The sequence below is a fragment of the Candidatus Bathyarchaeota archaeon genome, from assembly GCA_026014745.1.
Classification (GTDB): Archaea; Thermoproteota; Bathyarchaeia; order Bathyarchaeales; family Bathycorpusculaceae; genus Bathycorpusculum.
This window is the reverse complement of the sequence record JAOZHS010000001.1, coordinates 863708-920020: the sequence shown is the minus strand read 5'-3', so window position 1 is coordinate 920020 and position 56313 is coordinate 863708. Positions and strand designations below refer to the sequence as shown.

The following is a 56313-nucleotide window of genomic DNA, read 5'->3' as shown; positions in this document are numbered from 1 at the left end:
GGTGCAGGCGCGTTTAAGGTGGTTGTACAAGAAAAAGTGTTAAAGATACCCGCTAAAGTCTCCAGTGCGACGAGCAACTTCATCATAGGCATGACCGCATTGGCGGGTGTGAGTGTTTATCTGTTTTCGGGGTTGCTGAATTTGACGTTGATGGCTCCGATGGCGGTCGGCGTCACCGTGGGCGCGTTGGTGGGCGGCAGAATCCTCAACCGCTTCCATGACAAGCACCTACGCGTGTTGTTTTTGGTTATTGTGACGGTGATGATTATCCAGATGCTCTACAAAGGAGTGACGTCGCTATGAGTTTAGGCAGCGGAGAAGCCAAACTAGAAGTCGCAGTGAGTTACTTGCTGGTGGTCGGAGTTATCGTCAGTGTTGTTTTAGAAGTCATCGGGATAGGGCTATATTTTGGGGCGTTTGGCAACGTGGCGGTTTCCACGGATCCTGCCGTCTACATCAGCGGAGACAACTTTTTCTCGTTTATCGCGCTAGAAGTCCAAAACCTCTTCACGGCAGAGAACGCGCTGGTCTTTATGACGTTAGGAATCATCGTTCTCCTGCTCACGCCTTACATTCGAGCCATAACATCGGTTGCCTATTTTGCTTGGGAAAAAAACCTCAAATACGTACTCATAACGCTCTTTGTGCTCATAGTACTGACGATAAGTTTAGCACTGCATTAACTCGTGTTTTTGGGTAGCGGTCAGATAGAGAACCTCTCGCCTCCGCCCTAATTTAGGGCGAGCAATTCTTCTGGTTTTCAACATGCTTTTGGGTTGTTTCTGTGTCAATAGTGATCTACCCCTCTTAGGTTTCTGCATAGAACCACTAATAGGATCCAAATATGCACGTTGGGCTCCCCCTCTATCGTTTCAGCATAGGTTGAATATTAGCATCCAAATAGGTTCGTTAACAATAACATGATTGCTATTATTACTTAATTTCAAGGGCGCATTTCAAAAAGTCTACATTAAATTAGGTGGGGGATTATTTCATTTCTTCTTTGAAGGTGTCTTCAAGCGTTTTTTTGGCGATGCCGATTTCTTCAGCCAAGTTTTTTACTTGTTTAACGTAAGTTCGAAATAGGCTTTTGAGGATGTCTGCTCGTTCGCCTTCGGAGAGTTCAGTTTCCTGTGCCAGAAGCAGGGCAAACCATCGGCCGAGGTCGGTGAGTTGGTAGGTTTTTATCCAGATGATACGGCCTTCTTTTTCGTTTTTCTCCATGCTTTCTTTTAAGACTCCCAGTGAGGTGAGTGCTTTGAGGTTTCCGATTATGGTTTTGTTGCTGTAGTTGAGTTGTTGGACCAGGTCTTTTTGGTAGATGTTTTTGGCTATGCCTTGATGGAGGCTAAAGCGCAGTAGGTCGACTCCTGCTTTGGAGCCAAATATTGCGCTTAGGATTTTATCTTTTTTTTCGACTGGAAGAAATACTACATAGGGATGTAATTTTTCGGCCACAGAGGTTCCTTCAGACAGCATATCGCCATATTCTACATTTAAGAATTGCGCCCCGACTCTATATAGCCCATTAAAAAAATTGCGCTCGGCATTTAGGTGTAATTTTGAAAAACTGTTTTATACTACTTATCAGACTCTCGCTTAACAACAGAGGAGAAACACATTAATGAAAAAGCAATCAGCGTACCTTTTGGTTGCATTAACCACACTCATGCTCAGTCTATGCATAATCCCAACTGGCCTCAGCAGCGCCAGTGACGTAAAAATCGTCAGCAAAAACTATTACTTCGACACAATGGGTCTCCTAGACGTAGTTGGCGAAGTCCAAAACGTCGGCACAAGCACCATAAACATCGTCCACTTAGGCGCAACAGTTACCTTAACAGACGGCACCGTAAAAGACATCTCAGGCACCGTTTGGGTGCAATACTTAGCGCCCCAACAGAAAGCACCCTTCTATCTGTCCTTCGTGTTAGGCGACATCTTGTCAGGCACAACAAGCTACACCACAAGCGACATCTCAAGCCTAGAAGTCAGCGTGCTAAGCGCAGACACCACAGACAAGTACCAGTACCCTGGCTTAACCATCACAGCTCAATCCACCAGCGTAGGCACCGGCTCCGATGATAAAGGGGTCTACTGGGTCAGCGGCACCGTCAAAAACACAGGGTCAGACACCGCTACAAACCTCCGCGTCTTTGGCACTTTCTACAATTCCGCAGGCGAAGTTGTAGCTGTAGGCGGTTATGATGGACAAGAAGTGTTAACCCCCTCGCTATCATCAGGCGCATCCAAAGACTTCAAATTCGGCGCATACGACGTGAACCAATCAAGCCTTCCGTCAGAGTACAAAATTAACACGTACACACTGCTGGTACAAGCTGAGTCACCTACCCCCACAGGAACAGCACCCCAAGCAACAGCTTACCCCTCAAACACTTATCCTAAAAACACAGCCACCCCCAACCCTGGCAGCACCAGTACACCGGTAACGCCCACAAACCCAGGAGAAACCACTGCGCCAACAGCTACAGAGACACCAGATTCAGGTAACACATCAGATGCGCAGCCGACATGGGTTTACGCCGTTGTGGCAGTGTTAGGGCTCGCGGTCGTGGCAGGAGCATTTTTAGCGTGGCGGGCACGGAAACCCAAAGACAATCCAAAGCCCGTTGAGACAAAGCCAACCAAAAAAGCTAAAGCCAGAGCTAGACGTAAAAAATAGACCCCACAAGTTTATTTTTTTCCTTTTTTCTTCCCCCAAAAGTAGTGCCATTCTTTAAATATTTCCTGCGTTAATTGGAGACTGAGAGATTAGCTATGAGTTTTAGATCACGAGGCAGCCCTCGGGGAGCAAGCCGACAAAATTCTAAGAGTACTCGTCAAAAGAAGGCTAAAGATAAAAAGGCTAAAACAGGTGCCAAGTACCTCCAAGAAGAAGCCCCGCAGGCAACTGCACAGGAAGTGGCGGAAAAAACCATCAACTGCCTAAACAGGCTCGGAAGCCAGATTTTTGCGTTGTCCCCGTTTAGTCAGTACTTTGATGATTGGCTCGTTATGCTCAAACGTACCGTAAATGAGTTTGAAGCGAACCCCGCCGTTAAAATCGATGAACAATTCCAAAAAGAAATCAGCCAAATCTTCCTTGATGTGGAAGCAGCGTTGGCTGAAAACCGCATCCAAGAAGACGAAGTTAATCAGCAATCAAACGCCTTAGCGGAAAACAACCACAAAATCGTTGAAGCAGACAAAGAATACGCTGAGAAAAGCCGCCAACTTAGCACTACCCGAAACACCGAAGTCCAACAACTCTCTAATCGAATTCGCGACTTAGAAGATGACTTAGCCGAGCAGCAGGACGTCAAACTTGGATTCTTCAAATTCAAAGAAAAACGCTTAGCAACTGAGAAACTGGCAAAAACCACCAGTGACCTTGAGACAGCCAAAACCGAATTAGAAGTTAAACTGCAAAGCTTCTCAGCAGAACAGGAAAAGCTGCATGACAACTACGAGAAACATAAACAGGAACTCAACCAAATCAGCGACCAACTGCACAAAGAACTTGAAAAACTCGAAACCGATACCTCAACTACGGCAAGACAAACCGCCTGCAACGCAACAGTAGACGCCATCAACAACCTGCTAAAGCGGGTGCCTCCCTCAACCGCCTAAAACCCGAACAGCTCATCAAGTCGGCTCATCCAATCGGGTTCCTAACATTATCTTTTTTTCCCATTTAGAACCCTAAGAGGGCTCATGAGGATTTTTGAAAGCGCTACTCTGGCGTCAATTAACCAAGAGGGCACTTAAAGTAAAGTGTGCAAAGCAGTTGCGGGTTTTTTAAACACCAAAATTTAGGAGGGAGAGTTGTTTGCGGGTTCCACAAGTGGCGCCGCGGCGGGTTCTAAAGGAGCCGCCACAGGGGTTTGGGCGCCGTTCATTAGGACCTTTAAAGATTTGACCTCGTCACGGAGTTTGCCGACTTCGCTTTCTAGCTCGAGGGCTTTTTGGTCCGCGATTTTTTTGAGTTCGTCAATTTCTTGGAGGAGGCTCTTTTTTTCCTCTTCTAAGCTTTTGATTTTTTCTATGGTGACTCGGAGGCTACACATGATAGTTGTCCCTTATGCGGTTGATTATTATTCTAACTGCACTTAAGCTTTTGCAACACCAAAAAACGGTAGGTAAAAGTCTTGGTGGTCAAGCGAGTGTATGGTAAAGTCTGTGCTGGATGGCTAAATATAGATGCAGTTTTATATAGGAAATTGCAAATTAAAGGTGTTAATTTAGCGCGTATTGTTGGTTGGATTGTGTCTAAATGAGGAAGACTATATTCAAGAAGCTAGAAGCTCAGGGATTGATTGCAAACTATAACCGTTTAAGAAAGAACCTGCCGCCTAAACTTCCTGACCGCGCATTCATCTGGGACGAAACCTTCCGCGAAGGCATCAAAGCGCCGACCGTCTACTTAACTTACGTAGAACAGGTTCGCCTAGCCAAGCTGATGGATGAAGCAGGCGTCGCAGTCATAAACGTAGGTTTCCCCGCCCTATCCGACGAGGAAAAACGTACAGTCAAACGCATCGTCAATGAGAGTTTTAGCTACGCTAAACTTACGGCATCTGCCGAAGCCACCAAAAACAGCGTTAACGCATGCCTGGAATGCGGCATAAAAGAAATCACTATAGAAACTCCCATAAACGGACTAAACCTTCAGTATAAACTGAAATTAACCAAAGAACAACAACTCCAACGCATCACCGAAACCATAGAATACGCCAAAAAACATGGCACAAACGTTAACTTTACCCTTATGGATGGCACCCGCACCCCACTAGAAGACATCATCCAAGTTTTTGAAGTTGCAGCAAACGCAGGCGCCGTACGCCTCGCCATAGCAGACAGCGTCGGCTTCATACGACCCCTATCCATGCGTTACCTGATTTCACATATCCGCGAGGGATTGCCCGAAGCTGTCAAAAAGAAAGCACCATTAGCAATTCACTGTCACAACGACTTCGGCTTAGCCTCCGCCAACACCCTTGCCGCCATGGAAGAAGGCGTACCCTACCTCCACACCTGCATCGCGGGATTTGGCGAACGCGCAGGCATCGCGCCCTTCGAAGAAGTCGTCACCGCAGCCGAATTACTCTACAACATAGACACAGGTATCGACATGGGCAAAATCTATCGTATCGCCCAGTCCGCAGAGAAAGCCTTTGCTATGCCCATTCAATTCCACAAGCCCATCATCGGCGAAAACATCTTCACCCACGAAGTCGAAGAAGAAGTGGAAGAAATGATGCAGCAACCGCTGGTGTTTGAGCCGTTCCCACCTGAAATCGTCGGCAGAGAAACTATGATATTCATCGGCCGAAACACGGGACAAACCCTCATCCAGAAACTGCTAGAAAAAGCAGGCATCCGCGCCTCTCCACGTCAAATGGACGAATTATTCCGCCGCATCAAAGGTCCACAGGAAAGCCTCGACAAAGGCGAAGCCCAAATGACGTACTACCAAGTCAAGAAACTCATGAAAGACCTGCTCAAAGGCTACACAATGGATGAGTTTTGGCGACTAGTCGAACAGGTTACACGGCAGAAACCAAAGCCACTCAAACCCGTCAAAAAACAGGGTGACCAAACCGCAGATCAACTCATACCTTGAGCAGCTCTTTTTTAGCTGTCTCCACTTCTTTTTGCGTAAGTTTTGTTGGGTAATTGTAGATGGGTCCACTGGGTTTCTCGTTATAGTAGGGGCGGTTGCAGTCAGGGCAGCCAGAAGTTCGAAAAGGCGCACCAGATTCGATTAGGGCATCAAGCACTTCGAGAGGCACCCCGAAACCGATGATTTTTCCTTCTGTGTCAAACCGCATATCCGCGAGCTTTGCCTTTTTGTTTACTAGAAGATATCTCGCAACCTGAACGCGCCGATACGTATCCAGCCGCGGGGGCAAAGATGCCTCCAGCGCAGTACCTCGCACTGGTGTAAACGCGAACAGCCCCGGCAAAACCCCCAACCGCAGACATCGGTCAAGGACTTCTACGGCTTGCTGCTCCGTTTCACCCAAACCCACAATCACATGTGTACTAACATTGCCGCGACCAAAAACTTGTAAAGCCTCAGCCATGAGCCGAAACTGCTCACTCCATGAGTAGTTGCCGCCGATGTCTTTGCCTTTGACGCGGTCAAATATTGCTTCGGTTGCAGCGTCTAGGGCAATTCCCAATCGGTCCACGCCTGACGCCTTGAGACGTTCCATGTTCTGTCGGCTTTGGGGTTGACAAGAAACCGAAACCTCAACGGTCACGCATTGTTTGATTTTTTTTACAAGGGCTTCTAATTCGTCAAAGACGGCGGGGTAATTGAGGGCTTGAATGCAGACTCGGCGGATTTTGCCCTCGGCAACTACGTTGGGTAACGCGGCTAAAATTGTTAGGGTGGAGTAGGTGGGCCATGTGACGCGGGAAAGCAATTCAGTGCTGCTTTTGCTGCTACGGGCTTGGGAGCAGAACCCACAATTAGCGCCGCATTTACCTTGACGGTGGGTCATAAGGTAGACGGTGGTGGGTGCCGCGTCCAATTTGCCTTCAGAAAGACCCAGGACGATGGCGGAGCCTAAAGAAACCCTCACTTGAGGGGGCAAAGCGAGGTTTGGGGTTGTTGCGGTCATTTCGCCTACCTATGGTCGTGTGGTTTGGTGGGGTTGATTTAGCAGGTTTTTTTGTAAGAGGAGGCTTCTGCGGTAATTTGCAGTGAAGCTGAGGGTGCGTGTGATAAAAGATGCTCCAGCCCAAATTGGGAAGCCTACTTCCACAACCGCAAACACCACTGAGGTGGGAGCCAGCAACGTCAAGATTATGGCTATGTAGAGGACGCTTCCAATGTATTTTCCCAAGGGGTCGTAGAGCTTCTTTGTGTAGAAGCCTGAAACCACGAACTGGACAAATGAAGCCGCTATCACCAGAAAAATCCAAGCTGGATAGTAGCCGTTTTGTATGAAGGCTGTGAATATGCCTGCGACAAACAAAAAGTCCACTACCGCATCAAAGTAGGCACCCTTCTTTGAGGCGACTTTGAGCTTTCGGGCGATGAAGCCGTCAAGCAGGTCCGTGCCGGCGGCTAAAGCGAAAACAAGTAGACACATCGAGGGAGAGCCTATGCTGTTGAAATAGAAAAATATAGGCAGGGCTGCAAGCCGCAGCGAACTGATGCCTGAGGGGATTAACGCGTTTTTGTTCATGGCTCAAACCTACGGGGTTAAGTTGTTTGCTGCCGCACGTAGACCTTCAAAGTCACGGTTGCTACGTGAAGACGCAAGCGACTGCACGATGTTGCCGTGGGCGTCTTGGACAATTTGGTTCATGGTATCTTTGGCATTTAGGGGGTCCATGCCACCGCTGATTGTTATGACTGTTGTGTTTATGTTGTTTAGGTTTCCGATGCGGTGGATATAGTTTGTCATGGTTGGAGCAGGGTTTAAGTCGTATATTGCCCAGTTCAGCACCAGCAGTGAATACTTCGACAGGTCCGCAGGGGTTTGAGAACTCACCGTGCTTACGTCTACTCGCCAGCCGTTGGCTGCGAGGGTCTCTGCATAGGTGTAGGTGATGTTTTTTGCGAAGTCAGTGGTGCCCGGATGATACACTACCAGCGCCGATTTCTCGCCAGCCGCGTTTAGAGTTTCGAGGGGTGTGGCGATTTCTCGGTAAACGCTGTATTCGAGGTATGCGGCGAAACCAACAAGCACCACCAATGCAACTAAGAGCGCGGTTAGCAACATTTTTTTCCACCTCTGCTGCGGCCAAAATCTCAACGCAGCGCCCTCCCAGTTAGCGGAGTTTGGCTTCGATTTCGGGTTTGGGTTTTTGTTTTTTGGTTAGTGTTTTTGTTCATTTTGATTCGTCCGTTCCTTGTTAATCGGAAGGAGTCAAATCTTTGTATAAACGCTAACGCACTCGACCTATACACCAAAGGTGAACTCCGTTTGTCTCTTTATGTGGGTGTGGCGGTTTTTGCGGCGCCACAAGACGGTTTGCGCAAAGCAATGCTTTTTTGGGTTGCAACGTTTTTCGGCGTCTGTTTCGGTGTGGGCGCAGCGATTCTCTCCACATGCCCTGCATAGGTCTATGTTGAAAACGCCGCGGTGTGGATGTGGAAGCATGTTAAGTCTTCCATAAAATGCACATTACCAATAAACAGCACAGAGCATTCGTGCAGTTAGCCAGCCAGAAACGCTGCCAAAAACAATCTATGTAGAAAGTAACTTAGCCTCTGCTAGAACACCCATGTTTTCAGCGATAATATCTTGCGCTTTAACGGTTGGGTTGTGGTATCTTTGGCGATTTGCAGTTTTTGTGCCGTACTGGATTGCTTCGGTTGGGCACCATTGGATACAAGCCAAGCATCGTTCGCAGTGGTGCTGCCAAACGGGGCGGTGGTCCTCCAGTTTGATGTTTTGGACGGGGCAGATTTGGCTGCATAAGCCGCAGCTCACGCAGGCATCGGTTGCGTTGAATTTCTTGTCGAAACCTTCGATGTTGGTGTAGATTATTTTGTTGGCGGCTCTGCTTAGCAGTTTATTTCCTCTTTCAACAGATTTAGCTACGCGATTACTTATGGCATGTGCCGCTTCTTCCACCTTTATCTGGGCGTTCTGCCTCATCTCCGCTGCCTCTTCGGGGGATTCGGAACCATAGCGAACGATATAGTTCCCCGGCATCAACACTCCTTCGGCATATGACAAGTGGGCACCTTTTTTCTTCAGAACATCGTCGAGCATGCCCAACGTGTCCTGTTTTGTTCCGCCATAGCTTGCAATGGCAAAGCAATAGGTTCTGGGGGCAATGGTTAGGCTTTGGACAAAGCGTTTGACTATGCGGGGCATACCGAAGAAGTAGACGGGGAAGACAAAGCCAATTGTCTGGTTGGGTCCGCCGACTTGGTTTTTGGGTGGTTGTGTTGCCATGGATATGAGTTGGGTGTCGCCGAGTTTTGTTGCTATTTGGCGGGCTATTTCTAGGGAGTTGCCGGTTGAGGTGAAGTAGTAGATTGTGTTCATTTTAATCCCGTCGATATTGGGTTTACGATATTGGTTATACGATACTTGCAGATAAATATATCGCAAAACCGATAACCTTAAAACACCAAAACCCAAACTCTATCCTATGACCGAATGCAGCTCCAAAGGACTCCTCTCATTCCTAATCGTATGGCTAATCCGCAAAGAACCAAAAACCGGCGCAGAAATCTCACAAGAACTCGAAAAACGTCGCGGAAAAAAACCCAGCCCCGGCACCATCTACCCCGTCTTAAAAAACCTAAACAGCATGGGCATCCTCACCGTAGATCAAAACAAACGCTACTCAATCACAGAAAAAGGCGAAAAAGCCCTTGAAGCATCCATAGACGAATTCGTCAACACCTTCTACGACTTCGACGAAATCAAATCCTGCCTACCACAAAAAAAACTCAAAAAACTAGGTGTATTATAAAACCTCTGCCTGATTTCTTTTGAAGCGAAGCGCAGAATTAAGAATTGTGCGTTAGGATGACGAGCCATCAAGGCATTTGTCGTTTTCTTGTTTTTAATGTTAAGTGCTTTGCCAATTGGAACCCTTCTTCTTATAACCGCCGCGACTTTCCGCAATATTGCTTTTCCTTGTACTAAGTTTTGAACATAACGTTCTGAGGCGTGGGGTTATATTCCAATGAATTCAAGAGCCTAAGAGGCATTTACACATGGATAATACCGAAAAAACGATTACACCAAGAAAAGACATTGTTACTGCCCACAAAACAGGCGGTATCATTTTGCCATGCCACTGCGGCTCGAGGCTGAAATAATGATAGGCGAGTTTTTCGGTATAATGAACATCATCTTTCCACTTTTATTATTGCCATACGTGGTGCGCCAATACCTTTTTTCTATTGTAACATTGCGGCAAAGTGAACCAGACAAATTCACAGACTATGCACCCACTCGCACTGTTTCAATATTGATTCCTGCAAGAAACGAAGAGAAAGTACTTGACCGAACATTGTGCTACATGAGCAAACTTGACTATCCACCTGACAAGATTGAAATCTTGGTCCTAAACGATGCCTCGACCGATAAAACCTCAGAGATTGCTCATCAATGGGCGGATAAATTTGCCTACATTCGTGTCGTCGACAGACCCATAGGCGGGATGGGCAAAGGAGACGTTATGAATCAGGGAATATCCGAATCTAAAAATGAGATAGTTTTAGTATTCGATGCGGACTACACGCCAGCACCTGACACTATTAAAAGACTCGTGCGATGGTTTGAAGACCCAAAGGTTGGGTTAGTGCAAGGGAGAATACATGTGGTGAATAAAGATGAGAATTTCTTAACCAAGACGGTTCACGCAGAAAGATCAGCTGGGTTCTTATGCGAACTTCAAGCACGAGACAAAATCGGACTTTCAGCCCAATATGGGGGTACTGCGGGAGGTTTTAGAAGAGAGCTCATCAGCAAAGTCGGTGAATGGGAACCTAAAGTGTATAGTGAAGACACGGACTTAACCTGCCGAGCTCTATTAGCGGGCTACAAGACAAAATATGACGTGACTGTAGATTGTGGCGAAGAAGCACCAGATAAACTAAAGGTGTACTGCAAACAGAGATATCGCTGGATTCGAGGACACACGGTTTGTGGTCTAAAGTACACTACAAAACTTCTTGCCTCGCCTTTTCTGTCTATACGAGAGAAACTGGAAGGGTTACTTTGGCTAAACATCAACCTTATCCCAATATTGATAGTAATAGGGCTAGCCAGCGGGATTGCACAATTGGTTCTCACACCGGTCAGCCTCATACCACAACCATACGCATTAGCGTTTATGATATTGTCAACAATATCAGCTATAGCTATGGTTTTTGCAGGACTCTACCAAATTAAGCAACTACGTTATCTGAAATTCGTTATACCCATGATGATAGGCGGTTACTTCATGAGTTTGAGTGTTTCGCTCAAAGCATATTTTGATATCCTGTCCAATAGCCCGTTTAAGTGGGTTAAAACGGAAAGAAGCGGAAGAGTAACATGATAGAAGGACGTTCGCTGTAAGCAGACTAGGAAGCGTTAGGGTTTATCTGAGGTTTCTTCTTGGTTACTTAACTCCGGCATCATTTTTTCTTCAAGCATACTAAGGCGGTTGAGGCGGTTTTCCCATTTGCGGAAGAAGCGATACTGGAAACTCATCAAATAGATACTGTAGACAAGCACGCCTGCCAACACGGCTAGCAGGATGATACCGCTGGCGGCGAAGCTTCGAAGAATTGTCATGTAGGCAACAAAAACCAAAACGACCAGCATCAACGCTGAGACCATTATGCTTATGACTGCGCCCCGCTTGAACCTATTCGTCTCTTTTTCCACTTGATAGAGGAACTCATGCATAGTCCTCACAGGGTACACTTCTTCAGGGTCTTTTTGATTCATCACTTTTTCATCCCATTTTTTGGTTATATAGATGATTCACCGATGGTGAAAGCTAAAGCAGCGAGGGCAGCGCATCTCGGAGTCGAGTGTAGACTTTTCGTCCCTCGGGGGTTATGAGGATTTGTCCTTCAGCGGTTTCGTCCACAAAGCCTTTCTCTTTTAGAAAGACCAGATGCTTAAGGAAATCATCGTAAGAGGCATCTGTGGCTTTTCGCCATACATGGGTGCGGAGTTGATTTTTGCCAGCGAAGAATAGGTATTCAAGAACCTCGAAGCGTATTTGCACTGAACCTTTCCGCTTATCCGCCATCAATACACCGATGCAGCTTTAGCCTATATCCCTTAGTGGTTGCTTGATGGGTTTAAAAGCTTAATCAATGCAGACCAAGATTTTGCTGCTTAGTCAAGATTTCTTGACTAAACCCCGCAGACCGTAGTCAAGGTTCCTTGACGAAAAACCATAAAACCAAAAACAACCAAGACATAAACAGCGAAAAACCGCCACCTCGGGGTTTCGCTCATCTGCACCAGAAAAACCCAGCTATCCCATGCGAGAGGGGCAGGGGGTCACCTACCAGAAGGGTGGCCCCCACTCTAATTATAATTCAGTTTTCAAAGTCTCTACCATGTATAACGGGAAAAATTGAACATACCTGAATGCGGTTATCAAGAGAAAGCAAGAAACAAAAAAGTTGGTGAGTGAGCCTAAGCCACTGGTTTAGGACTCAACTTCTTTACTTTTTCACGCAGATGATCCACGGCGGTGAAGTGAAAACCGCTTTTCTGTAGAGCCACCAAGACGCCCGTGCCTATGAGTGCGCCTGCTAAGCAGTTCAATGTATCAGCGATGGCATAGTATAGTGTGAGAGGTGCCCAGAATGGATACATCTCGGGGGTTCCCCAACCCATTACCCAAACGCCGATGTTGTTGCCAGTTACGACATCTCCGCCGATGCGTGCGGTCCAAGCTAAGCACCAGAGTGCAATGGGCAGGTAGCGTTTGTCAACGTTTACGATGGTGTTGATTATGAATTTTCGGACTGGGGGAACGAGTAGGAAGATGAATACGGGTATGAACTCCCAGGTGATGATGGGCATAAGTTGGTAGAATGCAAAGGGGTTTGCGAACCAGATTATTAGTTGGACTACGAGTATGATTGTGGCTTCTTTCCATTTGTTGAATAATAACAAGCCAGCCATTAATGCTGAGAGGGTGGGTGCGAGGAAGGTTAGTAGGCCGATGGATGTCATAGGGTTTACGTAGGGGACGGCCATGCCGAAGATTAGACCAGCGACTGTGCCGTATACGGGTCCGAGGAGGGGGGCGGTGAGGCTTGAGAGGAGAATGCTGGATACGGTGATGGTTGCGCCGGTTCCAAGTAATGGGTATGCGGGGATAACTGAGACTGCGAGAAGCAGTGCGGTCCATATGGCTATTAGGGCGATGTATATCGCGGATGTTACTGCTCTATTTGAAGTGTTTATGGTTGCCATTTATAGCTCTCCAATTGTAAATGTTTTCATCGTTATGTAAGTTTTTACACAGCGTTAACATATAAAAAAGTTACGCAACCCCACAAAAAACAAATACTCCCAACCCCAAAAAGCACACAGACACACCATGAAAGCCTTACTCGTCACCGGGACCCTCGCAGAAGCCACCGTTAAACAATACGCCAACCAAAGCCACACCCAAACCCAAGTCCTCGCCCTAAACACACCCGTCGCCGCCTTCCTAACCCCCCAAACCATAATCCAAACCCTCCAACAAACCCCCCTCAAAAACATAGACCTAATCCTAACCCCTGGCCAAATGCCCCACAACACCCAACCCATCACCGACGCCCTCCACATCCCCACCTACAAGGGCCCCCGATACGCCGCCGACCTCCCCGTCGTACTCGACGCACTGGGAAAAGTAACTCTATCCACAGTAGTTCCTGCCTGCGATTTGATGCGTGAAAAAGTCAAAGAGGCAGCCCTCCAAGAACTCAAAAAAACCGAAACCAACAAAGAAACACTGCTTCAAACCCCAGGCAACCTAACAGTAAAAGACGTGGCTTTGGGAAAAGCGTTTCCGATGCGGGTTTTAGCCGAAATCGCTGACGCCCCCTTGCTTGAGACCCAAAAGATTGCACAGTTAGCAAAGCAATACGTAGCCTCAGGAGCGAACATCATTGATTTAGGAATGGTGGCGGGGCAAACTCGGCCCAGCGACGCTAAACGTGCGGTGGAAGCAGTGAAAGCAGCTGTGGGTGTGCCCGTGAGCATCGATACACTTAATCCCGTGGAGGTTGAGGCGGCTGTAGCGGCGGGGGCGGATTTGATTTTGAGCGCCGACGAAGGAAACTTGGAAGCCATTGCGCCCTTTGCACGTGACACCGCAGTGGTGGTTATCCCAACCAATCAGCGGCGTGGCTACTTCCCCCAAACGCCCCGAGAACGCGTAGAACTCCTCGAACGCCTAATCGCACATGCCCAAGAGTTGGGCTTCAAAAAAATCATAGGCGACCTCATCTTGGAACCCACCAAAATCCTCGACTCATACGTGGCTTTCCGAGAATTCGCCCACCGAAACCCAAACGTTCCGCTGATGATTGGAATCGCCAATGTAGTGGAACTCTTCGACGCAGACTCCGTGGGACTCAACGCGCTCCTAACGCGGCTCTCAGCAGAGGTGGGAGCGGACATTTTGCTGGTAACCGAAGAAACCCCAAAAACACGAGGCAGCATAAAAGAAGCCTCAACAGCAGCGAAGATGATGTTTTTAGCCAAAAAACGCGATTCAGTGCCCCGAGACCTCGGCCTAGACCTGCTCATCTTAAAAGATAAAATTGACCGCGAAAGCCCTCTCCGTTTGGATGTAAAGAACGCCGTTACAGCCCAGACACATGAAACAGCGCCGTTCGTGTCGGATCCCTGCGGGGTTTTCCGTGTTTTGGTGGACCATCAAGGCGGCATGCTGGTTGCGGCGCATTATGCGTCGGGTGATACTTCAGAACCGTTGCATGTGATTCGTGGGGGCAGTGCGGAGGCGGTTTTGGGGGAGATTTTGCGGTGTGGGTTGGTTTCGCGGTTGGATCATGCGGGATATTTAGGGGTTGAGTTGGCGAAGGCGGAGGTGGCGTTGCGTGTGGGGAAGAGTTATGTTCAGGACGAGGTTTTGTTTAGGTAGAGCAGTTTTTTGACATTTTTGTGTAAAATGTGACATTTTCCTTTGAATTGGCGATTTGTAGCTTTTTTAGCGCTTGTTTTTTGGCGTATTTTGGTGTTAGCGTCAGTTTAATTGTCGATTTGTTTGTTGCGGCAGTTTGCTTAGCGGTTAGCAAATTTTAAATACAATTCATAGTCAATTATAGGTTTGAGGTTATTATCGTGGCTAAGACTGCAAAAAAAGCAGCGAAAAAGGGGAAAAAGAAGAAATAAAGCGTTAGCTAACCGCTTTATCCTCACTTTTCTTTTTTCAACAAAAACGCACGGCACATTCTCAGCACACCAAAATTGACATAAACACGCCAAAACAAACTTAAAGAGCCAAAAACATGGCAAACGAAGCTTTATCAGATTAATTGCATTAACTAGACACAACGGTGAAATTTATTTGGAAAACCATCCGTTAAGCACAAGCCTTGCTGGACTGGAACTCAAAAACCCCACCATACTCGCATCCGGCGTATTAGGCTACTCTACAGAATCCCTCAACCGCGTAGCCAAAGGCGGCGCAGGAGCAGTCGTAACCAAATCCATCGGCACCGAACCCCGAGTCGGCTACCCCAACCCCACCATCGTCCAAGCCCAAGCAGGCTTAATCAACGCCATGGGTCTTCCCAACCCAGGCATCGACGTCTACACCGAAGAGATCAAGTTCTCCAAAACCATTCTCCGCGTACCGCTTATCGTCAGTGTCTTTGGTTATTCCGCAGAAGACTACGCCTCAGTTGCGAAAAAAGCTGCAGATGCAGGCGCAGACGCCATCGAACTCAACGTCTCCTGCCCCCATGTCAAGCAGACTGGCGCTGAAATTGGACAAAGCCCCAAATTTCTGGGTGAAGTCGTCGAAAAAACCAAAGCCGCCATCAACAAACCCCTCATCGTCAAGCTATCCCCCAACGTCGCAGACATCACGGTGTTAGCTCAGGCGGCAATCGAGGCAGGCGCAGACATCTTAACCGCCGTAAACACCCTAAAAGCCATGGCGATTGACGCAGAAACGCAACTGCCGATTCTGGCTAACCGAAAAGGCGGATTGTCGGGTCCAGCTATGAAACCCGTCGCGTTACGATGCGTATACGACTTGGCAGAAGCATATGAGGTACCCATCATCGGCTGTGGTGGCGTATCGGATTGGCAGGATGCCGTAGAATTCTTCTTGGCGGGCGCATCTGCGGTTCAGATTGGCACAGCCGTAGCTGCAGACGTCGAGGTTTTTGAGGCTATAACTCGGGGCATAGAAGTTTACCTAAGAAAGAAACATTACAGGAGTGTATCAGACATTGTTGGGCTCGCTCACCGCAAATAACACCCTAAGAACAACCGAAATTGTGAATATCCGAACCGAAAGTCCATCGGTTAAAACCTTCACGTTTACCGACCGATTATGCAGCAAAGCCAAACCCGGCCAGTTCCTCATGCTCTGGATACCCGGCATAGACGAAATCCCCCTAAGCATCTTTGAAGCAGCAGACGGGTTAGTCTCGGTTTCAGTAAAAGCCGTCGGAGACGCCACACGCCACCTCCACAACATGGAAGCAGGCTCAACCGTGGGGATACGAGGACCCTTCGGCAACTGTTTCACGGAAAGCCGCGGCAGAGTACTCTTAGTTAGCGGCGGCACAGGCACCGCGCCTCTGGTCTTCCTTGCACGGCAGTTGGCGGCTAAAACTGAGAGGTTATCCTTTGTTGAAGGCGCCAAAACCAAAAATGAACTCCTTTTCGTCCGCGAACTTGGCGGGATTTGCAGAGAAAAAAACCTCGTAACCACAACCGACGACGGCACCGCAGGACTACAATGCCTCGTAACCGAACCCCTCGCAGAACTGCTAAACAAAGAACGCTTCGATATGATTTACACTTGTGGACCTGAAATCATGGTGAAAAAAATCTTTGAACTCACCGAAGCCCGCAAACTTCCCCTAGAAGCGAGTCTAGAGAGGTTGATGCGCTGCGGGATTGGACTGTGCGGTAGTTGCGTTATTGGTAAGTACAGAGTTTGCCGTGATGGTCCCGTGTTTACGGCGGCGCAGCTACGGGAAATCAAGGATGAGTTAGGGATTTCTAAAATGGGGTTTGACGGGTCAAGGATTCCCATCTAACCCAAATTCTTTGTTTATACGTGAAAAACTCAAAAAAGCCGTGGGTTCAGGAGTAAATCCCTAAATGGGGGAGAGCCTGCGGGTTAACACCTGCGTGTCCTTATCAAACGCATATTCTCCATATCGTTGTGTGTAGTAGAGACGTAGGTATTCGCCTGCGAATTGCGGGTTAAAAGGCAAGTCTTTGGGGGTTAGTTGCTGTTTGGTTTGGAGCTGTTGTTGTATGGCTGCTTCAGCAAGCGGGTAGTTTAGCAGGAACTCTTTACGTTCACTATAAACCGACAGAGTCTGCACGGCTTCATCTACGTATGAGAGGTACTCGGGGAGTTTCTCCATGATTTGATTGATCTTGTAGTCCTTGGGGTTGGAGAGACGGGTGGTGGCTTTTTTGAGGCGTTCGCCCAGAGTTTGGTTTTTCTCCCAAAGATAATCTTTAGTGGGCACCAACTCATCAATGTCAGTCTCCTCACCGATTAGCTGCTTGTAGAGCATCAGCAGCACATCGTTGGCCATGCCGAGGAAGGCTTGGATGTCATCTTTGAAGGCGACCACATCGAGGATGTTAATTTCTTCTTTCTCCAGCCGCTTCGCCGTAAGCGTCCGCATGCCTTCGGCTTTTTTGGCGTAGTCAAGGATTTTTGGAGTTTCATCCCCAAAAACTGCAGGCAACAAATCCGCTTGACCATTCAGGGCTGCAATTGGCGCAAGGGACTTCTTGAGGTACCTAAGCGAAGTTTGAATGTCCGCACCATACTGGCGCCGCCAATTGTTCAGTGCCAAGTAGAGGGCATCAATAGCTAACCAAGGAGCTTCTTTGGTTGCCAACTTCTGATTAGAGTATTCAACTGCGCGGCATTTCTCAGGCAAGTTAGGGTCATAGAGAGGTCGGATAATATCATAAATTGGGGCCACAACATCGATGGTTTCACGAGTGACCGAGCGGCCCGCCGCCAGCACAGTTTTGATAGCTTCAACGCGTTGCTCGATGGTTTGGTCTTTGAGGATTTGGGGTACATAGCTGGTTTGGATGTTTATGCCACATTCAGTGCGGAGTTTGCCGACCCAATTAGAGTATTCGCCGTTGGCAGAGATTTGATATTCAGTGAGGATACGGTTAACTTCGGCTTCAAGGGTGTCTTTTTCTGTGTTTAGGGTTTGGATGTCTTTGAGTTTCTGGTCCAAGTCAGTTTGGTCATATTTGCGGAGTTCAATGTTTTTGAGTATCTCATTTAAGGAATCTTGAATTCGAAGCGCTTTACCTTCAGGCCCAGCTACCACAACGGGCAAGGCGTCTTTTACGACGTTAAGTTGAGCTGCAAATTTGTCTAGGTCAGCTTTGAGTTTCTCAGCTTTTTCTTTGACTTCCGCAAAGGAAGTGGTCTGTTTGGGCGAAGTGTCAATGAATAACACGGGCAAAGTTAGCAGAAGGGTACCAAAGATTCCTAGCACCATGGTTGTTGCGCTGACGTCGGCTGTAAATGCTAGGGGTTTCTGTAGGGCGCTTAGCAGCACGAAGAAGATGGCGGCTGCCATGGTGGCGGTGAAGATTAGGAAATATTTGTCGTTGACGCCTATGATGCCTTCTTTGGTCATGAATTTGGTGAAGAAAAGCAGCGTTAATGCCAATCCTACTACAATAACCGCAAACATCAAGATGCCGGGAATAGAGTCGCGATATTGGACAACTGCGTCTGCTATGGAGCGACCGCTCCAGTCAGGGGTCCAAGTGGTTTGGCCAGCAATGGAGTAGAAGGCCTGCGACACATCATAGAGTCGAAATTGGCTCATGGAGATGTTGAGGTCTTTGGCGATGTCGGTTAGGGGGACAAGCAGAGGCGGGGCGGAACCTGCTTCAAGCCACCACTCATCTTCGACTATTGGCAACACGGTGTATTGGTAGTACTGCATAATTTGCAGGGGCACCGAGAGCAACACATAGTAGATGACTGTGAAGCCCACGTATTTTTTGAAGAAAACCGCTGAAGCAATGATTAGAGGGATTGCCATGAAGTAGAGAGGCGCGGAGAAAAGGGCTGCGACCGCGAGGATACCGAAGTCGATGGCTAAGGCGCTTCTGTAGCGGTTAAAGAGAGCAGGGGGGATGATGAAAAGCGCCATCCAGATGACGATGAATGCAACTCGGACGGCAGTGTCGCCTAAAAATGAGATGAAGTACAATTCGGCTAAATGATAGAGTAAGCCTAACCCGAGGATGAAGCCGCCAATTGGCATTCCAACACGGGGGACCTGATAGGTAATGAATGCTACCAGTACAGCGAGGAATATGGGAAGCGGCTGGGGAAAAAGGGGCAAAATCGACATGCCCACCGACATGGCGACTAGCGTTATGATTAGGGTGAGCCATTTCAGTGAGCCTGGCTCCTGATTGCGTTGCTGTTCTTCTTTTTCTTTTCGTTTCTGTTTTGAAGCGTTGTACCAAACACTTAAACCAGAAGGTCTTTTGGGAGCCTTAGTCAAGCGATCAACCTAAAACCTTATTTTGAGTAAACTGCTCTTAAACCTTATGTAGGTACCTCGGATGAAAGATGGAAAAGGCAGTTTTAACATACTGGCAAGCGTAGAGAAACATATTGAATCGCTTAAGCCGCTTTTACCTAAACAAGCCGTTATATGCGCAGGAGAATACCCCATTAAACTGCTTTTAAGGGGCCCCACAATCAGCAAAGGTGGACCACTGCCCATTTTGGTAGAAAAAGACGGCGACGAAATCTACCGAATGATTCCCCGAGGATTCTATGTACATCACATTTTAGGGTTTGAAGACCAAAAAGTCGAAACCCACTTCTATTACAACATACAACCAGCGCTTACAAGCGATGAAACCATCCTTGAGAGCCTAAAAAAGAGGTCAATCGAGAAGCTACATGGCGCGGTGGTTTTCGCGTCGGTCTGGGATGGCATTGGCTCCGCAGCCCTGCCCACTAATATAAAGAAGCTAAAAACCCTCAATCAGGATGCGTTGGGGATAGCGGTTTTGCCTTCGCGTGTGCAGCCTGCAGACGCCCAATTCAACACCTTCGCGGCGTTGCAAGCTTGCCAAACCATAGAGGGCGCAACTGTTCTGCTGATGGACCGTGACCTCCTCGAAAGCTATCAGGGGGTAGACCGACAGGGAAAACCCATCAAAGGCAGCACCGTCGCAAACTATTTGGTGAATATGTGCATAAGTAAAGACACTTTGGTGGATGAAGTTTCCGAGTTATCCAAAAACTTCGGCAATCAACTCTTCACGCCTATACTTATAACGGGTGCCAGCCTCAAAATCTATGGCAACATAGAAAACATGCTAAACACCGCCATGCTTAAGCCCTTCACAGGCTTTGACCTCTCCACAGCCACTGTTCTCTATGGTCTAATTCGTCTGCCGTTAAATCTCAAAGACAAGCTACCCGTAGGCAAAATCGAGCTAACCATAGCCGACTGGTTCAAGGATAAAGCGAAACTCAAATCCATCTACATAACCGAACCCATCTACACCCAAGATTTAACCGACCGCATTGACATCGCACTATTCATAGGCGGATTTGACACATCGCCGTTGTTTTCCGAGTTAGAGAAGAAATCGGCAGCCCTCAAAACCCAAGCCGTTGAAAAGGGCTGGATTACGGATGATTGGCAGGTAATTCAAATAACCCAACCCGCGCCACCTGCGGAGGCACCAAAAGAACAACCTGTAGAAGTGCCAGCGCCCCCGCTCCCTGAAGAGCCAAATATACCAGAGGAGCCAATTGCACCGACGCCAACAGTAGAAGCCCAAGTTGCAGCGCCCCAAAGCATGGAAACTGAAACTGCCCCGGAGAAGCCTAAACGCAGCCGCCGAACCAAAAAAGCCGAGACGCAACCTACTCAAGAAAAAACCAAACCAAAGAAAACCGCAACCAAACCTAAACGTACGTCCAGAGCAAGAAAAACAGCGGCTAAATAGAGTTAAGCACTCTTTTTAGATAGTTATCGCTCCCTCAAGTCATATTCTGCAGAAACAGACTTGCGTCTATGTCTAATTGCTAAAATAAAAATTAAGGGAGGCAGCAAAAAGCTGCGTGGATTATTATCGTTTATTGTTGTTTGGTTGGCTTGAGCCGTTGACGTTGCCGTTGAGATATTCGAGTTTTTTGATGATTTGCCCTGCGTGTACGCCGTGTTCAAGTAGATAGCTGCGTGAGAGGTAGCGTTCGAAGTCGCTGGATTTGCTGAACAGTAACTGCATTTCGTCGAAGGCTTCCATGTCTTCGGGTTTACCGCGTCCTGCAACAACCATGATGCGGGTTATCCATTCGTCACGTGACTCAAGTACACGAACAGTAACGGTTCTGCTGACTTCGCTGGTAACGTAGCCTGCAAGGGAAGTGTAGATTTCCTGTGACATGTCTTCGGTCCACATTTTGGGCGGTGTAGCGATGGTGACCCAGAGGTAGTCAGTTTTGTAGGTTGGTTTGAAGCCCATGATGCTGGGTGTTTTGAAAGCGCGGACAACACTCTTCATGTAGTCTTTGAAGTGGTCTAAGTCTAGGATGTCTTTGTAGATGACATCTCGGGTAAGGTTCTCTTCTTGCTCGGTTAGGATTTTGAAGATGATTTTGAGTTGTTCCCGCTCGGTGAGGTCAGCGTTCTTCTCGAAGTAACGTTTCGGCGCGACAATCTCGGCGATTTTTGCCTTGTATTCATCATGCAGGTCAACGATTTTGTTGAGGCGCTTACGATATTCAGCCACCAACTCAAAGCGTTTAGAGAGTTTCTCGTAGAGCTTAATGGTGTTGTCAACTTTGTCTAAGTTCTCAAGCGCGAAGGCTTCTTCCTGTTCGACGCGTTTGAGTTCACGGTCGATGCCGAGGAGCTGCTCGCGGGCGTAGCGTTTGCTACTTAAGAATTTGCGGACTTGGCGTTCCAGCTTTGTTTTATCGAATTCTTTGCGTTTCTTGATTTCTTGGACGCGCATGACTTCATTGTCGAAGTCGCCACGTTTCTGCAGGCGTCTGTCGAGGATTTCGTTGATGTATGTGAGGTGTTCATCGATCATTCTGACTTCGTCAGAGGGTGTTCGCAGCATAAGTTGGATGATTAGGTAGATGGTGGCGAGTTCGTTTTGGATGTCTTTTAGCTCTTGGATTTCTGCCTGACATTCGGGCAGCGCTTCATAGTAGCGTAAAAGCGCGTCGGTGACGTAGCGGGTTTCATCGTAGAATTTGAGGATTCTTAGCGATTTATCGGCGAGTTCGGCGATGTTGACGAGGTCTCCGAGTACCTTCTTTTGTCTTAATGTGAAGATTTGCGAGCTGGGTATGAGTTGGTTGAGGCGTTCTACGATTTGGGCTTTCTTATCGAAAAAGTCCAGATAGGTCTTGGTGAGGTTGGTAAGCAGCGATTCGAGGTTATCCATCTTGCGTGTGCCCTCTTTTTTAAGGGTTAAGTCAATGATGGATTGCTCGATGGGACCAGTCTTGCCCATGAGCTTGATGGTAGCTAGGAACTGCATGATGTCGTTTATCCAGTTTTTAACTTGGATTTCTACACCCTTCACGTGCAGGATAGTATCGTCTTCGAGGCGTGGGTTGCTGTTTATGATGGTTTTGAGTTTGTCGTCAAATTGGTCCTCGTTAAAGGTGCCTGCTTTGATGAGGTAATTCTTGAAGAGTTCCCGAGTTACGTCGCTGTCGACTTTTATGACGCTGTTTATTTCGTCGAGTATGTCCAGTTTTTCTTTGCGGGAGTCTTGAAGCATCTGCATGGATTCAAATTTGAGTTTGTAGGCAAGGATGTAGTCTTCAACGGGGTAAATGACTTTGGTCATGCCTAAGGTGTGTGCAGAGTTGTTAGTTAAGCCGACTTCGGTGCCTATGCCGCCTAAGAGGTCTGCTAAGTCAAAGTCCATCAGCACATAAAGCAAGTCCACAACCATTTCGTCCATTTCCCGTCGAGCACTCACGATGTTGCCGACTTTGGAGAATGCAGGGAGCAAGGGTAAATAGATGAGTGCGTTGAGGGGGTTGCGGTAGGGTTCGCCGAATTCTTTGATGACGTATTCGTTGTAGTCTTTGTTGAGCATGAGGTTGAGTTCGTTTAAGGCGACAAAGGAGGAGCAACCTTTTGCTGGGGGGTCATCTCCGCCACAGGGGGTAATGACAAACGCGATTATGGCGACGCCTGAGCCTAAAACTTTTCGAAGGTGTTTAACGAAGTCGAAGAATACTCCGCTGCCAGTTCCTCCGCCTAAACCGTAAACCACAGCCACCGTGGGGGTGACAATTGATGAAAGCGCCTGTTCTTTGAAAGAGTTTATGGCGTTTCGGATGATTCCGAGTTGGTAATAGTTTAAGGCGTAGATAGCTTTGGCAAGTGCGCGTCTGCGTCCTGCCCCGCCAGCCATAGGAGGAATGGCCATTGTGCTTTGGAGCCAAGGAACAAAGTTTTCTAGCTTTGAGCCTTCCCCTATGAGGTATTCACCATATTTCTGGTTGATGAAGTCAAACATTGCTTCGGCAGTGGGGAACTTGACGGACTGCGCGATAAGGCGCATGCGTTCACGGGGTATGCCTGCTTTTATCATCTGTCGTTGTATTTGCTCATGGGTTTCTTGGAGGCTGCGGATTTCAGGGTCAGCAATGTCGATTGCCAAAAGGGAAAGACGGGTAAGGTCATTCCCAACTAGTTCGCGGGTTTTTTTGTTGGTCAGGAAAGTTTCTACTATGTTAGTTCCAGCTGAACCAAGCCCTATGAGCTGTACACTGTTTTGGTAGATTCTCGTATGCTATCACATCCCAACGAGGTTTTTTAGACGGTCTTTAATGGATTCTAAACTTGATGACATAGAACGATCAATCTTTGAAGCTCTTAGCGTTAAGCCCTCTAAGTCCTTGATTTGGTCTTCCACCACAAGCTGGAAGTAACTAACTTTACCTCTGATCCGCATGAACAATACCACAAATATAACCGCTACAACAGCCAACACGACAACTATTGGCAAGAACAACGTCTCCATTGTGGACGAAACAGGCTCGTTTGCAACGTTAAGTCCGTTTAGGAGTGCCATTGCTTCTTCGACGTTTCCGCTGTTGGCGATGGCTTTGGAAGCGTTGAGCACGTTGGTGTAGATGTCGATGTAACCTTTGGCGACTCCACCGTCTATGAGTGTTTGGAGTTTGTCTTCTTGCTTACTGTAGAGGGAGTTGAAGGCAGCTAATCCGGCGCTGGTGGCTTGCACGCTAATTTGGTCGATGGCTGCTCCGCCTGCTTCACTAGTCAGAGTCACAACGTTAACGGTTTTAGCAGTTTTTGAAGTGGTGCTTGGAACGGTGCCGTATAATGCCATATCGAAGGTTCCGACGTCCCAGTTGAATTCAGTTGATTTAGATGCCGGGTTATAGTCAGGACCCAAGTCATAGTCGTCAGTTAGCAGTTCCCAGTAGCCGTTAGGGTGAGAAGCCGATTTTGTTAGGGAGGTTGTAAGTTTGAGGTTGCCTGAACCTGAGGCAAACACGTCGATGGTAAAGGTAACTTTGATGTCTGCGCCAGGTAACACAGGCGAATAGGTTTCGTTAACTCCAGTAGCGGAGTTGTATTCTACCAGTGGTTCCCCAGTTGACGCATCTTCAATTGTATACGCGGTTATCCATTGTCCTTCTCCTGCAGCCGAAGCTGGCGGCGAAACACTGACAATCATCAGGGTTGCTAATAGTAAAAGGAGACTTAAAGCTAGAATCTTGTTTTTCAACTTTGAATCCTCCTGATTTTTTTAATGACATTAAGCATATAACACTTGTGCTTTTCCGCTTGTAGGAGGGCTAATCTGCCTTTTTTTCTTTAACTGAATGCAAAATTGGCAAAGCAGCAGACGTTTTTGTGCTTCTCAAGCTTGTTAACTTGACTTTGCAAAATGAGCGCTTGGCTTCACTAATTCACGTTAATGGATTTTTCAAAAAGCCATAAAATACCTTCAACCAATAGGTTGTTTCTCAATTCAGGAAGAGAGACAAATGAAACCCAACATATTTGGAAAAAATCTGCACTACAAACGAAAAATCGCAAAGCCACTGGTTCTCTGCCTCACCGCCATCTTCATCGTCAGCATGGTATCAACGCTGTCATTGGCACCTACCGCAAAAGCAGCAACAGCCACGGCGCTTCACACGTCAGGAGCACAGATTCTTGACGCTAACGGAAACGTCGTTTACCTCCGCGGCGTAGGCCTTGCAGGCTTCGCGCCTGACCTTATTCTTTGGGACTCAAGCGGAGGAGACTCTTGGGCGGATCAATGGAACTACAACCCCACCTCCGTAATGGACCAGACCTTCAGCGCAATGCAGTCACAGTGGCATGTCAACATGATTCGGGTCTTTATCTTCCCAAGCTGGTACTACCAAGACAACATTGTACCAGCACAGGTAGATAGCAGCTACTCGCACCTAACCACCCCAATTAGCACCAAAGCGTACTTGCAAACCCTCTGCAATGAAGCAGCAAAATACGGAATCTACGTTGACATCGTCCCCTACATGCTAACTCCCTACTCTGGTTCATTCGGCGCAGACAAATATGCATCACCAAACATGGCAGGATCCCAAGGCCTACCCATGATGGGCTGGGACAGCGTAGGAACCAAATTCCTAAGCGACGCAGGCTACGCAGGCAACGAACAAGGCTTCTGGAGCAAGTTCTGGAGCGACATGGCAACCACACTAAAAGACTGCCCCAACGCAATCTTTGAAGCATGGAACGAACCCCAACCCGGCACTGACGTTGACCCGATACCCTCATCCTACATGACCTATCTCCAAACAATGTACAACGCCATCCGCGGCACAGGCTCAAACCACCTAATCATGATGCAGTGGCACATGGGCTGGATGCCAAACGGCTACGGCGCAACCTTAGGCTTCGCAAAACAAATCAACGACGCCATCCACCCAACAAACATTGTCTACACCACACACTTCTATTACCACGCACCAAGCGACCTAACCTCCTACTGGGCAACCGACTACAACACCCTTAAAACACAGATTCAAACAGGCATCAACAGCATGGGCGTCACCGCACCCCTAGTCATCAACGAAGAAGGCTCCTGCCTCATCGCATCAAGCAACAGACAAGCCGACTACACTTGGTGGCAAAACCTCGTCTTAGCACAACGCGACTTAGGCATAGGCGCAGGCGCATACTACTGGCTCAGCGACGCAGGCTTAGGACCCGCTTATTCAAGCGAAACCATGCTTTCTACGGGCACAAACTACACACCAAACACTATGGGTCAAGCATACATCAACGCTTACAACGGTCCCCCCTCCAACCCCACAACCCCCACGCCCTCACCGACTGCAACACCGACCCCAACGCCGACTTCCACCCCAACGTCTACCCCAACCTCGACTCCAACCCCCAACCCCACCCCCACTCCAACAACAACACAGACGCCTACACCTACAACTAAACCAACCACAACACCCACCCCAACCGATACCCCGACAGACCCAACTCCAACACCAACCACTTCACCAAACCAGCCAGGAAATACATGGATACCACGCCACATACCAACATACCACTGTCAATGGAACATATGGAACATGTTCTCATGGAACCGATTCCACATGTGGTTCTCCTTCTGGCGTTAAAAACGCCCCATTTTCTTTTTTATAAAAGTTCTAAGAGAGAGCGCCAAGTTTTCGGACGGGTTTGTTTTTAAACAACTGCTTTACTGCATCGATTTTGGAAGCGGATATGGAAGCTAAAAGAGCAGTTGCGGGCCCAGCGGATTTTGCCAAATCAACCTTCACAAAATCAGGCGAAAAGTGGAGGCCTGAAGAAGCGGACAAAACTTCAATTTCATGCCCCAGCCCCTCAGAGCCAACAGGTAAAACTTCATGCATACCCTCAACACTCAAAAGCTTCAAAACATCAGCGACACCACAAATTCTGCCTTCTGCCTCAGCAGGCACCACTTCTTCCCCAACAGAGGGGTCACCAATGGCGATGACGACATCGTTTGGCTTTGAAACGCCAATGCGCAACGCCGCTTTTTTGCAGGTGCCCACCACGGTTACGCCTAGGCCCGTTTGTTCTACGCTGATGTTTTTCTCGGTACTACCCGTTACAGCCGACTCAGGGTCTAATCCCGCCAAGATTGCTTCGTCGCATACTCCTCGCAGTATCTCCCTTCCGGTAGGTTCGTATTCTACGCAGAGGTTATCTGCAACGCAAAGGGGTAGAGCGCCAACTGAGAGGGTCTCCATGAGAGCAACTCGGGCGGTGAATTTACCTACAGTATAACCGTCGACGTGGACATAGTCAAGTGGTTTAGGACCTATGCCGCCTAAAGAGTCGCAAGCGATAACGAGCACGTCATCTGCTGTGTATTGGAAAAGTCGCAGGTCGCGGGGGGTTTTTAGCGGAAAAAATGGGTGGGTGAGGTTCAAATTGGTTTTTTCCCTCGTATGCCAGCGTAGACTAGGCCTGAGGCAACGCCGTTGAGCACAGCAGCGGTGAAGACAAACGGTAGTAAAGCGATGGCTATGGCTAAGCCGTAGTTGGGGTCAGGTGCCACAACGAAGGTGAAGAGGGTGTTGATAGCTACTCCGACGCCTAAGGCTGGTAGGAAACCCCATTTTTTGTTCATTTTGTTTAGGGTTCCGATGGCGGCTCCAGCTAGAACCATGCCAAGGGCGATTGGAATGTGGAGGTAACCTAAGGGGAAGCCGCTGACGACTGCGGTTGCGAGGTGTCCGAGGCCACATACTGCTGCGCCTTCTTTGGATCCGAAGTAGAGGGCGACAAAGAAGCCTGCTGCTGAGTCGAAGGCTAAGCTGCCAAGTGGGCTGGGGATTTGGATGAGTGCGCCGACTGCGCATAGTGCGGAGAAGATGGCGATTCTTGCGATGCGGATGCTGGTTCGGTTGCTTGTTAGGGTGATTTGGAGGTTGTTTTGGGTCATGGTTGGTCAGGTTTTAGAAGGCTGAGGATAAGGCATAAAAGACTATCTACACGTATTACATACGTAATACAGGTGCTATTTGTGGAAATCATAAACGTCCGATTACCAGACAAAATCGCCAAAGACGTCGACCAACTCGCCAAAAAACACGAACTAACCCGCAGCGAAGTCATCCGCCAAGCCCTAACCATATACCTCCACCTCACCGAAAACGTCGGCACCATGCTCCGCCCAATAGTCTTCCAAGTCAAACCCGCCCAAATCAGCTACACCCGCCACGGCGACGTCTCCATCCTAAAACTCCCCACCGGACACGCCATAGTCGTCGGCTCCACCTCCAGCGGCGCAGTCGGACCCAAACCCCAAGACCAAGTCAAAGTCAACGGACGCGTACTCGGCAAATTCTTAGGTCGCGTCGCTTTGATGGATGTAACCGCAACCGGCGCCTTCCCCGTACTTCTCTCAGTCACCTTAGGCGTAGAAAAAGACCCCACAGGCAACGAAATAGCCGAAGGCATCCGACGCGAAGCCCGAACCATAGGCTTAGACCCCAACCAAGTGCTTATGGAAAACACCGAAGACAACTTCCAAACCACCCAAACCGGCGCAGGCCTAACCGTCGTCGGATTCGCAAACGAAGATGAACTCCGCCTCGGAAAAACCAGCCCCGGAGACCTCATCGTAGCCGTAGGCAAACCCAAAGTAGGCCAAGAAGTCATAGCTGCAGAAGCCCACGGAGAAATAGCAGACCTCAAAAACATTCTCCAACTCAGCCAACGCAAATACGTGCATGACATTTCATGTGTGGGCGGCTTCGGCATCGCCAGCGAGGCACGTATGATGGCGTATGGTGTGGGGCGTCAACTTAAGCTTGTTGAGAGTTCAGGGTTGGATTTGAATAAGTCGGCGGGTCCAGCCACCGTCGTCTTAGCCACCATAGACCCCCAGAGACTGGAAGATTTAGAGGCGCTGATTCCTAAACCAATCAAAGTAGTTGGAGAAATCCTCTGATTTAATGCGCGCTTGCAAGGATGTGTCCGTTGCGGTCGATTTCGCCACGGCGAATCCGAGTTGTTGAAATGGGCTCGAAATTCTCGGCGGGAACCATGTCTACGGTAATGATTTTTAGTGGAGGCAACCCTCTGTTTTGGCGTTTTTCGTTAATGGCGTCGCCGGTTTTTTGGGTCTCTTGACTAACCACCAACGCCTCTAATCCTTCACCATCCATCGTTTGCCCAAAGGGGTCATCTAAGGCAACAATCTGCGCTCGCTGAGCCACTCCCGAAGCCTCCAGAAACTGTTGCAGTTCTCGACGCCGCGCTGCAAAAGACGAAGTCCGATGCGGCTTACCCATTTTTGCCACAAACACATCCGAGGTTAAGCCGATAACGACTTTTTCGCCAACTTCAAAAGCTTTGGCAAGAAGTGCTTTGTGACCACGATGCAATTCGTCGAAAGTCCCGCCAACCCCTACTTTCTTGAATTTCGTCATGTTATCAGCCTAGCGCCTTGAAAATCGATTCCGCTAACTATCACTTGTTCAGACGGCAAAATCTCTTTAAAAGCTTCTGCTACCAACCGAGCTTTCTGTTTATGCACCACAGCATGTACGGCGTGTCCAATCATGTTTTGGGCTGCGCCAACCGCCCCCGCCTTCTTGGCAACATCCACAAGTTGGCAGACGCCTTCAGTAGCGAACCCCGTTTTCTGCGCGAAACTCCAGCAGCAATCCAAAAAATTCTGCAAAGTCGGCGCCGCCAAAACAGAAGCAAGGGTTTGTTTGCCATACCCGTTTATTTCACGTTTCTTCTCAGGCGAGGCAAGGATAGTTTTGGGGATTTTTGTTTTAAAGAAACCTGCCACGATTTTGTAGTCGGGGCTTATGGGGATGCGGTCGATTTGGCAGATACCCGGAGCCCCAGGCGAAACCACAAGGATGCATCCGCCGCCAAACGTTAACGAACTCACAGTTCCCAGACCAGTTTGACATTGAATTTCGACTGTGTGGGCGATTCTGCCAATTTGATTATAGGTAAGCGGCAAGTCAATAGCTGCGCACAACGCGATGCCTGCGGTTAGGGCTCCGCCGGCGCTGGTTCCAAAACCGGTGCCTATGGGGACCTCAATTTTGTGTTCAACTTTAACTGCGAATTTTTTGTTTGTTTGTGAGAGAAGCGCGTTTATCATGGCTTTGGTGGTTTTGGCTTCAGGCACAGGGACGGAGTTGATGGATACGTCGATGCTGTTTTGGGGGGCTTCCTCAACGGTGACTTGGGTGTGGACGCCACGGTCCAATCCGAAGCCGCCGCCGATTGCGCCCATCCGCTCCAAAGCAGTTAAGGGCACCCCATTTTCGGCGTCATGTATCTCAAAGAAACTTGAAATGGCGCCGGGTGCAAATGCGGATGCGGTTTTACTCACTTTAGTTCACTTGGTGTTCCTTTCGCTTTAACGATGGAATTGCTCGGTAGGCGGCTTTTATAATTGGCGGTCCCAGTAGCAGAACAAATGGAACCTCTGTTGCAAATGTCCAAATGAACAGGGGAAGAACAACCCAAGAAGCCAGAGCCTCCCCGAAATATCCAAGGAAAAGTGGGCTGACAGCCACTACAGTAACGGAAAGCAACATTGCACCCATTATTTGACCCACCACAGCACCAATAGCGTAGCTTCGCCATTCCTTATAACGAACAGAAACTACACCGATAACCGCTAAACTAAGGATAACGGTTAACACAAAAGTAGCTAGAAACGCTTCAGTTGATAAACCAGTAAAAGCCACAAAATCGGGAAGGAAAACCAGAGTTGGAACAAGCAGACCTACGGCAGCTATTGTTAAACCTGCAAGAGTTTGTTTGAGGCTAATGTTTCTTAAGGCTATGTAACCAATCAGGAAAAAGACAATAAAGTTGGCGGGTACGCCTGCAACGAGGCTTAAGGCGGCATTTCCGTGCACGACCATGTCGCGGATAAAGATTCCTATAGCCGCGCCTAAACCACCCACCCAGGGTCCATATAAAGCGGCGAACACAGCAGGTATTACTACGGCAGGTAAGAAACCTACGCCGAGAAAACTAAAGCCAGCTGTCAAAATCCCAAACGCAGCATAAAGCGCTGCACTGATTCCGATTACGACTACATCTTGAGTTTTTAGGTGCAATGCAGATTGTTACCTCTTTGAATTTAATTTTGTATTTTTTGATAAAGTTAAGCGTTTAAGTATTCCGTTTATAATGTTTAAACATGTTTAAATCTGGATAACACATTTATTCGCACGCAGAACTCATGAAGAGGCTTTTTAAGGCGAGAAGAGGTAAATCATATAGCATTTTTGGGGTTAAACACATGAAAATTGGGTACCCTTGTATCAATAACTCAATTGGATGCACCAGCGGTCACACTTTTCGCCTTAAATCCTACTCTGAAGAGCGCCTAAAAGACACCATAAAACAAAATCTGGACTGCCTCCAAAAAACGCTCGAGTACAACAAAGTGCATGGTCTTCTGTTTTTTCGGGTCTGTTCAGGCATCGTCCCCTTCGCATCACATCCCATTAACACCTTTAACTGGCAGAACCATTTCAGAGACAAGTTTGGGACAATCGGCGCCTACGCCAAACAGAGTGGCTTTAGAATCTCGGTTCATCCCGACCAATTCACCCTAATCAACTCACCCAGCCAAGAGATTTTTGAGAACAGCAAAAAAGAACTCCTATACCATGCCCAACTGCTCGACCTCATGCAACTAGACACCCAAGCCAAGATACAGATCCACGTCGGCGGAGCCTACGGCAACAAAACCCAAAGCATGCAAACATTCATCGACCGATATAGAACCCTTCAAGAAGCGATAAAGCAAAGATTAGTTATCGAGAACGATGAAAGACTCTACAACACCGAGGAGTGCCTAGAGATTTCGGTTAAAACGGGGGTTCCGGTGGTTTTTGACGTGTTACATGACAAAATTAACCATCAAACAGCCTTCAGAGGAGACTATTTTGAGAGGATGAAACAAACTTGGAATCAGAAAAGGGATGGGTTGCCGATGGTTGATTATAGCAGCCAGAAAATCGGCGGCAAACCGGGTCAACATGCTCCCACGCTTGACGCTGAGGATTTCTCGTTGTTTCTGGCTGGTACTCAGGGGTTTGATTTTGATGTGATGCTTGAAATTAAAGACAAGGAAACAAGCGCAGTGAAGGCTCTGCTTTTGGCTGAGGGTGACCCAAGGATAGTTTCATAAGGTTTGTGCTTGGGCAGAAGAAAAGTAAGAAAACTACTTTTTATGTCGTTTTATGCGTTCTTGCCGTTGGGTTTTCTTGCGCCAGTCCTTTTTGCGTTGGGTCTGCATGGAAAACCTTTCTTGACGGGGAACGTCGAGTTTCCGATACCTTGACACATTCATGTAGAAGGTTTCGGTGTCGATTTTTTTATCTGCTAAATCTTGGATATTTTGGTTAAGTTCTTCCTTCGCATCAGGGTCGTTTACTTTGTCGAAGGCTTCAGAGTAAACGAGGTATGCGGCGTGGAACGGAAAGTTTTCGAGGTTGTCGATTAAAAGTTTTTCAATTATAGGGTTTTGTTGGTTTGGTTCTTCAGTCATGTTTATTCCGCTTTGAATGTAGGCAAGATAGTTTTACACCCTTTTATAGGTGTGCCTTAAAGAAAAAAGGTTTGGGGTATTAGCTTTCAATTAAGCGGAATAAATTGGAAGCTTTTTATGACTACCTCAACTGGTTGCCCATTAGAAGGAGCATTACCTCGATATAGCCAGAAGTTGATGTTGGCTTTTGCGTCGCCTAAGTCAACGGATTTGTTGCAGGTAAGTTTAGCGATGACATTAGAAGCGGGTTCGGTTCCAACGGGATAATGCCCAGCGAAAGTTTCAAAATATACTGATTGCGGTTTATAGGTGAAGTAGTGGGTTGTGTAGCTGCCGTAGAGTTTGAGGTTGAATGTTTTTTGGTTAACGCCTGCAATGAAGGGCGGCGGTTGTACAGAGAACCAGCTGTTAGGGTAACTTGCATCGCCCCATTTGGCAAATTCAATGTCGATTTCATGAGTGTCATCTTTATACGCGAATAGGCCTAAAACTACGTTCTGGTCAAGTTGGTCTATGCGTCCAATGGTGTAGAAGGCGTAGGTGCCGTATCCTAGGGGTTGGGTGCAGGTTACTTCGGCGCAGTACCATTTGCCGTTGCGTTGAGTGATTTTGAGGTGCAGGTAACCGTTTGAGTCTAACCAAACGTTTTGGGTGCTGTTTGACCAGTAGTTGGGGCCGGGGTTGGTGGCTTTTTCGTTGCTGTTTCGGACAAGCCATGTGTAGCCTGACCATTTGATGTATGTGGCGGAGGTTGCAGCGTCTACAAAGGGTGAGGGTGCGCTTGAGTTGATCATGGTGGGGGTTGCTTCGAGAATTATGAGGGTTAAGAAAGCTATTATGAGTGTGCCTGAGAGGGGTTTTTTCAGTCGCATGCTCAAAAAATATGACAGTTTAGCCCTCTTAAGGTATTTTATCAAAAAAGTCGGCGTTTTGTTGCATTAAAGAAGTTATGGTTTTGTTTTTTAACCATATGAGTGGAATTAAAGGTGCAACAAAAAGGTGCACTGAAAATTCAAACAAAAAACCAACCAAAAAAATCGAAACAAAACAAACCGACCGAAAAATCACATCAAATACACAAATCAACCGACCCCAAAACAAACTAAAACGGAAAACAAAAAAATTCAATAAAAAACGCAATTAAAACCCAAAAATCACCTATTCCGCGACTGATTTAATATATTCCCAAATCTTGTCGCCCACATAATGCAGCGTCTTCACCATCGGCCCCTTCTTTGTTATTCGAGCAGTCGCAGCATCCATAAGGCTCTCCCCCAACGCCAACGCCTTGCCATGTTTCACGTCAACTACCTGGACAAAGTCACCTTTACCGAATTCTCCTTCCACACGCACAACACCCGGCGCCATAACCGTTGCGCCTTTGCAAACATAAGGCACTGCACCCATGTCAACGACGATTTTTGGGGCACCCACAAGAAACTCGCTAAACAGCAACGTAGGCAGCACACGATTCTCCGCTTTGAAGAATACCGGTTTGCCGCCGACAACATAAATTAGCCCCACACTGGACTCAATAACTTCGACATTGGCTTTGGCGCCGAAAAGCGCTTCAAGGTCAAGCTTTAGGCAAGCAGATGCTTCAGCTAGGAGTTGTTTGGCTTCTTTAGCTTTTATAGGGTATCTTCGTTGAGTGGACATGTTGATTCGTCTGTATTGGGTTCTTGGCTGGGTTTATATGGGTTTTCTTGAGGTGCGGTTGGTTTGCGGTGGAGATACTTCTGGGATAGCTTCTCCACGTCTACTTTGAGGATGATAACCGTGATGATTATGGTCAGAATGACAGATATGATTACGGAGAGTATGAAGGTGGTTTCTACGCTAAGACCAAACCATGATTCTGCAACGTCGCCTAGCCAACCACCTAAAAAGACGCCGGCAACCGTAATGGATAGTTTCCCCAGAAAATATGCAGCAAAAAACTTTGCTGGGCTATACTTCATCAAACCCAACGGGATAACTATGGGTTCATCGGGAATAGGGGAGGCAGCCGCTACAAAAAGCAACGGAAAAGCCCAGCGCCGGATCTTTTTAGCGTCAGTGTTGAGCCTTTCTTGGCGTTTCTGGCTCAGGTGCCCGCTAACAAAGAAGGTCACCATATAATGAATCCCCTTGGCTAATGCAGCAGCAAACGCGATTAATACGCCAACCAATACTAAGGTGGCGATGTTAGCGTCGCCTAAACCAACGCCGACGGTTGAGGCTATCAGCAGGTTTGAGGGTCCAGCGAATGGAATCAGGTTTAACCCAAAAGCAGTTGCAAAGATAATTATGAAGTCAATTGGTGAAGCCATTCTGCTGTGCCCTTTCTTTTCCAGAAAATAGTAACTCTCCGCTTATAAGTGCGTGCGTGTAAATTTCCCCGAACAGCCCTGATTAGCAAAGCGGACGGTCTATAAGATATTCTGTTCCGCAACTTAGATAGGTTTAAATGTCGAGAGTTCAAGTATAGAAGAGATAAAGATACTTGAGGATTCCAATATGAGCGAAATGACAACTGAAATCCTTGAACAGAACCTCAGCAAAATCGTGCTGGTTCGCTTAAAAGGCGGCAAAAGCCTTAGAGGCAGGCTGAAGGGTTTCGATCAACATTTAAACTTAGTACTAGAAGAAACAGAAGATACAACCATAGTAGAAGACCAAAAGAAACTGGGACTTATCATCGTCCGCGGAGACAACGTAGTCCTTATTTCTCCTCCACCTAGGTGATTGCCGTGGGAAAAGGCACTCCATCAATGGGTAAACACGCGGGCAAAACCGTACACATCATGTGTAGACGATGCGGCAGACGTGCTTACCATGTACGCAATAAACGTTGTGCTGCCTGCGGTTTTGGCGAACAAGCCACACTCCGCCGCTATCACTGGCGAACCAAGACTCTGCAAAGAGAAAGAGTCGCAACAGTCCGGTAATCGCTCAGTCCTCTTTTAACATCTTTTATTTTTGTTATTTTTTCCTTCGTCAGTTCAGTTCATGCTTGTCTAAAATACTCCCGCGTGACTAAGGGCACTGACTGCATTGCAGCACAATTAAGATAATAAACTGTTACTCTTACGGGTTATCTGGTGTACTGGATGAGGGACGCCATTTCTTTGCCAGATACAACCACAATACTAAGCCAATTGTGTTTGCGGCAATCATGGGCACCGCGATTTTCCCGACAATAGAGAGCGCCTGAGTAAACGGAACAAGCAGCAAAATCATGCCCATAGCCGCTGATTCCAGCACTAACCCAAGCAATGCACCCTTCAAGAGATAGAAACGCCCAGCAATCCACATAGACACTAAACCTGAAACCAAACCAATCAGTATGGTGGATATGGTACAGGGCAGAGCAGTCGCGCCGCCAACCGTGTATCTTTGAACGCCGCCAATCACGCCTGCGAGTAATCCACCGACGGGTCCACCTGCTAAGCCCGCAATCATGGCGGAAAGTTCGCGGACATTTATGATTGTGCCGTCAGATAGCGGGGTACCCATGAAGGTTCCAAATATTGCCAGTAACCCAAAAATGACGCCAACGGCGATTTTGGCGAATACACTGTTTTTTTGAGGACTGGCTTGGAATAATTTGAGACTTTGTGCGGTTAAAGCGATGACAATCATAAAGGATGCTGTTGTTAGCAGGTAGACAATGCTCATCAGGTTGGATACTATATCAGTCATGAGTTTTGTTTCGCCTCTTCAGTATTAGGGGTTTATGGAGCGCCAGATAACCATACGCCACTCCGTTCCGTAGATACCCACAGTTATCCAGTAGGCTTCCTTGTTCACCAGAACCTTGGAATTATCAGCAAGGTTGGTGTTATAATATTGATAAGTGCCATACCCTGAAGGGGCAGCGGCGACTTGGCGAACAAAATTCTGCACCTCGGTATAGTTGACGTAGATGGGGTCGGTGAAGAGGTTTTTACCCTGCTGCGCGGGGTCAGGGTCATAGATTAAAGTGCCGTTTGTCTGCATACCCCACATCGAATAGGGAGAGGCGTTAACAAGTTCATCGATTATGGGGCTTATGAGTTGGTAGGGCTGTATGACAATGCTCAGTGCGCCGATGAATTGTTCGTCGTCGTCAAAAATTGGCGCAACTAACACGACGCCGGGGAAGCCTTCTACCAGCGGAATTAAATTGCTCATGGCGGGTCGCATGGTTTTGTGCATCTGGATGTTTTGTTCTTGGGCGCTGATGTCTTCGCTGATGATGCTACTGTACTGGGCGGGTTGAACTGCCACTAGAACGTTTTGGGCATCAGAGGTGGCGGCGTTAACGATAAGTAAGGAATTATTCGTGTAAAGGTCGTTTAGGATTTCGTCTGCTTGGGGACCACTCAAGCCTGTAGTGGAGAGTCGTTGGCAGGCGGCTAGGAGTTGTTGGTCTAGGTAGGCTAATTGTGTGTCTATGTTTGTTTGGGCATGGATAAGAAGAGTAGCCATTTCCTGTTTGATGCTTTGCTGGGTAAGTGTCTGGTTAGTGCTATACTGATAGATGTTGAAACCTACGGAGCCTACCAGTAAAGCAAACAAAATTGCTGCTACAAGTATGGTTTTTGCCATGGCTATCGCTGTTTCTTCAGAGGATTAGCCGTTTAAGGGTTTGTGCAGTCAAAATGTGACAAGCGCGGCATAAACTTGCTTGAGAAAACAAAATAAAAAGAAAGGACAGGGTTAGTCGTTTGAGGTGTTGTAGTAGCCTTTGTCAACCTTGACGAAAATCAAGGGACCGCGGCTCTGCGCCATCTCACGTGCCCTGTGCAAGGTATTGTTGACTGTGCTGAAGATGCGTTCTTTGTCTGTGAGGAATTGGTTGCGTTTTTCTCCAAGTTCCATTTTAAGGAGGTTCTCGGCTAAGATTTCGGTGCCGCAGATTTCGCCGTTTTTGATAAGTGTGGCAACGACGATTTCTTGAAGTTCTTGTTTGTTCTCGATTTTTTGCCAGAGTGGTTCTGCGCTGCTGATGGCTTTGGTCATTTTGTTCCATTTGTTAGCGCTTTGGTCGCCGATGAGTAGTTTTACGCGTTCCTTCCATTTCTTGAACCATATGCCAGTCCAGACAGTGAGGTACTCGTCAAGTTCCTCTGGGTTGTCTCGGAAAAGATGTTCTAAACGTTCAACCAAGGTGCATTGGCTTGCTTCGGCTCCGATTAGGTTCCAATGAAATTTGAGGTAGTTGGTGAAGTCCTGACAAGCCACTTGTAGTACTTTGCGGTCAGACCCCGAAATGTCTAGGGCCGGTTCCGCGTCTTTCAATTTCTCCCCTATCATAATTTCAACAAAGTTCATGTTGATTCCCGCTGAAGCCCTCTCCGTTTATTGTTAAAGTCCTAGGTTTTAATTAAACCTATTTTTTGATATCTTATTAGTTCAGAAATCAGCTTTATAGCAGATATTTCACAAATTGATATATTAAAAAATTCTACTCAATGTGTTGGGGAAGGGCATTTACGTTGGGTAATATCAAATCGGGGTCTTCTAAAGCCAATTCTTCGCGGCCGTATAGCCCGGAGAGGAAAGCAACCGTTTTTGCACCTGCTGCCTTTCCAGCGCGTATGTCGCTTACTGAATCTCCTGCCATTAAGACGTCGCGCATCTCAATATCCAAAGCTTCGACACAGTGGATTAATGCGTCTGGGGAGGGTTTGGGTTTGGCGGTGTCCAGGGCAGTCATGACATAGCTAAAGTATTTGGAGATTCCAAAGTAGTCGAGTTCTTTTTGTACCACCTGGTTAGGAACAAACCGCATCGTTATTACGGCTAGCTTTGCACGGCTAGAAAGCGCCTCTAAAGTGGAGATAACGTTTGGCATAAGACGGGCTTTAGCTTCGCTTACAGAGTAGAAGGCGTCAAAGTATATGGGTAAGAGCCGTTTAGTTTCGCCGTTGGTTATGTCGTTTAGGGATATTCCTTTTTCTAGTCGACGGGGAATTTCTAGGGCGACGGAAGGTTTTGGGGGGGTTTGTCCGATGGCGTGGAAGGCTATTCTGGCGGCCTCTATGTAGGCGTCGGTGGAGTCTACAAGTGTGCCGTCTAAGTCTAGAAAGATAGCTTTGGCTTTTAGTTTGTTGATGCTCATGGTATGTTTGTTTTTTGATTGTTTTTTGGGGTTTAAAGGTTTCTGAGGTTTTTTCTGGTTTTCCCGCAATAGCCCCAACTATATTTTCTATATATATTATGGAGGTTACCTCTATAGGTCGCCGAAGCCCATCATAACCTGAAAATGGAAGGTGAAAAAAAGAATGCTCTCAAGAGATTGTGATGGCTGCTCAAACCTAAAACCATGCAGCAAACGGTACCAAAGAACCCGCCACGGCGACAAAGTCTACTGCCCCGACGGAACCGCACACCTAATAGACTCCGACAGTGTCCCCCAGAACCCAGAAATGTTCTGTCTAATTCCAGCAATACAGTAACCAAGCAGAAACCTAAATAGGTACACTGAAAGGTACGCCCAAAAAGCGTACCTCGATTTTTGTTAAACAATAGATCAAATTTTTCTTTTGTCTCTTTGTGTGGGTTTGGCGGTTTACAGGATGCCACATGATGGTTGTTGGTTTGGGTTGCTTTTTGGGTTTGCAACGTCGCTCTGCGTCTATTTGGACGTGGCATAACCAGATTCACCCACACGCCTAACATGCCGCTATGTTGAAATCGCAGCGGTGTGCATGTGGAAGTATGTATGGATTGGTTTTTTCTCCACAAGACCAACACCACAGCAGCAACGGCAAGGCTGAAACTTTCATTCTTGCTCGGTTTGCTTTTGCGCCGTGTCTTTTCTTAGAAACCGAAACGCAGCCACACCGGCAGCCACCGCGATTATACCCATCGCCACTAAGATGGCTATTTGCACCCAGTCTAAATCTAGAAAAACGGGGTTTTGAAGACTTGGCGTCGGCGTAGCGGTAGGTGTAGGAGTAGGTGTCGGCGGAGGGTCGGGTAAAGAGGCAAGAGAAATAAAATCGATACCATCGAAATACATAAAAACTATTAGGTTCTGTCCTGAATCATAAACAATCGATTCTACACTGCCTATTGGGGAGGTTTCAATAACACTTTTTGTTCTAGTCGATATAATGAACGCTCCATCTGGGAAAGCTGCAAATATTACGCTCTTTACCGGGTCATAGACAATGTCAAATGGACCAACATGTTCTTTGGGGCGTGGTATCTCAATAGTATCAGTCACCGTATGCGTCTTATCGGATATGACAAGAACGGTATTATTGTCCATGGGCAGATATATTTCGCCTGTTGCTGAATCGTAGGCTCCAGACCCAACATGACGTGTAATGTTGCCTAAAGGTATGGTTGCAATAACAGAGTTGTTGGAGTCTGATATGACGGAAACGTAATTTTCAGACTGCTCAACATAGCTCACGTAGCTAACATATATCTCTCCTTTCTCTGAATCGTAGGTTAAGCCTTGTGGCGCGGGATGGGCGGGATAGTCTCCTAAAGGAATAGTTGCCACAACTTGTTTGGTAATACATGAGATTACTGTAACTCCATTAGTATAGTTAGTATACCCAGAAGTATAGTTGTAGGTTTGGTTGTGGGTGATAGTAAACATTTCTCCTTTGCCGGAGTCATAGACCCACCTAGAAGGGCCATCAATAATGCTTGTGTTGGGCTCGATGGTTGCTATAACCGAGTTGCTTTCATCAGATATTACCGACACTGTATTTTCAACGACAACGTAGACTTCGTGTAGTGTAGAATCATATGCCACTGGATGTGGGTCAAGAGCAAATGTGAAATTTGCAAGCACTGAACTGTCGTTGTCTGATATTGCAACAACGGTGTTAGTTGGTGAGTAAGATGGCAGATTACCCTCAACGCCCCAATATCCAGTGAAGTAGTCAGGGGCGACCCAAATTGCGCCTTTATAGGAATCATACACCATCACTGGTACGCAATGAATAGGAACTCTTTTGACTACTTCAACTGCCCGCACTGTACTTGCAGAGGCAGAAAGAACCAAGAGTGACAAGATTAGGGCAAATGACTTATTTTTATCCATAGTTAGCAACAACCTCTGGAAGTAGGAACCGACACCGCCCCTTTTGCCCTTTCATATGTTACCGATTGGCTATTGGTTGCTGTTACTTTATGAGGTTTTACATTACTCTGAAGTTAGAGAAAACTCTTTACTTGTTAGCGTTTCTCTTCTTCTGAATACATACAACAATATTGTCATTACCGCAATTACTAGAATAGCTATTACAGCTATCAATAATGAATTGATTGAACTTGGGGCTATAGAGCCTGTGTTAAGAGTAGGCTTGCTTTGGCTTGAAGTGGACGTAGTTGAGGCGGAGACCTCTGGAACTATTGGAGTCGCATTTGGAATTTGATTCACTGTTTGACTTCTATTAACTGGTGATGAGTCTATAAAAAAAGAGATAACTATTTTCTTTTGCAGATCAAAAACATACTCGGTTTCGTTTAAATAATAGCTACCTTGTCCTTGTGAATCTATTTTCAGTGTATGCCACCCGACGGGTATTTGGGTGAGTGTGAAGTTATGCTGTAGGACCTGAAAACTGTTCCAATGCCCAGCATCGGCTCCAGGTGGAAAGGGACACCATTTGCTGCTATTCATCCAATCTCCCTGATAGGAGCTTATGAGATGGACAGATGTGGAGATTCCGGGAAGGCTGTTAATTTCTTTGGTGAAACAAACGTTGATTGTCCCATTGGTGTATGTTGCATTTTCTTTTGGGCTTAACAATTTAACTGAAAGAACCGCATTGTCTGGAGGAGCTGTATGAGTTGGAAAAATCATCGGATTGGCTTCAGCAACAACCTGTAGCATAAGCAGTAATGATAACACCAGAGGGGAAGCATAGAGAAACAGTCTCTTCCTCAAATTCATCAGTTACCTTTGGTCGCTGTTACCTTATGAGGTTTTACATTCCTGCCTAAGCAGTTTTAGACTTACGCTTCTTAGAGAAAATCAAGGGTATTGAAGTCATAGCTAAAAACAATTCACCGCCGCCACCGCAACGCGACTGGCAAGCAATTAGGCAGGCATATTGAATTCGCCGTAGTAACCCACATTGCGAGCCAAAACTGGCCGTGCAGCCTGCGACGAGTTACAGAATTTGCCAATAAGCGACATCAACTGATAAGAAGCTTTAAGCGCCAAGTTCAAATCGCTGCTGGTTAAGAATTTGGCGTCAATGTTTAGGGCAGAACCCTGTATGCAAGCAGAAATCTGAATGGCACCGTCCTCAGTTATCCACTTTAGCGTGACGCCCTGCTGATTCTCAGAAACCCCCAACCAACGGAGCAGCCCAAACCATTTGCCTCTCAAACTCAAAATCAACTGTTGCGTCATCAAATCGGAAGGCAGAAACGTCTGGATAAGTGGTGCAGTTGGGGTTTCGTGACGTGGGGTATGGAGTTTGAGTTGGGTGATTTTTGGGGTTACGCGGTAGCCGTCGGGTTCCTTTTTTATGATGCCTTCTTGTTCGAGGCGGCTAAGGATACGTGAGAGCGTTTCGGGGTGCAGTCCAGTTCTACGCTTCAACCCATCGAAGGTGAAGGTGGCTAAGCCTTCAGTTTCGATTAGCGCCAAAACGTCCGCGTCGCGTTCGCTAAGGCTGCAATCGGTTGGTGGGCTTTGCCAATTAACATTTAGAACTGGAATCATTAAGATGCATTGCTGAAATGTTGCTTTTGAAGGTTACTCTAAAAAGTGCAGGAAAATACGAAAAAGATACAGAGAAGAAAAACTGCTCTGTTTAGCTTAAAGTTATCTTTTCGCCCGTCACAATGTAGACGATTGATTCACAGACGTAAACTGCATGGTCAGCGATGCGTTCCAAATATCGAGTGATAAGAGCGCTGGAAACGATGCAGCGACTGTTGGCTTGCGCTTGCTCCACGCTGATTAGGCGGTCAATGTACTCAAGGTACATTTTGTCAACTTGTCGCTCGGTTTCCGCGATTGTTTTGGCGAGGTTTATGTCGAATTTTTTGAGGGCTTCAATGCTGACTTTAACCATGGAGAGAACTTTTTGGCTCATCTCGGAAAGGTAATCCTTAATCCAAGTTTCACATTCTTTTAGCCCATTGACTTTCTCGTTAATGGCGGATATGTCTAGGGCGTATCGTCCGTATCGGGCGAAGTCGTTGCCGATTTTCATGTAGGATTTAATTGACCGCAAATCCGAAGCGACGGGTTGGTAGCGGCTGATTAATTCGAAGGTTTCGTCTTCGACTTTGTTTGCCATTGATACCAGTAGGTTGCTCATTTCGCGGACTTGGGTTTGTACGCTTCGACCTTCAAGGTAGCCGTGTATTGATAAGCTCAGGGTTTCATAGGTTAATTCGCCCATTCGTATCAGTAGCACGGATTGCTGCTCTAAACCGCGGTCAATTATTCTGTTCATAACGTTCTCTCGCTTAACCGAATTCCCCAGTTATATACTTCTCGGTTAATGAATTTTTAGGTGACTCAAAAATGTCTTTTGTTTCGCCATATTCAATGAGCGAACCCAGATACATGAATGCGGTGTAATCGGAAACTCGGGAAGCCTGCTGCATGTTGTGGGTCACGATGGCTACGGTATAGTTGCGTTTTAACTCCACTACCAAGCGTTCAATCTTGGCTGAAGCAATGGGGTCTAGCGCGGAGGTGGGTTCATCCATCAATATAACTTCAGGCGCCAACGCAATAGCGCGAGCAATACAGAGACGCTGCTGCTGACCACCCGAGATGCCTGTGCCTGGTTTCTTTAGGTCGTCTTTGACTTCTTCCCAAAGCGTGGCCTGCTCCAGACTTTTTTTAACAATCGCGTCAAGGTCTTTGCCTTTAGATGCACCTGTAAGTCTGAGTCCCGCAGCGACATTGTCATATATTGTCATCGTGGGGAAGGGGTTGGGTTTCTGAAAAACCATACCAACGCGGCGTCTAATCATGACGGGGTCAACTTCAGAACCATAGATGTTTTCATCATCTAGAGTAACTTGCCCAGAGACTTTAGCGCCAGGAACCAATTCATGCATTCGATTCAGGGTGCGGATGAAGGTGGATTTGCCGCAGCCAGAGGGTCCAATGATGGCAGTGACAGCGTTTGATTTAATTGACAAGTTTATGTCTTTTAGGGCTTGTTTTGTGCCAAACCATGCATTGAGGTTTATGCTTTGCATTTTTACGTTATCCAATCTGGTCACCTTGATATTGAAATTTTTCCGAAACGACCTCGACTCACTAAGCGTACACCTATGTTTAAGGCTAAGACTATTAAAATCAACACTAACGCGGCACCCCACGCTTGTGCTTGATCCGCCTGAGAGGGCAGCCGTGAGTCAAGGAATATTCTTAACGGTAACGCATCCATGGGCGCGTTGAGTCCTTGGAAGAAGAAGCTGCTGCCCAAAATCGTTAACAAGATGGGTGCGGTTTCGCCTGCGATTCTTGCTATAGCGAGCAGAGTGCCAGTGATTAAGCCATCTTTAGCAGAGGGCAACACTACGCTTAAGATGGTTCGCCATCGATGAACACCCAGCGCCATGGAGGCTTCTCTAACGCTGGTAGGTACAAGTTTGAGCGATTCTTCAGTAGTTCGTGCAACGATGGGGATTAACATAAAGGATAGGGCTACGGCACCCGCTAGGGGGGAAAAGCCCATGTGGATTAAGCCGACGACTATTAGGCTGTAAGCGGTTATGCCCACAATGATGGAGGGGAACTCTGTTAGGATGTCGTTGGCTGTTCGCATCCAAGACGCATACTTCTTGTTGCCGCCGAATTCAGAGAGATAAACGCCAGATAAAACGCCAAGCGGGATGCCTATGACGCTGGTTAAAGCTACGAGGATAAGGGTGCCTTGTATGGCGGGGCCTATGCCGCCTTGTTGACCGTTTGCAGTTAAGAACTGCCAGTTGATGACTGGAGCACCCCGCACTATGACCTCAAAGAGTATGCTCAAAAGAGGGATAATAGCGATTATAACGCAGATTAGACAGAGCACATAGAATAGTTTGTTTTTGAATTTGCGGAAATGATAATTGTCAAGTTTAAGCCGCGCAAGCAACTTATCCAGCATTACTCTACTGCCCCTCCTTTGATTTTCAGTACCCGAGTAACCATCACATGAGCTATAACATTGATGATTAAGCTGATAGCAAGCAAAACTACCCCAGCCGCAATGTATGAGGAGCCTTCAAGCGGCGATTGTGAATCAAAAAAGCCGTTAGCGATTAATGAAGGCAAAGTTTGACCAGGCTGGAAAAGTGACGTAGGCATGGCGGCGGGACCGACAGCATTTCCGATCACCATGGTTACTGCCATAGTTTCCCCGACTGCTCGCCCCAGACCAAGAATGACTGCGCCAAAGATGCCAGAGCGCCCATAACTAAGGACCCAGTGGCGGATAACTTCCCATTTAGTTGCGCCGATACTGTAAGCGCCTTCACGAATAGAGTTGGGCACGGCAGAAATGACTTCGCGTGTAACAGAAGCAACTGTTGGGATAATCATGATGGCCAAAATGATGCCTGCGGTGAAGAAGTCTAAACCGAAGGGGGTACCGCTGAAAATCGGTATCCAACCGAGGTAAGTATTGAGCGGAGTTTCAATATAGTTGAGTACAAAGAAGCGGAGGACAAACAAGCCCCAAAGGCCAAAGATAACGCTGGGCACCGCTGCAAGTAATTCTACGATGTATGATAAGGGGACTTTGATGAATTTGGGGGCCATTTCCACGAGGAATATGGCTATTCCTATGCTTAGGGGCACCCCGATGAGCAGGGCGATGCCTGAGGTGATAAGAGTGCCTAAGATGTAGGGAAGAACGCCGTAGTCTTGGGTGACATGGTTCCAGCTGGTTCCTGTCAGGAAACTAAATCGGAAGGTGCCTAAGGCAAGCGAGGATCCAGTGATGAGGATATAAGCGTTGATTAGTAGGATAACAAATGCCGAGGCGGCGATGACCATCGCTAAGACCTTGAATATGTTATCGCCTGTCAGCTTGACTTTCATGCGGAATCTGCCTGAATCTTGTAAACACTAGAGAAAAAAAAGGTTTGGGATAAGGTTAATCGAACCTCATGATATTTTAGTGGGTTGGAATGGTTTGGCCGTTGAAGGTTATGCTGTTTAGTGTTGCTTCGTCGATTTGTACCAAGTTCGCTGGAAGCGCCGCGTATGATAAGCCTGAAGCGTATTGCTGACCGTCATGAACAACGTACCAGATGTATTGAACCACTGCAGTTGCTTTCTCCATGGTCATTCCTGAAACCACGCCGAGGTCTTTGTAGACTAACATGAAGGTTGGGTTAACGATGGGGTATGCTTGTTCGCCGGGAGCGTTGAGGATTACTACGTTAGACCAGCTTTCACTGCCTGAGGGCAATCCGCTTGATGGAAGAGATGCGGCTGCCGCGGTTGTAGATTCAAGACTGGGTAAAACGAAGTTTCCTGCGGGGTTCTGTAGAGCTGCAACGGTAACGTCGTTTTGGAGGGCATAAGCTAATTCGATGTATCCGATGGAGTACTCTGTTGATGTGACTGTGCCTGCAACTGCTGAGTTTCCGCTTTGACCTGTTCCTATAGGCCATTGGACAGTGGTGTTAGCGCCGACTTGTGATGCCCAAGTGGGGCTTACCAGTGAGAGGTACCGGGTGAACCAGTTGGTTGTTCCGGAACCATCTGAGCGGTGGACAACAGCTATCGAATGGTCAGGTAGCGTTAAATCGGGGTTAAGAGCCACGATTGCTGGGTCGTTCCATTTTGTTATTTCTCCCAAAAAGATGTCGGCAAGAACACTACCACTTAATTTTAAGCCAGAATCAACTCCGGGTAGGTTATAGCCAACAGTAATTGCGCCGATGCTTTCAGGGATATGAAGGGCATCTGTAGCTGCTGCACGTTGAGAATCAGTGAGGGCTGCGTCTGAGCAGGCGAAGTCAACGATTTTGTTTGTGAAGTCGGTTACGCCTTTTCCGCTTCCTCCGCCTTGATAGTTAATTTGAACGTTGGAATGTGCGGCGGAGTAAGCTGTTATGGTGGCGTTAAGAAAAGGCTGGGGAAATGTAGCGCCGGAAGCGTTGATGAATACAGAAGAATCCGTTGAGGGGGTGGCCAAGTAGGTGTATGCTACTACTGCACCTATTATGATAACTATTGCAATTAATGCAACTAAATATGAAGTTTTCATGTTCTCGTTTTCCTCGAGGAGAGTTTATTGAGGAACACGTTATATATATTGAACCTAAGTAAAACCCATAGACTATATAGATATATCATATATAATAAGCAACCACAATATGGCTATAGTGGAGTCTACACTTGTGACCTCCCAAGAAGCAGAAAAAGTATACGAAGAACAAAGAAAACTCCAGGTAACAGGCGGCTCAACCTTCATCTTATCTCTACCCAAAGAATGGGCAACCAAAAACGAACTAAAACGCGGCAGCTCCATGATAGTCCGCGAAGAAGAAGACGGTTCCCTTTCCATAGCACCCTCCACCTTTCCCAAAAAAGAAAAACAAGATGAAGCCTTCATCAAAACCAATCAAAACGATAACCCCGACGCCATCATGCGAACCGCCATATCCGCCTACCTAAACGGCTACAACGTCCTGCACGTCCGTGCAGCGGGCCAAAAACTTCTCTCATCCAAAGTCCGCAATCACCTCAAAACTTTTGCCCGACACTACCTCGTCGGCACCGAAATAGTAATCGACACCCCAACTGACTTAACTCTCCAAGTTCTGCTCAACTACCCTGAACTAACTGTACAGAACGCGTTAAGTCGCATGTCCATCATCGCGTCATCCATGCATAAAGAAGCCATGGCAGCGCTCCGAAAACTCGACTACCAAAGCGCTAAAGCCGTCATAGAAACCGACCGCGAAGTTAACCGCTTCGGCCTCTACATCGTGCGTTTACTCAAACTAGCCGTAACCAACCAACGCATCGTTAAAGAAATCGGGTTAACGAATCAAAAAGAATGTTTAGGGTACCGTCTCATCGCTAAATCAGTGGAACGCTCAGCTGACCACGCCACCAAAATCGCTGAGGACACCTTGCTGCTTAAAGAACCCGTCAGTGAAGAGTTGCTTACGAAAATTGACCAGCTCAGCAGCTTAGCTAACTCGATGTTTGAAAACGCCATGGAAGCCCTCTTCAAACATGACTTCAATTTAGCTGAAAGCGTCATAGAAAAATTAGGTACCGTGCATCGGCTGGAAAAGGAAGCTGTTTTGTCTTCACAAACCGCCAAGATTGAAGAAGTCGTAAGCTTGAGATTAATCATTGAGAGTGTGCGTCGCACCGCGGAGTACGCCAGCGACATCTCTGAAGTGGTGCTTAACCTCAACGTAGAAAACGTTTTGGGCTAAGCCCGTCTCTCATTTTTTGTTTGTGACTGAGTTTTAGGTTTCCTCAGTCAACAAATACTATTTTACCATATCCTTTTGCGGTGAAAACATGAGTCAACTATCCAATCCGCTAGAAGTCTTAAAATCACTCTCAGACGCCACCAGCTTACTTATCAAAAAAACCTCGCAATCCGTTGTCGCAGTTAAAGCCCAAATGTCACGGGGCACAGGCGTAGTCTTAACCAAAGACGGCTACATAGTCACCTGCAATCATGTCCTTGCCGGATGCAGCGCCGTCAAAATTGGGCAAGGAGAAAAAACATTCAACGCAAAAATCGTGGGCACCGACCCATACAATGATGTTGCCTTACTTAAGGCGGAGAGAGGGGAATTTACCCCAATAGAAATGGGGGACAGCGAAAAAATCAGTGTTGGCCAATATGTTTTGGCATTGGCTAACCCGTTTAACAAAAACCAGCCCACTGCCACATCCGGCATGGTTACTGGCGTGAACAGCACCATCCGAGGGTGGAGGGGCGCAACCGCGATGGATAACGTCATCGCCACCGATGCCCAACTAAACCCTGGGTTTAGCGGTGGACCACTTGTCGACGTGCAGGGCCGACTCATCGGGATTAACACGGCGTATGTGTGGCAAAGAGGCATCGCAATACCCGCAAACAAGGTCCGAGGTATCACTGACCGCCTTATGACTGGACGCACTGCAGAACGCGGCTACTTAGGAATAGTTGCCAATACTGTTGCCATCCCGCAAGAAATCGCTGAACAAGCAGGGCTAGAACAAGAAACAGGCGTTATGATCTTTAGCGTCGAACATGGTTCCCCCGCACGCAAAGCGGGCTTAGCGATGGGCGATGTTTTGGTGAAGTTTAACGGTAAACCCGTAAATGACTTCTACGATTTGCCCAGATTGCTTAGCGAAGACGTAATCGGCAAAGAAACCCCCGTTACCATTATCCGCAGAGAAACCCTCATCGAAACAACCATAATCCCCACTGTCCAAGGAGGCGAACAAGACTGAACCGAGCCCCCTTAGAAATTGACCCGCCGTCTCCGATTCCTGCGCCGCCGCTGCGTCGACGTCCATCGCCGATGCCGCAGCTGGGTTTAGTTCCGCAATCAGACCCGTCAATGCGGCTGGTCATTGATGAACGCTGGAACTAAGCGTCTTTTCTTTTTTATTTTTTTGTGATGTTTAAAATAACTTATAAGCAGATTCCGCTTACTCAATTGTGAGGTCTAAAAATGCAGGCATGGTTGGCTTTTCTTGCAGGGGTACTGATGGTTATTGGAGCAATCATGATTGTTTTTGCCTGTAGCGGCATAGCTTACTATGGGTTAGCGGTACAAATCGAAGCCGCCCTCTCCATTGTTCTCCTTGTTGCCGCAGCCATACTCACTTGGCTCTTCTACAAAGGCGTCAAAGCGCAATACAAAAAAATCAAAACAGGCAAAGAAGCCCTAATAGGCGCAGTAGGCGTCGTCACCACACCCTTAACGCCTAAAGGCGAAATCCGCGTTGAAGGCGAATTCTGGCAAGCCACCAGTCGAAACGGCGAAATCCTAAGCGGCCAAACCGTCCAAGTTGTCGATATGGATGGTATGTTTTTAGTGGTGCAGCCGACTATGCAAAAAGCTTAACTTCACAACAGCCGATACGGTGGAGTGAAGGGAAGAGATATGGTTGACATTTTAGTCATCACATTGGGTTTTTTAGCTATCTTAGTCGCGATTTTCTTCTTAAGCGGTATTCGGGTTCTAAAAGAATGGGAACGTATGCCCGTGCTTCGCCTCGGTCGTTACGTCGGTTTAAGAGGTCCCGGCATATGTTACCTGTTGCCCTTAATTGACCGCTCCCCCGTCCGCATCTCCACACGCCTCGACACCATCCAGTTCCGCACCGAATCCACACTTACCAAAGACAACGTCCCCGTCAACGTGGACTCCGTGCTCTACATGAAACCCGTTGACCTTGAAAAAGCAGTGCTGCAAGTCGAAAACTACTACCAAGCCACCCAACTTGCCGCTCAGACCACGTTACGAGAAGTCATCGGCAAAGTCAGCCTCAATGACTTGCTCGCTGAACGTGAAAAAGTCGGCGCTCACCTCCGCGAAATCATCGACGAAAAAACCGAAGCCTGGGGCATCAAAGCCACCGCCGTGGAAGTCCGAGACGTCATCATCCCAGGTAACCTCCAAGACGCCATGAGCCGCCAAGCCCAAGCTGAACGGGAACGCATCGCACGTGTCACCTTAGCCACTGCCGAGTTTGAAGCTGCACAGAAAATGATTGAAGCTGCAAAAATGTATGAGAACAGCGCTGAAGGGTTACGGCTCAGATGGATGAACATCCTCTACGAGTTGGGGCAACAAGCGGGCACAAACACCATCATGCTGGTGCCGGCAAATATGCCTGAAGCTGGTTGGCCACCCGTGGGCACTTATGGCTTAAAAGAAATCCCCACAGGCAACCCCGAACATAAACCCCCACAGAAACCAAATGCTAAACGGCCACAACCATAGCCAAGCGCCCGTAGGTTAAGCGGTTTTTACCGCTTCCACGGTGCTTTTCAGCAGATAAGCTGCGGTGTCTTGACTGGGCCAACTGCCTAACCCGCAGTCAGGACCCGTGAACTCCAATAGTTCCCCATATTTTTCTTTGGCAAACCGATACCGCTTCTGAATGACGGCTAAGGAGTCAACTAGGTCTTGGGCAGATGGGTTGGTTATGCCTTTTTCGTATTGTTCCGCCCAGAGACTATCAATATCCGTTCGAGTGATGCCTACGCGGATGCGTTTGTCGGCCTTTTGAAGCATACTCTTAGAGACGGAGTCTATGTTTTTGGGTGAAGCCCCATACTCAAAAGACAACACATCAATACCTTGAACGGGCAACAAGTCATAAATTCCTGACGCAAAATGCAGATGAAGCTGCTTAGTTGTCCCCTCAAAAGCGTAGGCTTTCTCAAAGGTCTCCCGAATCAACTCGGATGAACCTTGGAAGCTGCTATGCCCATAACTGGGTTCATCAATCGAAACCACCGCTGTTTCGATGTATTTGTTGTTTAAGATACTGTTTTTTGCGAAGCGGTTGATGGTTTGTGTGAACCCATCTAACACGTCGGGGTAGGGGGTTGCACCGACTATGTTGAGGTACTGCTCAATGGGACCAAACATGCAGACGCGGAGCAGGATTTTTTTGCCGTATTCCTCGCTTAAGCGTTTGGCTTCTTGAGCTATTGGGTATATTTCGGGGAGAAATGCTTCGTTTTTGTTTACGAGAAAGGAGCCGTTTTCCATGGCTGCGCGTATGGCGTCTCCGACTTGTCGAAGACCGCTAAATATCGACGGAAAATTGACAACGTCAAGACCCGTGTCGAGTTTTTTCTTAAAAGCCTCCACCACCACATCGTAGAAGTTTTGTCGAATAAACTCGTCGTCTTCGGGGGCTTGGTGGTTACGTATGGCGTTTCGGGCGGCTTCGTAGGCTTTGGCGTAAACCTCACGTTTAATCTGATTTGGCAAAGGAAAACTGCCGACGTCATCAACCAAGTTTCCATAAAAGATATTGACCTGAAAATGGTATTAAAGTGCTATCCAACCAACAAACCTTTGAAAGGTATGTTTTATGTCACAAAACTGCGTGTTCTGCCGCATCATAAACAAACAAGCACCCTCAAGCATAGTCTACGAAGACGACCAAGTCATCGCGTTTCTGAGCCATCGCCCCATAACCTTGGGGCACACGTTGGTGGTTCCCAAAAAACACTACGCAGACCTCTACGAAATCCCCGAAGAAGAAGCTGCTTACCTCTTCAAAATAACCAAACGCTTAACCCACGCCGTCCGCGACGCCACCCAAACCACAGGCATCCGCATTGTGCAAAACAACGGCGAAACCGCAGGACAAGTCGTGTTCCACATCCACCTGCACATCATCCCCATGAATGAAGGCGACATGTACCGTCATAGCGACGGAAACCGTAGTTCGGAACTTTTAGATGCTGACGCACAAAAAATCCGAAAAAACCTACTATAAACAAGGGTCTGGGCAACCCTATTTGTAGCCTATTTGGATCCTAATAGCCAATCCATGCAGAAACGATAGAGGAGGGGTCTATTCCCTAAGAGGGGTAGGTCCTATTGACTGTTTTTAGCGTTAATAGTATGTTGAAAAACTGTGCTAAAAACGCGTTAATGGAAAAAACGGAAGGGTTTAGGTTTTCCAGTCGGGTCCAGCTTTCTTGCCTAACGCCAACACTTGGATGTGCCCAATTACGATAATTATCATCCATATCGAGGAGTAGAAGAAGTAATACACGAAGAGTTCATGTAGCTTGACTTCTCTAAAACCGAGTTTTCGCGAAAACCCATAGAAAACCGCGGCGGTTATGGCGAACCCAGTCATGGAGATTAAGAGGATTTTTAGTATGTCTGCCGTCGCTAACGAAAGCAGAAAGATGGGCAGGGCGATGTTGAATTTTACTGAGAGGAACAGGGAGAAAACCAGCAAGCCATTATACATCCAGAGGCTCGGAATCATGGCGCTGAGCATAAACACAGCCACCGAGGGATAGAGGAAAAATAGGCTGGGCAAGAAAACCTGCGGCTTCTTCACAAACCGCCCAACCAAGTCGCGCCACCAGTCTTTAAGCCACAATGCCTGTCCAATAGCCCACCTTCGACGTTGCGTGAACCATTTCTTCCAATCCGAATGCACAACGTTTTGGACTTCCACATCATGAGTATAGGCGAAGCTGCTGTCTTCAAGAAAAGCCCGAGTAGCGATGTCGATGTCTTCGGCGACGACTTTGCGGAAGCCATGGACTTTCTCGAAGGTTTCACGTTTAATCGCGAAGGCTGCGCCGTTGACAGCTGGACATTTATGCATATAACGGCTGGCAAGCCATGAGCTAATGTTGAAGGTTAAGTATTCGTAGTATGCCATTTTGGAGAGGAAAGACTTGTCTTTAGTGACACGTTTTTTGATGTCGACAACGTCGGCGGTTTGGGTTTTCATGACGATTTTTCGCAGGTAATCGGGGTCGTTTGGGATGCTGACGTCGGAGTCTAAGAAAACCAGCACTTTACCGCTAGATAACTTTACGGTACTGTTGAGCGCGTTTGCTTTGCCGACGCGTTCCTTGTTAACGACAAATTGAACGTTGGGGCGCTCAAGGGTTTTGATTTCTTCTAGGAAAGCGTCAGTGGGTTGGTCTACGGTGACAAAGATCTCTTTGGACACGTTTTGGGCTGCCAATTCATCAAGCATCCCTGCTATCTGACTGGACTCCCTGAATACCGGGATGAATATGCTGATGTCGGTGTCCACTGCCATCCCCATTGAACGAAAGATACAGTTTGCTATTGACAACTGCCTTTTTAAATTATTCTAAAAAAAGAGCGACCAAGCGCTCTCTGAAACGTCAAAATACGGGAAAAAGCAGGCGACTCGGATAATTTTTCGAGTTTTTTCCGTTTTGTGGTAGGTAAATTATTATTTAACGGCAAGAGATGCTACTCTTGCTATGACTAAGGTTAAGGCTATCAGCTTATTTTCAGGCGGACTTGACAGCATACTTGCCACCGAACTCATACGGCGTCAAGGCATAGAAGTCATTGCGTTTAACGTCAAAACCCCTTTTGGCATCCCCAAAAAAGACGGCAAAACCGAAGCCGAACAAGCCGCAGAACAACTCGGCGTCCCCCTCAAAATCCAAAACGTCGAATCAGACTACATTCGGATGCTGAGGCACCCTAAACATGGATATGGCAAAAACCTCAACCCCTGCGTAGACTGCAAAATCTTCATCCTAAAAAAAGCCAAACAATACGCTCGCGAAGTCGGCGCCGACTTTCTCTTCACAGGCGAAGTTCTGGGTGAGCGCCCCATGAGCCAACATGGACCCGCCCTAAAAACCATAGCACAAAAAGCAGGACTAACAGGAAAGCTTCTGAGACCGCTTTCAGCGAAGTTGATGGCGGAGACCGAGGCGGAAAAGAAGGGGCTGGTGGACCGAAGCAGGCTGCTTGCGATTTCGGGGCGTTCCCGCAAACCCCAATTCGCGTTAGCCAAGGAATACGGCATCACGACGTATCCGTCTCCTGCGGGGGGTTGCCTTTTAACCTGTGAGGAATACGCCAAAAAGCTAGGCGACCTCTTTGAGCACAAAACACGGGTTTCAGCGGCGGATGTGGCGTTGCTGAGGTTTGGCAGGCATTTTAGGGTGGGCAAAAACAAGTTCATCGTAGGCCGCAACGAAGAAGAAAACAAGTATTTAATCGCACATAAAGTCCCCCTTGACTTTTACTTTGAAGCCGCATCCAACATGGGACCTAACACGTTGCTGCAGGGGCCCAAAACCAAGCAAGCCATCAAAACCGCCGCGGAGCTAACCGCCTCTTATTCCGACGCTAAAACGGGGGAAGTATCGGTAAAGTACGGTCGTGCCTGCCTTGACAAGTCTATTTTGGTTTCGGTGCCTTCGCGGACAGATGTGGATAAGCTACGGGTAAGCTACCAAAAATTCAAGCTGTAACTGCAAAAAATTTATCCCCTAACCGCGACATATATGCTGTGGGGTTTAGGGCTTGCCTGTTGAAACTAACCGCATGTTAGGCGGCGTCGGCGCAGCATTCACAGTGGTCGGAGCAGTCGGCACCGTCATATCTTTGTTTTCGTATGGAGATTTATCTGCAGGCGGCATAACATCGACCAGTTTGGGGCTGTCTGCTGTCTCTGGCGTAGCGGGGTTCGTCGCGTTTATCGGGTTTATCCTGTTTTTGATTGCCATGTATGGCTTCTCCAATGACTATCAAGAGCGCCGCATATTCAGCTACATTATCTACGGCATCATCGCCGCCATCATCTCGGCGGTAGTGGCGCTCGGCGTTATGTTCATGGTCTTGTTCAGCAATATAGCAGCCTTAATACCCAGCTTTGACCCTTCCCAGCCACCGTCACAATCCGATATCATGTCCCAAATCTTACCATCCATAACGCCGATTATAGCTGTTTTCGCAGTAGTCGGGGTGGCTCTTGTTGTTTTGGAGGTTTTGGCATTCAGGCTGTTAGCTAAAAAATCAGAGGTACCCCTATTCAGGATGGGCGGCTTAATTCTGTTGACTGGATCAGTCTTATCTGTGGCTATTGGTGTTACGTTTGCGGTTTTCGCCGCAACTGGCTCCCTAGATTATCGCATGTTGTCCATATTAGGGGCGCCGGGCGGATTAGTTCAGCAAGCGGGTTGGGTAGTGTTAGCCTTTGCATTTTTCAGAATCAAACCACCACCCCAGCAGGTGTTAAACCCCGCGTCGGAGGTTTCTTATTGCAGCCACTGCGGAGCCCAAAACCCATCCGACGCTACCTACTGCATTCGCTGCGGACAAAAACAGCAGTCGACTATTTGATGGGCAGGGTAACGGTGAATTTTGTGCCTTTGCCCATGACGCTTTCAAACGTGACGGTGCCGTCTAATGCCTCGACAAGGCGCTTCACCACAGCTAAACCTAAGCCTTGACCCTTAGATTTAGTTGTCACCATTGGCGTGAAAAGTTTAGGCTTAACATCCTCAGGAATACCTACTCCACTGTCTTCAATGACAATTAAACAGGTTTTGCCGTTGGTTGAGGTGATGACGGCTAAGTCGCCGCCGTCTGGCATAGCCTGAATCGCATTTATAACTAGGTTGGTTAGGGCACGTCGCAGGAAGGTTTCGTCGGTCTCCAAAATCCTAACCTCCGAGGCGTTGAGTCTTAGATTTATGTTGCCGGGAAGTTTTAAGGGCTGAACAACCCCGCAGATTAGGTTGGGCAAATCAACACGGGTTTTTTCAGGGTAAAGGGGACGGGCGAAGTCTTGGAGGTCTGCAACGATTTTGTTGATGTAGGTGATGTTTTCTTCAATGCTGTTTAAACTTTCAAGTACGCTAATTTTTGATTCTATTTCGGGTATATTAGCTAAATCCATTTTGATAAGGTAAACATCGCTAACAATTGCTTGAAGAGGGTTACGTATGTCATGCCCCACCATGCCTGCGGTGGCGCCGATAACTGCTAAACGTTCCGCAACTTGGAGTTTTTTGGCGGTTTCACGCGCCTCTGCCTCAGCTCTTTTTAGGTCTGTCACGTCTCGGGCAGCCGCAAAAACGCCTTGAATTTCACCTGCCTTATTCTTCAAAACCGCAGCATTATACATAACTTCAGTTATTGCGCCAGATTTATGTTTCATTGCTAAGGGGAAATCTCGAATTTTACCCTGCAAAATAACACGTTTGTATCCACGTTGAGCTTTTTGGGGGTCAGTAAAGTATTCAGAGAAGTCGCTGCCGACTAATTCTTTTCGAGTACATCCTGTCACGAGCACGGTAGCGTGGTTGACGTCCGTGATTTTTCCTTCAGGGTTAATTGTGACTATGGGGTCAAGGCTAGCTTCAAAAAGGCTGCGGGTGTATTGGGAGGCTTGCTCAATTTTTTTGGCACGCTCCTCATCTATCAACTCTAAACTACGGGTGTAATCTTGTAGTTTGTCGCTCTGGTATTTGCGTTGGGTGATGTCTTCAACAGTTGCTATACAAAATTGGGGTTCCCTGTTGGCATCAGACACTATGGTTCCTGAGAGGTTAAACCAGATGTCTTTGCCGTCTTTACGTTTGCAGTGTCTTTC

The 56313-nt window shown here is 47.5% G+C and carries 62 protein-coding genes (2 of these 62 only partly in view); 25 read left to right on the top strand and 37 right to left on the bottom strand.

Features of this window, described 5'->3' with window-relative positions:
- Positions 1–303 carry the final stretch of a sulfite exporter TauE/SafE family protein gene (locus NWE92_04980; protein ID MCW4028984.1) on the top strand. Its footprint begins 519 nt before the window's first position, so 303 of the gene's 822 nt are visible here — the last part of the coding sequence; its start codon lies beyond the left edge, outside the window; the stop codon is at positions 301–303.
- Entirely contained in the window at positions 300–683 is a 384-nt protein-coding gene (locus NWE92_04975; GenBank protein MCW4028983.1) for a DUF1634 domain-containing protein, read from the top strand. Before NWE92_04980 ends, NWE92_04975 begins: the two co-directional genes overlap by 4 nt.
- A gap of 304 nt (positions 684–987) precedes the next feature.
- Here the strand turns inward: NWE92_04975 and NWE92_04970 are convergent, their stop codons facing one another.
- Positions 988–1458 (bottom strand): hypothetical protein, encoded by a 471-nt coding sequence (locus tag NWE92_04970; protein ID MCW4028982.1) that lies wholly within the window; start codon positions 1456–1458, stop codon positions 988–990.
- 166 nt (positions 1459–1624) lie between these two features.
- Between NWE92_04970 and NWE92_04965 the strand changes: the two genes are divergently transcribed.
- Positions 1625–2683: a hypothetical protein gene (locus NWE92_04965; protein MCW4028981.1), complete on the top strand. Its 1059-nt coding sequence runs from the start codon at positions 1625–1627 to the stop codon at positions 2681–2683.
- Positions 2684–2778: 95 nt separating this feature from the next.
- Entirely contained in the window at positions 2779–3630 is an 852-nt protein-coding gene (locus NWE92_04960) for a hypothetical protein (GenBank protein ID MCW4028980.1), read from the top strand.
- Between the two features lie 182 nt (positions 3631–3812).
- Here NWE92_04960 and NWE92_04955 read toward each other — a convergent pair whose 3' ends face one another.
- Complete coding sequence (locus NWE92_04955) at positions 3813–4067, bottom strand: hypothetical protein (protein ID MCW4028979.1); 255 nt, start codon at positions 4065–4067, stop codon at positions 3813–3815.
- A 206-nt stretch (positions 4068–4273) separates the two neighbouring features.
- On the opposite strand from NWE92_04955, the gene NWE92_04950 reads away from it, so the two are divergent.
- Positions 4274–5623 carry a hypothetical protein gene (locus tag NWE92_04950; GenBank protein MCW4028978.1) on the top strand — a complete coding sequence of 450 codons (1350 nt, stop codon included), beginning with the start codon at positions 4274–4276 and terminating at the stop codon, positions 5621–5623.
- On the opposite strand, the gene NWE92_04945 is transcribed toward NWE92_04950, so the two are convergent.
- Genes NWE92_04945 through NWE92_04935 form a run of 3 tightly spaced genes read right to left on the bottom strand, consistent with a single transcriptional unit; the run spans position 5613 to position 7739 of the window.
- Complete coding sequence (locus NWE92_04945) at positions 5613–6629, bottom strand: radical SAM protein (protein MCW4028977.1); 1017 nt, start codon at positions 6627–6629, stop codon at positions 5613–5615. The genes NWE92_04950 and NWE92_04945 overlap by 11 nt on opposite strands.
- A 9-nt stretch (positions 6630–6638) precedes the next feature.
- The gene (locus NWE92_04940; protein MCW4028976.1) at positions 6639–7199 is read right to left on the bottom strand and encodes a CDP-alcohol phosphatidyltransferase family protein; all 561 of its coding nucleotides are present in this window, start codon (positions 7197–7199) and stop codon (positions 6639–6641) included.
- A 9-nt stretch (positions 7200–7208) separates the two neighbouring features.
- Positions 7209–7739, bottom strand: coding sequence for a hypothetical protein (locus tag NWE92_04935; protein MCW4028975.1), 531 nt, complete (start codon positions 7737–7739; stop codon positions 7209–7211).
- Between the two features lie 204 nt (positions 7740–7943).
- Between NWE92_04935 and NWE92_04930 the strand changes: the two genes are divergently transcribed.
- Positions 7944–8081, top strand: a complete 138-nt coding sequence (locus NWE92_04930; protein MCW4028974.1) for a hypothetical protein — start codon at positions 7944–7946, stop codon at positions 8079–8081.
- 126 nt (positions 8082–8207) lie between these two features.
- Here the strand turns inward: NWE92_04930 and NWE92_04925 are convergent, their stop codons facing one another.
- A complete protein-coding gene (locus NWE92_04925) occupies positions 8208–9017 on the bottom strand; it encodes an EFR1 family ferrodoxin (GenBank protein MCW4028973.1) in 810 nt (269 codons plus the stop codon).
- A gap of 106 nt (positions 9018–9123) precedes the next feature.
- Between NWE92_04925 and NWE92_04920 the strand changes: the two genes are divergently transcribed.
- Both NWE92_04920 and NWE92_04915 read left to right on the top strand, forming a co-directional pair.
- Positions 9124–9450, top strand: coding sequence for a PadR family transcriptional regulator (locus NWE92_04920; GenBank protein MCW4028972.1), 327 nt, complete (start codon positions 9124–9126; stop codon positions 9448–9450).
- Positions 9451–9774: 324 nt separating this feature from the next.
- Positions 9775–11028: a glycosyltransferase family 2 protein gene (locus NWE92_04915; GenBank protein ID MCW4028971.1), complete on the top strand. Its 1254-nt coding sequence runs from the start codon at positions 9775–9777 to the stop codon at positions 11026–11028.
- A gap of 35 nt (positions 11029–11063) precedes the next feature.
- Here the strand turns inward: NWE92_04915 and NWE92_04910 are convergent, their stop codons facing one another.
- From NWE92_04910 to NWE92_04900, 3 genes are all read right to left on the bottom strand, one after another.
- Positions 11064–11423 carry a hypothetical protein gene (locus tag NWE92_04910; GenBank protein ID MCW4028970.1) on the bottom strand — a complete coding sequence of 120 codons (360 nt, stop codon included), beginning with the start codon at positions 11421–11423 and terminating at the stop codon, positions 11064–11066.
- Positions 11424–11475: 52 nt separating this feature from the next.
- Complete coding sequence (locus NWE92_04905) at positions 11476–11733, bottom strand: winged helix-turn-helix domain-containing protein (GenBank protein ID MCW4028969.1); 258 nt, start codon at positions 11731–11733, stop codon at positions 11476–11478.
- A gap of 395 nt (positions 11734–12128) precedes the next feature.
- Complete coding sequence (locus NWE92_04900) at positions 12129–12917, bottom strand: hypothetical protein (GenBank protein MCW4028968.1); 789 nt, start codon at positions 12915–12917, stop codon at positions 12129–12131.
- 127 nt (positions 12918–13044) lie between these two features.
- On the opposite strand from NWE92_04900, the gene NWE92_04895 reads away from it, so the two are divergent.
- From NWE92_04895 to NWE92_04885, 3 genes are all read left to right on the top strand, one after another.
- A complete protein-coding gene (locus tag NWE92_04895) occupies positions 13045–14598 on the top strand; it encodes a dihydropteroate synthase-like protein (protein ID MCW4028967.1) in 1554 nt (517 codons plus the stop codon).
- A gap of 426 nt (positions 14599–15024) precedes the next feature.
- Positions 15025–15942: a dihydroorotate dehydrogenase gene (locus tag NWE92_04890; GenBank protein MCW4028966.1), complete on the top strand. Its 918-nt coding sequence runs from the start codon at positions 15025–15027 to the stop codon at positions 15940–15942.
- The gene (locus NWE92_04885) at positions 15920–16735 is read left to right on the top strand and encodes a dihydroorotate dehydrogenase electron transfer subunit (GenBank protein ID MCW4028965.1); all 816 of its coding nucleotides are present in this window, start codon (positions 15920–15922) and stop codon (positions 16733–16735) included. Before NWE92_04890 ends, NWE92_04885 begins: the two co-directional genes overlap by 23 nt.
- 60 nt (positions 16736–16795) lie before the next feature.
- Here NWE92_04885 and NWE92_04880 read toward each other — a convergent pair whose 3' ends face one another.
- Complete coding sequence (locus NWE92_04880; protein MCW4028964.1) at positions 16796–19213, bottom strand: hypothetical protein; 2418 nt, start codon at positions 19211–19213, stop codon at positions 16796–16798.
- 61 nt (positions 19214–19274) lie between these two features.
- Here NWE92_04880 and NWE92_04875 point away from each other — a divergent pair, with 61 nt between their 5' ends.
- The gene (locus NWE92_04875; GenBank protein MCW4028963.1) at positions 19275–20681 is read left to right on the top strand and encodes a hypothetical protein; all 1407 of its coding nucleotides are present in this window, start codon (positions 19275–19277) and stop codon (positions 20679–20681) included.
- A 123-nt stretch (positions 20682–20804) separates the two neighbouring features.
- Here the strand turns inward: NWE92_04875 and NWE92_04870 are convergent, their stop codons facing one another.
- Complete coding sequence (locus NWE92_04870; protein MCW4028962.1) at positions 20805–23468, bottom strand: hypothetical protein; 2664 nt, start codon at positions 23466–23468, stop codon at positions 20805–20807.
- A 36-nt stretch (positions 23469–23504) separates the two neighbouring features.
- Positions 23505–24464 carry a hypothetical protein gene (locus NWE92_04865; GenBank protein ID MCW4028961.1) on the bottom strand — a complete coding sequence of 320 codons (960 nt, stop codon included), beginning with the start codon at positions 24462–24464 and terminating at the stop codon, positions 23505–23507.
- 262 nt (positions 24465–24726) lie between these two features.
- Between NWE92_04865 and NWE92_04860 the strand changes: the two genes are divergently transcribed.
- On the top strand, positions 24727–26364 hold the full coding sequence (locus tag NWE92_04860; GenBank protein MCW4028960.1) for a glycoside hydrolase family 5 protein: 1638 nt from the start codon (positions 24727–24729) through the stop codon (positions 26362–26364).
- 30 nt (positions 26365–26394) lie between these two features.
- Here the strand turns inward: NWE92_04860 and NWE92_04855 are convergent, their stop codons facing one another.
- Positions 26395–27165 (bottom strand): hypothetical protein, encoded by a 771-nt coding sequence (locus NWE92_04855; GenBank protein MCW4028959.1) that lies wholly within the window; start codon positions 27163–27165, stop codon positions 26395–26397.
- The gene (locus NWE92_04850; GenBank protein MCW4028958.1) at positions 27162–27680 is read right to left on the bottom strand and encodes an ECF transporter S component; all 519 of its coding nucleotides are present in this window, start codon (positions 27678–27680) and stop codon (positions 27162–27164) included. Before NWE92_04850 ends, NWE92_04855 begins: the two co-directional genes overlap by 4 nt.
- A gap of 81 nt (positions 27681–27761) precedes the next feature.
- On the opposite strand from NWE92_04850, the gene NWE92_04845 reads away from it, so the two are divergent.
- Entirely contained in the window at positions 27762–28691 is a 930-nt protein-coding gene (locus NWE92_04845; protein ID MCW4028957.1) for a ribbon-helix-helix protein, CopG family, read from the top strand.
- A 1-nt stretch (position 28692) separates the two neighbouring features.
- Here NWE92_04845 and NWE92_04840 read toward each other — a convergent pair whose 3' ends face one another.
- The 3 genes from NWE92_04840 to NWE92_04830 are packed head-to-tail and all read right to left on the bottom strand — an operon-like array spanning position 28693 to position 30840.
- On the bottom strand, positions 28693–29172 hold the full coding sequence (locus NWE92_04840) for a phosphopantetheine adenylyltransferase (GenBank protein MCW4028956.1): 480 nt from the start codon (positions 29170–29172) through the stop codon (positions 28693–28695).
- Complete coding sequence (locus NWE92_04835; protein ID MCW4028955.1) at positions 29169–30101, bottom strand: hypothetical protein; 933 nt, start codon at positions 30099–30101, stop codon at positions 29169–29171. Before NWE92_04835 ends, NWE92_04840 begins: the two co-directional genes overlap by 4 nt.
- A gap of 1 nt (position 30102) precedes the next feature.
- Positions 30103–30840, bottom strand: a complete 738-nt coding sequence (locus NWE92_04830) for a hypothetical protein (protein MCW4028954.1) — start codon at positions 30838–30840, stop codon at positions 30103–30105.
- Positions 30841–31025: 185 nt separating this feature from the next.
- Here NWE92_04830 and uvsE point away from each other — a divergent pair, with 185 nt between their 5' ends.
- Entirely contained in the window at positions 31026–31922 is an 897-nt protein-coding gene (gene uvsE, locus NWE92_04825; GenBank protein ID MCW4028953.1) for a UV DNA damage repair endonuclease UvsE, read from the top strand.
- A gap of 33 nt (positions 31923–31955) precedes the next feature.
- Here uvsE and NWE92_04820 read toward each other — a convergent pair whose 3' ends face one another.
- The 4 genes from NWE92_04820 to NWE92_04805 all read right to left on the bottom strand — a co-directional run bounded on the left by NWE92_04820 (position 31956) and on the right by NWE92_04805 (position 34594).
- Entirely contained in the window at positions 31956–32282 is a 327-nt protein-coding gene (locus NWE92_04820; GenBank protein ID MCW4028952.1) for a hypothetical protein, read from the bottom strand.
- 86 nt (positions 32283–32368) lie between these two features.
- Positions 32369–33154, bottom strand: a complete 786-nt coding sequence (locus tag NWE92_04815) for a hypothetical protein (GenBank protein ID MCW4028951.1) — start codon at positions 33152–33154, stop codon at positions 32369–32371.
- Between the two features lie 286 nt (positions 33155–33440).
- Positions 33441–33941 (bottom strand): DUF1947 domain-containing protein, encoded by a 501-nt coding sequence (locus NWE92_04810; protein ID MCW4028950.1) that lies wholly within the window; start codon positions 33939–33941, stop codon positions 33441–33443.
- A complete protein-coding gene (locus NWE92_04805; GenBank protein MCW4028949.1) occupies positions 33914–34594 on the bottom strand; it encodes a VTT domain-containing protein in 681 nt (226 codons plus the stop codon). Before NWE92_04805 ends, NWE92_04810 begins: the two co-directional genes overlap by 28 nt.
- 187 nt (positions 34595–34781) lie before the next feature.
- Here NWE92_04805 and NWE92_04800 point away from each other — a divergent pair, with 187 nt between their 5' ends.
- Together NWE92_04800 and NWE92_04795 are read left to right on the top strand one after the other, a co-directional pair.
- Complete coding sequence (locus NWE92_04800) at positions 34782–35009, top strand: LSm family protein (GenBank protein MCW4028948.1); 228 nt, start codon at positions 34782–34784, stop codon at positions 35007–35009.
- A gap of 5 nt (positions 35010–35014) precedes the next feature.
- The gene (locus NWE92_04795; GenBank protein MCW4028947.1) at positions 35015–35212 is read left to right on the top strand and encodes a 50S ribosomal protein L37e; all 198 of its coding nucleotides are present in this window, start codon (positions 35015–35017) and stop codon (positions 35210–35212) included.
- Positions 35213–35351: 139 nt separating this feature from the next.
- On the opposite strand, the gene NWE92_04790 is transcribed toward NWE92_04795, so the two are convergent.
- The 4 genes from NWE92_04790 to NWE92_04775 all read right to left on the bottom strand — a co-directional run bounded on the left by NWE92_04790 (position 35352) and on the right by NWE92_04775 (position 38370).
- Positions 35352–35966 carry a hypothetical protein gene (locus NWE92_04790; protein MCW4028946.1) on the bottom strand — a complete coding sequence of 205 codons (615 nt, stop codon included), beginning with the start codon at positions 35964–35966 and terminating at the stop codon, positions 35352–35354.
- 24 nt (positions 35967–35990) lie between these two features.
- On the bottom strand, positions 35991–36854 hold the full coding sequence (locus tag NWE92_04785) for a PDC sensor domain-containing protein (protein ID MCW4028945.1): 864 nt from the start codon (positions 36852–36854) through the stop codon (positions 35991–35993).
- A gap of 111 nt (positions 36855–36965) precedes the next feature.
- Positions 36966–37547, bottom strand: coding sequence for a hypothetical protein (locus NWE92_04780; GenBank protein ID MCW4028944.1), 582 nt, complete (start codon positions 37545–37547; stop codon positions 36966–36968).
- A 166-nt stretch (positions 37548–37713) separates the two neighbouring features.
- A complete protein-coding gene (locus NWE92_04775; GenBank protein MCW4028943.1) occupies positions 37714–38370 on the bottom strand; it encodes an HAD family hydrolase in 657 nt (218 codons plus the stop codon).
- Between the two features lie 163 nt (positions 38371–38533).
- On the opposite strand from NWE92_04775, the gene NWE92_04770 reads away from it, so the two are divergent.
- Positions 38534–38707, top strand: coding sequence for a hypothetical protein (locus NWE92_04770; protein MCW4028942.1), 174 nt, complete (start codon positions 38534–38536; stop codon positions 38705–38707).
- A 326-nt stretch (positions 38708–39033) separates the two neighbouring features.
- Here NWE92_04770 and NWE92_04765 read toward each other — a convergent pair whose 3' ends face one another.
- From NWE92_04765 to pstS, 8 genes are all read right to left on the bottom strand, one after another.
- Positions 39034–40314: a hypothetical protein gene (locus NWE92_04765; protein MCW4028941.1), complete on the bottom strand. Its 1281-nt coding sequence runs from the start codon at positions 40312–40314 to the stop codon at positions 39034–39036.
- Positions 40315–40416: 102 nt separating this feature from the next.
- On the bottom strand, positions 40417–41169 hold the full coding sequence (locus tag NWE92_04760; protein MCW4028940.1) for a hypothetical protein: 753 nt from the start codon (positions 41167–41169) through the stop codon (positions 40417–40419).
- 147 nt (positions 41170–41316) lie between these two features.
- The gene (locus NWE92_04755) at positions 41317–41949 is read right to left on the bottom strand and encodes a MarR family transcriptional regulator (protein ID MCW4028939.1); all 633 of its coding nucleotides are present in this window, start codon (positions 41947–41949) and stop codon (positions 41317–41319) included.
- Between the two features lie 91 nt (positions 41950–42040).
- Positions 42041–42691: a phosphate signaling complex protein PhoU gene (gene phoU, locus NWE92_04750; protein ID MCW4028938.1), complete on the bottom strand. Its 651-nt coding sequence runs from the start codon at positions 42689–42691 to the stop codon at positions 42041–42043.
- A 13-nt stretch (positions 42692–42704) separates the two neighbouring features.
- A complete protein-coding gene (pstB, locus tag NWE92_04745; protein MCW4028937.1) occupies positions 42705–43451 on the bottom strand; it encodes a phosphate ABC transporter ATP-binding protein PstB in 747 nt (248 codons plus the stop codon).
- Positions 43452–43471: 20 nt separating this feature from the next.
- The gene (pstA, locus tag NWE92_04740; GenBank protein ID MCW4028936.1) at positions 43472–44350 is read right to left on the bottom strand and encodes a phosphate ABC transporter permease PstA; all 879 of its coding nucleotides are present in this window, start codon (positions 44348–44350) and stop codon (positions 43472–43474) included.
- A complete protein-coding gene (gene pstC, locus NWE92_04735; GenBank protein ID MCW4028935.1) occupies positions 44350–45285 on the bottom strand; it encodes a phosphate ABC transporter permease subunit PstC in 936 nt (311 codons plus the stop codon). The genes pstA and pstC overlap by 1 nt, the downstream gene beginning before the upstream one ends.
- A 76-nt stretch (positions 45286–45361) precedes the next feature.
- Positions 45362–46462 carry a phosphate ABC transporter substrate-binding protein PstS gene (gene pstS, locus NWE92_04730; protein ID MCW4028934.1) on the bottom strand — a complete coding sequence of 367 codons (1101 nt, stop codon included), beginning with the start codon at positions 46460–46462 and terminating at the stop codon, positions 45362–45364.
- Positions 46463–46595: 133 nt separating this feature from the next.
- On the opposite strand from pstS, the gene NWE92_04725 reads away from it, so the two are divergent.
- Together NWE92_04725 and NWE92_04720 are read left to right on the top strand one after the other, a co-directional pair.
- A complete protein-coding gene (locus NWE92_04725) occupies positions 46596–47648 on the top strand; it encodes a phosphate uptake regulator PhoU (protein ID MCW4028933.1) in 1053 nt (350 codons plus the stop codon).
- An 88-nt stretch (positions 47649–47736) separates the two neighbouring features.
- Positions 47737–48669 carry a trypsin-like peptidase domain-containing protein gene (locus NWE92_04720; protein MCW4028932.1) on the top strand — a complete coding sequence of 311 codons (933 nt, stop codon included), beginning with the start codon at positions 47737–47739 and terminating at the stop codon, positions 48667–48669.
- On the opposite strand, the gene NWE92_04715 is transcribed toward NWE92_04720, so the two are convergent.
- The gene (locus tag NWE92_04715; GenBank protein MCW4028931.1) at positions 48620–48793 is read right to left on the bottom strand and encodes a hypothetical protein; all 174 of its coding nucleotides are present in this window, start codon (positions 48791–48793) and stop codon (positions 48620–48622) included. The two genes, NWE92_04720 and NWE92_04715, sit on opposite strands and share 50 nt — an antisense overlap.
- A 100-nt stretch (positions 48794–48893) precedes the next feature.
- Here NWE92_04715 and NWE92_04710 point away from each other — a divergent pair, with 100 nt between their 5' ends.
- A complete protein-coding gene (locus NWE92_04710; GenBank protein ID MCW4028930.1) occupies positions 48894–49289 on the top strand; it encodes a hypothetical protein in 396 nt (131 codons plus the stop codon).
- A 24-nt stretch (positions 49290–49313) separates the two neighbouring features.
- Positions 49314–50171: an SPFH domain-containing protein gene (locus NWE92_04705; protein ID MCW4028929.1), complete on the top strand. Its 858-nt coding sequence runs from the start codon at positions 49314–49316 to the stop codon at positions 50169–50171.
- A 15-nt stretch (positions 50172–50186) separates the two neighbouring features.
- On the opposite strand, the gene NWE92_04700 is transcribed toward NWE92_04705, so the two are convergent.
- A complete protein-coding gene (locus NWE92_04700) occupies positions 50187–51200 on the bottom strand; it encodes a hypothetical protein (GenBank protein MCW4028928.1) in 1014 nt (337 codons plus the stop codon).
- A 76-nt stretch (positions 51201–51276) separates the two neighbouring features.
- Here NWE92_04700 and NWE92_04695 point away from each other — a divergent pair, with 76 nt between their 5' ends.
- A complete protein-coding gene (locus NWE92_04695) occupies positions 51277–51687 on the top strand; it encodes an HIT family protein (protein MCW4028927.1) in 411 nt (136 codons plus the stop codon).
- Between the two features lie 177 nt (positions 51688–51864).
- Here NWE92_04695 and NWE92_04690 read toward each other — a convergent pair whose 3' ends face one another.
- A complete protein-coding gene (locus NWE92_04690) occupies positions 51865–52992 on the bottom strand; it encodes a glycosyltransferase family 2 protein (GenBank protein ID MCW4028926.1) in 1128 nt (375 codons plus the stop codon).
- Between the two features lie 184 nt (positions 52993–53176).
- Between NWE92_04690 and NWE92_04685 the strand changes: the two genes are divergently transcribed.
- Positions 53177–54187 carry a hypothetical protein gene (locus tag NWE92_04685; protein ID MCW4028925.1) on the top strand — a complete coding sequence of 337 codons (1011 nt, stop codon included), beginning with the start codon at positions 53177–53179 and terminating at the stop codon, positions 54185–54187.
- 52 nt (positions 54188–54239) lie between these two features.
- Positions 54240–55058 carry a DUF996 domain-containing protein gene (locus NWE92_04680; protein ID MCW4028924.1) on the top strand — a complete coding sequence of 273 codons (819 nt, stop codon included), beginning with the start codon at positions 54240–54242 and terminating at the stop codon, positions 55056–55058.
- On the opposite strand, the gene NWE92_04675 is transcribed toward NWE92_04680, so the two are convergent.
- Positions 55051–56313, bottom strand: partial view of a PAS domain S-box protein gene (locus NWE92_04675; GenBank protein MCW4028923.1) — the 3' portion only. Its footprint extends 588 nt past the window's final position; 1263 of the gene's 1851 nt are visible here — the last part of the coding sequence; its start codon lies off the right edge, out of view; its stop codon occupies positions 55051–55053. The genes NWE92_04680 and NWE92_04675 overlap by 8 nt on opposite strands.

What these genes read in the sequence shown, in the direction of transcription:
- uvsE (MCW4028953.1), top strand. Translation starts at nt 31,026, where the DNA reads ATGAAAATTGGGTACCCTTGTATCAATAACTCAATTGGATGCACCAGC.
- NWE92_04800 (MCW4028948.1), top strand. Translation starts at nt 34,782, where the DNA reads ATGAGCGAAATGACAACTGAAATCCTTGAACAGAACCTCAGCAAAATC.
- NWE92_04695 (MCW4028927.1), top strand. Translation starts at nt 51,277, where the DNA reads ATGTCACAAAACTGCGTGTTCTGCCGCATCATAAACAAACAAGCACCC.
- NWE92_04905 (MCW4028969.1), bottom strand. Translation starts at nt 11,733, where the DNA reads ATGGCGGATAAGCGGAAAGGTTCAGTGCAAATACGCTTCGAGGTTCTT.
- NWE92_04860 (MCW4028960.1), top strand. Translation starts at nt 24,727, where the DNA reads ATGAAACCCAACATATTTGGAAAAAATCTGCACTACAAACGAAAAATC.
- NWE92_04685 (MCW4028925.1), top strand. Translation starts at nt 53,177, where the DNA reads ATGACTAAGGTTAAGGCTATCAGCTTATTTTCAGGCGGACTTGACAGC.
- NWE92_04965 (MCW4028981.1), top strand. Translation starts at nt 1,625, where the DNA reads ATGAAAAAGCAATCAGCGTACCTTTTGGTTGCATTAACCACACTCATG.
- NWE92_04910 (MCW4028970.1), bottom strand. Translation starts at nt 11,423, where the DNA reads ATGAATCAAAAAGACCCTGAAGAAGTGTACCCTGTGAGGACTATGCAT.
- NWE92_04915 (MCW4028971.1), top strand. Translation starts at nt 9,775, where the DNA reads ATGCCACTGCGGCTCGAGGCTGAAATAATGATAGGCGAGTTTTTCGGT.
- NWE92_04820 (MCW4028952.1), bottom strand. Translation starts at nt 32,282, where the DNA reads ATGACTGAAGAACCAAACCAACAAAACCCTATAATTGAAAAACTTTTA.
- NWE92_04710 (MCW4028930.1), top strand. Translation starts at nt 48,894, where the DNA reads ATGCAGGCATGGTTGGCTTTTCTTGCAGGGGTACTGATGGTTATTGGA.
- NWE92_04935 (MCW4028975.1), bottom strand. Translation starts at nt 7,739, where the DNA reads ATGTTGCTAACCGCGCTCTTAGTTGCATTGGTGGTGCTTGTTGGTTTC.
- NWE92_04975 (MCW4028983.1), top strand. Translation starts at nt 300, where the DNA reads ATGAGTTTAGGCAGCGGAGAAGCCAAACTAGAAGTCGCAGTGAGTTAC.
- pstC (MCW4028935.1), bottom strand. Translation starts at nt 45,285, where the DNA reads ATGAAAGTCAAGCTGACAGGCGATAACATATTCAAGGTCTTAGCGATG.
- NWE92_04715 (MCW4028931.1), bottom strand. Translation starts at nt 48,793, where the DNA reads ATGACCAGCCGCATTGACGGGTCTGATTGCGGAACTAAACCCAGCTGC.
- NWE92_04895 (MCW4028967.1), top strand. Translation starts at nt 13,045, where the DNA reads ATGAAAGCCTTACTCGTCACCGGGACCCTCGCAGAAGCCACCGTTAAA.
- NWE92_04840 (MCW4028956.1), bottom strand. Translation starts at nt 29,172, where the DNA reads ATGACGAAATTCAAGAAAGTAGGGGTTGGCGGGACTTTCGACGAATTG.
- NWE92_04950 (MCW4028978.1), top strand. Translation starts at nt 4,274, where the DNA reads ATGAGGAAGACTATATTCAAGAAGCTAGAAGCTCAGGGATTGATTGCA.
- NWE92_04955 (MCW4028979.1), bottom strand. Translation starts at nt 4,067, where the DNA reads ATGTGTAGCCTCCGAGTCACCATAGAAAAAATCAAAAGCTTAGAAGAG.
- NWE92_04850 (MCW4028958.1), bottom strand. Translation starts at nt 27,680, where the DNA reads ATGACCCAAAACAACCTCCAAATCACCCTAACAAGCAACCGAACCAGC.
- NWE92_04815 (MCW4028951.1), bottom strand. Translation starts at nt 33,154, where the DNA reads ATGCGACTGAAAAAACCCCTCTCAGGCACACTCATAATAGCTTTCTTA.
- NWE92_04775 (MCW4028943.1), bottom strand. Translation starts at nt 38,370, where the DNA reads ATGAGCATCAACAAACTAAAAGCCAAAGCTATCTTTCTAGACTTAGAC.
- NWE92_04805 (MCW4028949.1), bottom strand. Translation starts at nt 34,594, where the DNA reads ATGGCTTCACCAATTGACTTCATAATTATCTTTGCAACTGCTTTTGGG.
- NWE92_04920 (MCW4028972.1), top strand. Translation starts at nt 9,124, where the DNA reads ATGACCGAATGCAGCTCCAAAGGACTCCTCTCATTCCTAATCGTATGG.
- NWE92_04770 (MCW4028942.1), top strand. Translation starts at nt 38,534, where the DNA reads ATGCTCTCAAGAGATTGTGATGGCTGCTCAAACCTAAAACCATGCAGC.
- NWE92_04940 (MCW4028976.1), bottom strand. Translation starts at nt 7,199, where the DNA reads ATGAACAAAAACGCGTTAATCCCCTCAGGCATCAGTTCGCTGCGGCTT.
- pstA (MCW4028936.1), bottom strand. Translation starts at nt 44,350, where the DNA reads ATGCTGGATAAGTTGCTTGCGCGGCTTAAACTTGACAATTATCATTTC.
- NWE92_04760 (MCW4028940.1), bottom strand. Translation starts at nt 41,169, where the DNA reads ATGAATTTGAGGAAGAGACTGTTTCTCTATGCTTCCCCTCTGGTGTTA.
- NWE92_04960 (MCW4028980.1), top strand. Translation starts at nt 2,779, where the DNA reads ATGAGTTTTAGATCACGAGGCAGCCCTCGGGGAGCAAGCCGACAAAAT.
- NWE92_04945 (MCW4028977.1), bottom strand. Translation starts at nt 6,629, where the DNA reads ATGACCGCAACAACCCCAAACCTCGCTTTGCCCCCTCAAGTGAGGGTT.
- NWE92_04925 (MCW4028973.1), bottom strand. Translation starts at nt 9,017, where the DNA reads ATGAACACAATCTACTACTTCACCTCAACCGGCAACTCCCTAGAAATA.
- phoU (MCW4028938.1), bottom strand. Translation starts at nt 42,691, where the DNA reads ATGAACAGAATAATTGACCGCGGTTTAGAGCAGCAATCCGTGCTACTG.
- pstB (MCW4028937.1), bottom strand. Translation starts at nt 43,451, where the DNA reads ATGCAAAGCATAAACCTCAATGCATGGTTTGGCACAAAACAAGCCCTA.
- NWE92_04785 (MCW4028945.1), bottom strand. Translation starts at nt 36,854, where the DNA reads ATGGCAAAAACCATACTTGTAGCAGCAATTTTGTTTGCTTTACTGGTA.
- NWE92_04875 (MCW4028963.1), top strand. Translation starts at nt 19,275, where the DNA reads ATGAAAGATGGAAAAGGCAGTTTTAACATACTGGCAAGCGTAGAGAAA.
- NWE92_04755 (MCW4028939.1), bottom strand. Translation starts at nt 41,949, where the DNA reads ATGATTCCAGTTCTAAATGTTAATTGGCAAAGCCCACCAACCGATTGC.
- NWE92_04900 (MCW4028968.1), bottom strand. Translation starts at nt 12,917, where the DNA reads ATGGCAACCATAAACACTTCAAATAGAGCAGTAACATCCGCGATATAC.
- NWE92_04720 (MCW4028932.1), top strand. Translation starts at nt 47,737, where the DNA reads ATGAGTCAACTATCCAATCCGCTAGAAGTCTTAAAATCACTCTCAGAC.
- NWE92_04765 (MCW4028941.1), bottom strand. Translation starts at nt 40,314, where the DNA reads ATGGATAAAAATAAGTCATTTGCCCTAATCTTGTCACTCTTGGTTCTT.
- pstS (MCW4028934.1), bottom strand. Translation starts at nt 46,462, where the DNA reads ATGAAAACTTCATATTTAGTTGCATTAATTGCAATAGTTATCATAATA.
- NWE92_04690 (MCW4028926.1), bottom strand. Translation starts at nt 52,992, where the DNA reads ATGGGGATGGCAGTGGACACCGACATCAGCATATTCATCCCGGTATTC.
- NWE92_04810 (MCW4028950.1), bottom strand. Translation starts at nt 33,941, where the DNA reads ATGTCCACTCAACGAAGATACCCTATAAAAGCTAAAGAAGCCAAACAA.
- NWE92_04790 (MCW4028946.1), bottom strand. Translation starts at nt 35,966, where the DNA reads ATGACTGATATAGTATCCAACCTGATGAGCATTGTCTACCTGCTAACA.